46 protein-coding genes and 1 pseudogene (1 of these 47 cut by a window edge) are annotated in these 57,671 nt (G+C 22.1%); 12 read left to right on the forward strand and 35 right to left on the reverse strand.

Annotated features, from left to right (window positions below; translation table 11 throughout):
* Positions 1 to 722: 722 nt before the first annotated feature.
* The 9 genes from cas1 to cas10 all read right to left on the reverse strand — a co-directional run bounded on the left by cas1 (position 723) and on the right by cas10 (position 10,354).
* A complete protein-coding gene (gene cas1 / locus T523_RS08190) occupies positions 723 to 1,730 on the reverse strand; it encodes a CRISPR-associated endonuclease Cas1 (protein ID WP_042708491.1) in 1,008 nt (335 codons plus the stop codon).
* A gap of 18 nt (positions 1,731 to 1,748) precedes the next feature.
* Positions 1,749 to 2,027 carry a CRISPR-associated endonuclease Cas2 gene (gene cas2 / locus T523_RS08195; protein ID WP_232229056.1) on the reverse strand — a complete coding sequence of 93 codons (279 nt, stop codon included), beginning with the start codon at positions 2,025 to 2,027 and terminating at the stop codon, positions 1,749 to 1,751.
* Between the two features lie 132 nt (positions 2,028 to 2,159).
* Complete coding sequence (locus T523_RS08200; RefSeq protein ID WP_042708492.1) at positions 2,160 to 2,825, reverse strand: CRISPR-associated endonuclease Cas6; 666 nt, start codon at positions 2,823 to 2,825, stop codon at positions 2,160 to 2,162.
* Between the two features lie 131 nt (positions 2,826 to 2,956).
* Positions 2,957 to 4,324, reverse strand: coding sequence for a TIGR02710 family CRISPR-associated CARF protein (locus T523_RS08205; protein ID WP_042708493.1), 1,368 nt, complete (start codon positions 4,322 to 4,324; stop codon positions 2,957 to 2,959).
* Between the two features lie 12 nt (positions 4,325 to 4,336).
* Entirely contained in the window at positions 4,337 to 5,452 is a 1,116-nt protein-coding gene (gene csm5, locus T523_RS08210; RefSeq protein WP_042708494.1) for a type III-A CRISPR-associated RAMP protein Csm5, read from the reverse strand.
* A complete protein-coding gene (gene csm4, locus T523_RS08215; protein ID WP_042708495.1) occupies positions 5,452 to 6,456 on the reverse strand; it encodes a type III-A CRISPR-associated RAMP protein Csm4 in 1,005 nt (334 codons plus the stop codon). The genes csm5 and csm4 overlap by 1 nt, the downstream gene beginning before the upstream one ends.
* A gap of 47 nt (positions 6,457 to 6,503) precedes the next feature.
* The gene (gene csm3, locus T523_RS08220) at positions 6,504 to 7,238 is read right to left on the reverse strand and encodes a type III-A CRISPR-associated RAMP protein Csm3 (protein ID WP_042708496.1); all 735 of its coding nucleotides are present in this window, start codon (positions 7,236 to 7,238) and stop codon (positions 6,504 to 6,506) included.
* Between the two features lie 13 nt (positions 7,239 to 7,251).
* Positions 7,252 to 7,731: a type III-A CRISPR-associated protein Csm2 gene (gene csm2, locus T523_RS08225; protein WP_042708497.1), complete on the reverse strand. Its 480-nt coding sequence runs from the start codon at positions 7,729 to 7,731 to the stop codon at positions 7,252 to 7,254.
* A 4-nt stretch (positions 7,732 to 7,735) separates the two neighbouring features.
* Positions 7,736 to 10,354: a type III-A CRISPR-associated protein Cas10/Csm1 gene (cas10, locus tag T523_RS08230; protein WP_084486472.1), complete on the reverse strand. Its 2,619-nt coding sequence runs from the start codon at positions 10,352 to 10,354 to the stop codon at positions 7,736 to 7,738.
* Between the two features lie 862 nt (positions 10,355 to 11,216).
* Between cas10 and T523_RS08235 the strand changes: the two genes are divergently transcribed.
* The 4 genes from T523_RS08235 (at position 11,217) to T523_RS08250 (ending at position 18,079) form a co-directional block, all read left to right on the forward strand.
* The gene (locus T523_RS08235) at positions 11,217 to 11,858 is read left to right on the forward strand and encodes a queuosine precursor transporter (RefSeq protein WP_052334704.1); all 642 of its coding nucleotides are present in this window, start codon (positions 11,217 to 11,219) and stop codon (positions 11,856 to 11,858) included.
* Positions 11,859 to 12,287: 429 nt separating this feature from the next.
* On the forward strand, positions 12,288 to 13,556 hold the full coding sequence (locus T523_RS08240; protein WP_042708498.1) for a hypothetical protein: 1,269 nt from the start codon (positions 12,288 to 12,290) through the stop codon (positions 13,554 to 13,556).
* Between the two features lie 567 nt (positions 13,557 to 14,123).
* Entirely contained in the window at positions 14,124 to 16,574 is a 2,451-nt protein-coding gene (locus T523_RS08245) for a UvrD-helicase domain-containing protein (RefSeq protein ID WP_042708536.1), read from the forward strand.
* 299 nt (positions 16,575 to 16,873) lie between these two features.
* The gene (locus T523_RS08250) at positions 16,874 to 18,079 is read left to right on the forward strand and encodes a PD-(D/E)XK nuclease family protein (protein ID WP_042708499.1); all 1,206 of its coding nucleotides are present in this window, start codon (positions 16,874 to 16,876) and stop codon (positions 18,077 to 18,079) included.
* Between the two features lie 260 nt (positions 18,080 to 18,339).
* On the opposite strand, the gene T523_RS08255 is transcribed toward T523_RS08250, so the two are convergent.
* The 5 genes from T523_RS08255 to T523_RS08275 all read right to left on the reverse strand — a co-directional run bounded on the left by T523_RS08255 (position 18,340) and on the right by T523_RS08275 (position 23,981).
* A complete protein-coding gene (locus T523_RS08255; RefSeq protein WP_042708501.1) occupies positions 18,340 to 18,966 on the reverse strand; it encodes a hypothetical protein in 627 nt (208 codons plus the stop codon).
* A gap of 55 nt (positions 18,967 to 19,021) precedes the next feature.
* The gene (locus T523_RS08260; RefSeq protein ID WP_042708502.1) at positions 19,022 to 19,450 is read right to left on the reverse strand and encodes a hypothetical protein; all 429 of its coding nucleotides are present in this window, start codon (positions 19,448 to 19,450) and stop codon (positions 19,022 to 19,024) included.
* A gap of 397 nt (positions 19,451 to 19,847) precedes the next feature.
* Positions 19,848 to 20,534, reverse strand: coding sequence for a nucleotidyltransferase family protein (locus T523_RS08265; protein WP_042708503.1), 687 nt, complete (start codon positions 20,532 to 20,534; stop codon positions 19,848 to 19,850).
* Positions 20,535 to 20,672: 138 nt separating this feature from the next.
* Positions 20,673 to 22,253 (reverse strand): Mur ligase family protein, encoded by a 1,581-nt coding sequence (locus T523_RS08270; protein ID WP_042708504.1) that lies wholly within the window; start codon positions 22,251 to 22,253, stop codon positions 20,673 to 20,675.
* 441 nt (positions 22,254 to 22,694) lie between these two features.
* Positions 22,695 to 23,981 (reverse strand): Mur ligase family protein, encoded by a 1,287-nt coding sequence (locus tag T523_RS08275; protein ID WP_042708506.1) that lies wholly within the window; start codon positions 23,979 to 23,981, stop codon positions 22,695 to 22,697.
* Positions 23,982 to 24,352: 371 nt separating this feature from the next.
* Between T523_RS08275 and T523_RS08280 the strand changes: the two genes are divergently transcribed.
* Entirely contained in the window at positions 24,353 to 24,772 is a 420-nt protein-coding gene (locus tag T523_RS08280) for a hypothetical protein (protein WP_042708507.1), read from the forward strand.
* Between the two features lie 238 nt (positions 24,773 to 25,010).
* Here T523_RS08280 and T523_RS08285 read toward each other — a convergent pair whose 3' ends face one another.
* A complete protein-coding gene (locus tag T523_RS08285; protein ID WP_042708508.1) occupies positions 25,011 to 25,793 on the reverse strand; it encodes an SseB family protein in 783 nt (260 codons plus the stop codon).
* 837 nt (positions 25,794 to 26,630) lie between these two features.
* Between T523_RS08285 and T523_RS09405 the strand changes: the two are divergent.
* Positions 26,631 to 26,687: pseudogene (locus tag T523_RS09405) on the forward strand (hypothetical protein); the annotation flags it as partial.
* A 9-nt stretch (positions 26,688 to 26,696) separates the two neighbouring features.
* Positions 26,697 to 27,701 (forward strand): restriction endonuclease subunit S, encoded by a 1,005-nt coding sequence (locus tag T523_RS09315; protein ID WP_084486474.1) that lies wholly within the window; start codon positions 26,697 to 26,699, stop codon positions 27,699 to 27,701.
* Here the strand turns inward: T523_RS09315 and T523_RS08295 are convergent.
* On the reverse strand, positions 27,698 to 28,264 hold the full coding sequence (locus T523_RS08295; RefSeq protein WP_052334705.1) for a restriction endonuclease subunit S: 567 nt from the start codon (positions 28,262 to 28,264) through the stop codon (positions 27,698 to 27,700). The two genes, T523_RS09315 and T523_RS08295, sit on opposite strands and share 4 nt — an antisense overlap.
* Positions 28,265 to 28,414: 150 nt before the next feature.
* Here T523_RS08295 and T523_RS08300 point away from each other — a divergent pair, with 150 nt between their 5' ends.
* Entirely contained in the window at positions 28,415 to 29,491 is a 1,077-nt protein-coding gene (locus tag T523_RS08300; protein WP_052334706.1) for an integrase, read from the forward strand.
* Here the strand turns inward: T523_RS08300 and T523_RS08800 are convergent.
* From T523_RS08800 to T523_RS08320, 3 genes are all read right to left on the reverse strand, one after another.
* Positions 29,457 to 30,578 (reverse strand): restriction endonuclease subunit S, encoded by a 1,122-nt coding sequence (locus T523_RS08800; protein ID WP_052334707.1) that lies wholly within the window; start codon positions 30,576 to 30,578, stop codon positions 29,457 to 29,459. The genes T523_RS08300 and T523_RS08800 overlap by 35 nt on opposite strands.
* Before the next feature lie 20 nt (positions 30,579 to 30,598).
* Positions 30,599 to 32,134: a type I restriction-modification system subunit M gene (locus T523_RS08315; protein ID WP_042708509.1), complete on the reverse strand. Its 1,536-nt coding sequence runs from the start codon at positions 32,132 to 32,134 to the stop codon at positions 30,599 to 30,601.
* A 177-nt stretch (positions 32,135 to 32,311) separates the two neighbouring features.
* Complete coding sequence (locus T523_RS08320; RefSeq protein ID WP_042708510.1) at positions 32,312 to 32,860, reverse strand: restriction endonuclease subunit S; 549 nt, start codon at positions 32,858 to 32,860, stop codon at positions 32,312 to 32,314.
* Positions 32,861 to 33,716: 856 nt separating this feature from the next.
* Here T523_RS08320 and T523_RS08325 point away from each other — a divergent pair.
* Positions 33,717 to 34,661, forward strand: a complete 945-nt coding sequence (locus tag T523_RS08325) for a restriction endonuclease subunit S domain-containing protein (protein ID WP_052334708.1) — start codon at positions 33,717 to 33,719, stop codon at positions 34,659 to 34,661.
* A gap of 35 nt (positions 34,662 to 34,696) precedes the next feature.
* Entirely contained in the window at positions 34,697 to 34,894 is a 198-nt protein-coding gene (locus T523_RS09410) for a restriction endonuclease subunit S (RefSeq protein ID WP_394296277.1), read from the forward strand.
* Between the two features lie 120 nt (positions 34,895 to 35,014).
* Here the strand turns inward: T523_RS09410 and T523_RS08330 are convergent, their stop codons facing one another.
* From T523_RS08330 to T523_RS08370, 9 genes are all read right to left on the reverse strand, one after another.
* A complete protein-coding gene (locus T523_RS08330; protein WP_042708511.1) occupies positions 35,015 to 37,759 on the reverse strand; it encodes a type I restriction endonuclease subunit R in 2,745 nt (914 codons plus the stop codon).
* A 27-nt stretch (positions 37,760 to 37,786) separates the two neighbouring features.
* A complete protein-coding gene (locus T523_RS08335; RefSeq protein WP_042708512.1) occupies positions 37,787 to 38,701 on the reverse strand; it encodes a DUF5655 domain-containing protein in 915 nt (304 codons plus the stop codon).
* Positions 38,702 to 38,822: 121 nt separating this feature from the next.
* The gene (locus T523_RS08340; RefSeq protein WP_042708513.1) at positions 38,823 to 41,597 is read right to left on the reverse strand and encodes an AAA family ATPase; all 2,775 of its coding nucleotides are present in this window, start codon (positions 41,595 to 41,597) and stop codon (positions 38,823 to 38,825) included.
* Positions 41,598 to 41,658: 61 nt separating this feature from the next.
* The gene (locus T523_RS08345) at positions 41,659 to 42,795 is read right to left on the reverse strand and encodes a metallophosphoesterase family protein (protein WP_042708514.1); all 1,137 of its coding nucleotides are present in this window, start codon (positions 42,793 to 42,795) and stop codon (positions 41,659 to 41,661) included.
* An 889-nt stretch (positions 42,796 to 43,684) separates the two neighbouring features.
* A complete protein-coding gene (locus T523_RS08350) occupies positions 43,685 to 43,933 on the reverse strand; it encodes a hypothetical protein (protein ID WP_042708515.1) in 249 nt (82 codons plus the stop codon).
* Between the two features lie 962 nt (positions 43,934 to 44,895).
* Complete coding sequence (locus T523_RS08805) at positions 44,896 to 45,897, reverse strand: hypothetical protein (RefSeq protein ID WP_052334710.1); 1,002 nt, start codon at positions 45,895 to 45,897, stop codon at positions 44,896 to 44,898.
* A gap of 495 nt (positions 45,898 to 46,392) precedes the next feature.
* A complete protein-coding gene (locus T523_RS08360; protein WP_042708517.1) occupies positions 46,393 to 47,910 on the reverse strand; it encodes a helicase HerA-like domain-containing protein in 1,518 nt (505 codons plus the stop codon).
* 245 nt (positions 47,911 to 48,155) lie between these two features.
* Complete coding sequence (locus T523_RS08365) at positions 48,156 to 49,073, reverse strand: DNA double-strand break repair nuclease NurA (RefSeq protein WP_042708519.1); 918 nt, start codon at positions 49,071 to 49,073, stop codon at positions 48,156 to 48,158.
* 291 nt (positions 49,074 to 49,364) lie between these two features.
* Positions 49,365 to 50,114 carry a geranylgeranylglyceryl/heptaprenylglyceryl phosphate synthase gene (locus T523_RS08370; RefSeq protein WP_042708520.1) on the reverse strand — a complete coding sequence of 250 codons (750 nt, stop codon included), beginning with the start codon at positions 50,112 to 50,114 and terminating at the stop codon, positions 49,365 to 49,367.
* 162 nt (positions 50,115 to 50,276) lie between these two features.
* Between T523_RS08370 and T523_RS08375 the strand changes: the two genes are divergently transcribed.
* Positions 50,277 to 50,825, forward strand: a complete 549-nt coding sequence (locus T523_RS08375) for a hypothetical protein (protein WP_042708521.1) — start codon at positions 50,277 to 50,279, stop codon at positions 50,823 to 50,825.
* Positions 50,826 to 51,035: 210 nt separating this feature from the next.
* Here T523_RS08375 and T523_RS08380 read toward each other — a convergent pair whose 3' ends face one another.
* The 3 genes from T523_RS08380 to T523_RS08390 all read right to left on the reverse strand — a co-directional run bounded on the left by T523_RS08380 (position 51,036) and on the right by T523_RS08390 (position 52,933).
* Positions 51,036 to 51,182 carry a 50S ribosomal protein L40e gene (locus T523_RS08380; RefSeq protein WP_016358474.1) on the reverse strand — a complete coding sequence of 49 codons (147 nt, stop codon included), beginning with the start codon at positions 51,180 to 51,182 and terminating at the stop codon, positions 51,036 to 51,038.
* A 371-nt stretch (positions 51,183 to 51,553) separates the two neighbouring features.
* Complete coding sequence (locus tag T523_RS08385; RefSeq protein ID WP_042708522.1) at positions 51,554 to 52,069, reverse strand: DUF367 family protein; 516 nt, start codon at positions 52,067 to 52,069, stop codon at positions 51,554 to 51,556.
* Positions 52,070 to 52,246: 177 nt separating this feature from the next.
* Positions 52,247 to 52,933 carry a hypothetical protein gene (locus T523_RS08390; RefSeq protein ID WP_042708523.1) on the reverse strand — a complete coding sequence of 229 codons (687 nt, stop codon included), beginning with the start codon at positions 52,931 to 52,933 and terminating at the stop codon, positions 52,247 to 52,249.
* Between the two features lie 525 nt (positions 52,934 to 53,458).
* On the opposite strand from T523_RS08390, the gene T523_RS08395 reads away from it, so the two are divergent.
* On the forward strand, positions 53,459 to 54,187 hold the full coding sequence (locus T523_RS08395; RefSeq protein ID WP_042708524.1) for a hypothetical protein: 729 nt from the start codon (positions 53,459 to 53,461) through the stop codon (positions 54,185 to 54,187).
* A gap of 370 nt (positions 54,188 to 54,557) precedes the next feature.
* On the opposite strand, the gene T523_RS08400 is transcribed toward T523_RS08395, so the two are convergent.
* The 4 genes from T523_RS08400 to T523_RS08410 all read right to left on the reverse strand — a co-directional run.
* Complete coding sequence (locus T523_RS08400) at positions 54,558 to 55,016, reverse strand: hypothetical protein (RefSeq protein WP_042708525.1); 459 nt, start codon at positions 55,014 to 55,016, stop codon at positions 54,558 to 54,560.
* Positions 55,017 to 55,099: 83 nt separating this feature from the next.
* Positions 55,100 to 55,255 (reverse strand): hypothetical protein, encoded by a 156-nt coding sequence (locus tag T523_RS09205; RefSeq protein ID WP_198016044.1) that lies wholly within the window; start codon positions 55,253 to 55,255, stop codon positions 55,100 to 55,102.
* 497 nt (positions 55,256 to 55,752) lie between these two features.
* Positions 55,753 to 56,307, reverse strand: coding sequence for an MrcB family domain-containing protein (locus T523_RS08405; RefSeq protein ID WP_042708526.1), 555 nt, complete (start codon positions 56,305 to 56,307; stop codon positions 55,753 to 55,755).
* Positions 56,308 to 56,652: 345 nt separating this feature from the next.
* On the reverse strand, positions 56,653 to 57,671 hold the final stretch of the coding sequence (locus T523_RS08410; RefSeq protein ID WP_042708527.1) for an Ig-like domain-containing protein. The gene runs 4,285 nt beyond the window's last position; only the last 1,019 of its 5,304 coding nucleotides appear in the window; its start codon lies off the right edge, out of view — the gene reads right to left on this strand; its stop codon occupies positions 56,653 to 56,655.

The following is a 57,671-nucleotide window of genomic DNA, read 5'->3' on the forward strand; positions in this document are numbered from 1 at the left end:
GTCACAATCCTTATTTTACTAGATTAGTGTTTGCAATAGCCGAGATTTTTTATTAATTTTTACTTTTAACTAATGCAGAAACACTCTTTTTAGTGACATATTGTGCAAGTTAAAAAAATTAACCTACATATATAAAGTATTGCACAAATAATATAAAAGTTTTTCTAATAAAAAATTAAATAAAATTAATTTAAAATAAAAAAATAAGAAGTTTTAAGAAATTATAATATAAAAGAAATATTATCATATAAATTTTTATAATAATATTAGATTTAAAAGAAAATAAAAATGTAATAATTTAAGGATAAATATTATTAAATACTTAAAAAGAAATAGACTTGCACAAATTAATTAATTTTAAAGATATTATAAAATTAGTTAAATTATAGTTTTTTAAGAATAAATAGATTAAATAAAGTTATTATTTAATTAAAAAGAAAAATTTTATTAAAATAAAAAAATATATAAATTTAAGAATTTATATTAAATTTAATAAAATTATAGATATATTTAAAATTTAAATAAAATTTAAAAAAATATAATTGATTTTATTGAATGTATTTAAATTTAGAATAAAATTATAAATAATAAATTGTTTTTAGAAAATTAAATTTTTAAATAAACTAATTTTAAACAGATTCTATAATTAATTCAACTAAAAAACAATTAATAATATAAAATAATTCATTTATTAAACAAGTAATAAAAATATAGATTTTTTACTACCATCTCCTATAAAATCCAACATATTCTTTTTCTTGTCCAGTTAAATATTTAGTTAATAATCTAGCTTGATATAAAATAATATCTTCATAAGACATGTTTTTATTATTAAACTTTATTTTTGAACTTAATTTATTATATATTTCTGAAATTAAAATTTTTCTTCCTTTAGAATTTATTATAACGGATCCTTCTTTATATTCAAAATCATCAATTGAAAGTCTATTTTTATTAATTACTGATAAAACTGCCTTATCAATTATTTGTTGTCTAAACTCTTCCATTAAATCAAAAACTAAACTTACTCTACCATATCGTTCAGAATGTAAAAAACCACAATATGGATCTAATCCAGCGATATAAATAGCTTTCCATACTTCACTTTGTAGTATTGCATAACCATAATTTAATAAAGAGTTAATTGGGTCCTGTGCTCCTCTTCCACTTCTTAACATAAACCCCCATTTATCATCCACAATATTTGAAAAACATTTCCAATATTCTACTGATGCTTGACCTTCAAAACCTAAAATATTACTACGAATTTTATCAATTCTATCAGATTTTATATTGCTTACTTTAGAAATATATTCATTCAGTTTATCTCTTTGTTGATATAAAAATTCATTATCATCTCTTGATTTTGCTATTGTTCCAATAATTGCTTTTTGATTTTCAATTTTACTTTTAATAAAACTTTTAGCTATTTCACCACTTCGTTTATCATTTAAAGCAAAATATTGTTCTTTTTTAATTATAACATTCTTTTTTTCAGGTGGTGAAAGTCTATAATCAACATGACCTTTCCAATTAAGAGATACACAATCAACATCATATTCAGCAAGTAAACTTAATGCATCAAATGTTATAGATCCTTTACCAATAAATAATATTTGTGTAATATCTTGTGCTCTAAAATAATCAATTTCTTTATTATTTTCTTTAATTACAATTTGATTATCTGATTTACTAACAGTTTTACCAAAACCATCAATTACTAATCTCATTATAAACACCAAAAGCTTTTATAAAATAGCATACTCTTCATTTTTAGGTAATTTTAAATCACCTTCAATAAAAATAGATTCATTACAATTTTCACATAATGGAATAAGTATAATACTATCATGATCAGATGATAAATATAATTCAAATTCTTCAGCTAAATCAAATCTTTCATCAATACTTAACATACCTGAAAAAACAGATTTTTGAATTCTTCTTAATCCATAATATCTTAATCGTTTAATAAAATTTGAACGTGTAGGTGTATCAGATATATCATACATAACAAATATTAACATTTTTAAATTCCCCCTTAATTTAAAATTTAATTATTGATTTTCAATAATATAATCCAAAAAATAGTTATAAATGAAAAATTTTATAAATTTAAATTTAATAATTTTTATGTAAAACTTATAATAAAATATAATTTATTCATCAATATTTATTCTTTTTATAGTACCAAAACCTTGACTTACTCCTTTTCCAAAACCAAAGAAATCCGGTATTTTAAATCTAACTTTAAATTCTCCAGTAAATCCAATCATATTTACAGATTTATATTTAGTGGAAACAGTATCTAAATGAGATTTAATATAAAGATGTCTATTTACAATAATACCTAAACCTTTACTCATTGAAAGAATATTACCAACTAAAATATTGTTTAAAAATAATTTACTTTCCCTCCAGTTTGACATACTCTTATATTTCTGATAATTTTTAGTATTTAATGCAAGCCAAGGTGAAATAAATTTATAATGATATTCTTCATTACTTGTGTTAATATCATATTCTTTATCATAAATTATTTTTTCATCAACATAATATGTTTTATCTAGTTTTAATTCTTTAATTTCTGAAGAAATTTCTTTTAATAAGTCAGCACCTTCTTCAATACCTAAAATACTAGCTTGTCCATTAATAATTTTATATTGAATAAGAGGATAACTATATAAAAATTTATTATTACCATAATGATTATGAAAAAGAGTTTGATTTTTAAATTTATTTCCAATAAATCCTCTAAGTTTACTAGCTTCACAAGTAACTGGCTTATCTGTTTTAAATACTAGGTAACTTGTATTAATTTTCAATTTTAATCTCCTTATTTTGTTTTTTAGACTCCGTTATATATAATCCATTATTTAATAGATAAATTATATCTTAACCTTAAATAATTACAACAAAGAGTCTTATTTTACAAAAATATCTTAAAAAAATATAATTATTCAAGTTTAGGGAATTTTGCAAGTTCCATATACTTTTCAATATCAGGATATGCCCTAATTGCATATGATAAAACCCTATCATAGAAATCATTAGCAGATTCTTTGCTTAATGGTTCCAAACCATGTGCTAAAATAGAGTTATTCCTTTTATTTTTAACAGCACTTTCAAGTTCTCTATCTGCAAAGTAATCTCTAGCTAATTGAATATCAAATAATTTAAGTAGTGTGAAACTTTTAACCAAGGCTAATTTGAAAGTATCCTCACGTTCCTCATAATCTTTTATATGCCATTTTGATACTTGTTCTTTAGCTTTCGTATGATCCATAGTTTCAAGATTAAATTGTTCCCTATTAATGTAAAAAACATGGTTGTCCCTTAATTTATTTTTATCAATTAAACCCAATTTATTAAGTTCAAGTTGAGCAATTAATTCTATAGAACGATATAATCTTGCAACACCATCATCATATGCACCCATATCAATTTTACGACGAGCATTGTTTAATAAATCGGGAAGATAATAAACTATACCTTTTTGAACATTATTACTTAATTTTAATCTTAAAAATTTTAAATTATTTTCTAATTGTTTATAAAATTCATCAAAATTCCTAAAATCTTTCATCAAACTTTTTTTAGGACATTTTTCAATTATTTCTTTTTGTAGATAAGTAGATAATTTAAATTTTTCATTTTTATCTAATTTTTCATTATATACAATAAGTTTAGAATTAAATTTATCCCAGCTTTGATATAAATTAACTAAATTTATATAAAATTCTGCTAAATCTTTTAAAGAACCATCATCAAGTTTTGATTTTGCATCTTTAAAATTCTTAAGAGAAGCTTCAAATTGATAATTATTAAAAAAATCTTTTCCACGATTAAACTCTAAAATAGCATATGTTTCAAATGGATCTTTTTGAGGTTTAATCATTTCAAAACCATTTTTAACAATACCTACACCATTCTTATCACGTGCACCTTCCATTGCTTTTGAACCAACATATGTATATTCACATGAGTCAATATATTTATCACCAGTTGAAGCAAGGATTAAACCTGCAACCATAGGTTTAGTTCCACCAGTAAAATCAATATGAATATTATATTCTTCTTTATTTAATTCTAGAAGAACTTCTCTTGACTTATCAAATGATTCTTGAAGACTTTCCGGATTTTCAATTAATTTAGTTTTATATGAAAATTCAAAGGGAACTTCAGATACAACATTTTTAATTGTTTCTAATGTTTCTTTTGAATGAATAAAATAAACTGCATCTGGTTTAAATGTATTAATAGAAATGATTAAAGGTTCTGGAGAACCCCCAACACTTAAAACTAAAATTTTTTTATCTGACATAATTTACTCCTTTTATTTAAAATTTAATTGAGTCCAACCAAATGGCTCTCCTTGTGAAGTTATTTTTCTAGATTTAGGAAATTCATAGTCATATTGTTTTTTAAATGTTTTTTGAATATCTGAAAATCTTTCATAATCATATTCTTTAATCTTCATTAAAATAGTAGTTCCCATTAAACCAGAACCAGAACCAATTCTTAAAAGAGGTGAATCTTTAGTATTTAATTTACTTATTTTCTTATAAAATTTATATAAATAATCAATACCATATTCATCTGCAAAATCCCATTCATATTCAATTAAATCTCTACTAAATTTAAATATTGAAGTTTTAATATTGTCAATATTTAAAATATCCTTTTTATCATCAACATCTAAACTTTTATAAAATTTAGAATCATAAGTTATATTAATACTTGAATTAAACACCTTATTTTTTGGTATTGCCTCTAAGAAAGTTCTTACCTTATTACCTTTTACTGAATAAAATTCATGTTTTCTACTATCTGGAGTTGCCATTACAGTCCATGACTCGTAAATTCTAGGAATATTTATAATATTATCAGTATCTGGAATTTGCATAAATCTAAAAATACTTTTCTGAGCAGAATTTCCACGAGGTGCAGAAAAATAGGAATCTACAAACCTATTATATTCTCTTTTAATAATATGACCATTTTTAAGAATATTTTGAATTCTATAAATATCATTTTTATTAACTAAATTATAGAAAATAGCTGTTTTAATAGATCCCTTAATAGATGACCCTGGAATATATAATTTATCAGAAGTCTTAACATGTTCAAGAATTTCTTTAATTGGAATATTTTTTTCTCTAGTTTTAGTCCTGTCAATACAATTATATCTTGAGCATTTTCCTCTATTTTTTAAGTCTTTACTTTTTAATTTAAAATTAGGATTAGTTAAATCTTCTAAAAATTTATCCTTTTCATCATCATTTAAAGACATGTAAAATTTCACTAAATCAATTCTCTTTATTATTTTTTCATTTTTTCCATTAACTTTAGCTTTGGAATATGCAAATTCTGCAGGAGTATAAGATTTACCATCATCAATATGTATAGGGCTTAATGTTTTTAAAGTAAAATTATATAAATTATTTGACATTATTTACCTCCATTTACATTAATACATTTTAAAGGATATGCAAATCCATATTCAACTGCAGGATTAATCTTTCCAGATTTTATTATTCTCCCATAATATTTTTCATATTGTGGAAATATTGAACCTTCTTTAAAGAACCTAACTTGTTTTCTAATTTCATTAGATGAACTTCTTCCTCTTTTTGAACCAATTTCATAATTAGAATTTTTATCAATATGATTTAAATCTTCTTTATTTGGAATAAATCTAGACAAATTAATAAAATAATTATATTTACTATCAGAATTAAATTCATATTCAGATTCAATTTCATAATCATCATCAATATAATAATCAAATTGGCCTTTTCCAGTAGATATATCTTTACCAAAACCTCTATCTCTTAAGAATTTTATTGCTCCTTTAACAAGAGGCATATATGATTCATCATAAAATTCAACAAAGAAGAATAAACCAATGTTTTTGAATTCATTACCAGAAGTATAAAATATATCATTTGTTTCATTAGTTATACGATTAATAGAATTATTTGGAATAATATTTTCACCATAACTAACTTGAATATTATCATTTATTTTAGTGCCTTTATTTAAAAGTAAACCTTTAATCCTTGTATATGATTTAAAATCTTTAAGGATTTCACTTTCAGATAATTTTCCACTATTTAATTTAAAAAATATACTATCTTCTATAAAATCAACTTTTTTATATTCTTTATAATTTTTAGGATTAACTTTAATATTTTCCTCATCTTTTGATTGTGGAAATATAATTTTAGGGAAGAACTTAATTTTTTTAGTATCCTTAAAATCTTTATCACTATTATTATTGAATATAAATGGGAATGTAGAAGAAAGAATAAATGGTGGTTCATCTTCAAATGCAGAAATCATATCATTAGTTATTTCTGGATATAACTCATTTATAGCATATACGATTGCCCCAAATAAAGTATCAGAATGAAGTTCTGGGAAGATAGATAAAGGTTTTAAATAAATTAACATTTTTTCACCACACATATTAGTTTAAAATAAAATATCTATTTAAAAACCTAAGAATCTTTATTATTAACTTTATTTATTACTTCAGAAAGTTCCACATTTTCAACTATAGTTTTTTCATCCTCATCATATCTATAATAATCTTTGTCTCTTTTAACAAGAGTTATATTAGAAAATTTAATTTTACCTGAACCTCTAGTACCACTACTTCCCAAATAGTTATCTTCTAAAAGACGCATTGCCTCAAATACACCAATAAGATTATTATCATCACCATCATAAACTGAAAATACCATTTCAAAATCAAATGAAGAACCTTTTGGAACTCTTTCGATGTTTCTTGGAGTAGCATTAGCATTTAAACGATTAATATTATTTTCATATTTTAATTCAGTTCCACGAACAATGTCGTCATGATTTTTCCACAATTCAATAGATTCCTCACTAGGAAATGAATCTCTAACAATAAGTCTTGTAGGAAATTTTAATTTATTATCAGTATCTGCAGAAATTCCAAAAATCTTTGCAGCATTACATTCTTCATCAACTGCAGGACCGCCATTATTTTCTAAAACACTTTCTGAAGATTTTTTATCATTCAATTCATATAATGATCGAAGTTTACCTTTAAGAGAAGAACCTGGAATAAAAGGTAAATCTGAAACAACATCCCTTATAATTACATTATCTGAACCACCAATATCAATATTATCATTAGATCCACCTATATGAAGTCCAGTTTCACAAATAATTTTTCCACTAATAACATAATTTTCTTTAAACATGTTTTAAACCTCCCTAATATTTACCTTTCTTACTATCATAAAATTTATGATAAGCTACAATAGATTCAAAGAATTGTACAAATATCTTAAAATTTTTTATCTTATCTTCTTCGTTACCTACATCTACTTTTTTCATTGTTGCCATCATTAAATTATAAAAACTTTTACTAATATTTCCCCTACCTGCAGAAACTGCTAATCTTGGTTTTAAAATATAAAAATCCGGTTCAATTTTTTCCCAAGTCAAATCATCCTTTTTCTCCATTAAACGTACTGCACCAAAAAATTTCCTTAATTGATTTGTATTTAAATTTCCAGAATTATAAGCAACAATATCTGCATATCCTCCTTCATCAGCAAAGTCTTTTACAGACATGTCTGATAACATACTTAAATTTTTAATATTATCAATGACATCTGAGATTTCATCATTATCATTATTTTTATTAAAATTTCTATTATGTCTTTTATTTCCATAATTTTTTCTTCCCATTTTTTCACCTCATTCTTAAACTAAACCAAGATGCTGGAATTTTAATCCAAGGCATAAATTTAAGTCCACTTTTATCCAAATCTTCTTTAATCTCATTATTTTTAATTAATCTTAATTTATATTTAAATAAAGGTACAAAACGCCTAGTATTTATACGTTTATATCTATCTTCATCCCATTTTTCAGAATCACTAAACAATCCTTTATAATCATAATTATTTTTCCATAAATTTAATAAAGAATAAACAAAACTTTTTGATATATATTTTTCATTATAATATGATTCAAGTTTGCATCCAAATTCATATAAATCATTGAAACCTTTAAATTTACCATCATTATCCCAATTAACAGTTTCACCAAAAACTGTAATTTTATTTCTACCACAAGATTTAGAAGATTCCAAATAATCTTCAGCAATAATAGCTGCTTTTCCAATTGGGAATTTAGGTGAAATAATATTTATTCCTGCAGATAAATTTATTGAAGGATTATTACAAGTCCATATTTTAAATTTTTCTCTTAATTCACCTGCAAATGAAATAATATCATCATAAGGCCCTAAAACAAGTAAATCATCCCCACCAGAGTAGTTAATATGAATTGTTGGAATCTCATATTTTTCTAAAGATTTTTTTTCACTAGAACTAAGACATGCATCTGATTTTTTTCTATAAATAGTAAATGTTTCCTTTACTGTATCATCAGAATCGTTTTGAATTTCAAGTTCAAAGTCATCAAATTTTTCTATAAGACTTTCATCACTTAAATTAGTATATGCTTTATAATTAGATGCAATATCATTTATAATACCTGAAAAGAACATGTCTAATTGAGAACTTAATGTAGAAATTCTAGAAATACTTGGTTTACCAATATTACGTTTATTAACATTAGATTCATTCTTAAACCCTTCTGAAAATATTCTACCTAAATTATCCACATCCATTTTCAATAATCCTAATTTATTTGAACCTTTACTAATTTTTGCTAAATGTTCAAAGTATAAAGGCATATCAGGATGTGTAGTATCTGAATATTTACCAAGGTTTGGTACTACATTACCTAAGAAACCAAAACTAAAAGAAAGTTTATCTCGGATATCTAAATCAAATTCAGATTCCAAATCCAGAAAATCAGTATCATTTAATTTAACAACTTCAATTCTATCAGCATCTTTAGCAAGTTTCTTAATATCATCAACCAAAAATTTAGATTCTTTTCTAAATAAATAAGCGATATTTAACAAATCAAATGATGTATATTTTTTAAATTTATCTATATTTTCTTTAGAATAAATTTTAATCATATAATCTGCATTTGCTACATGTTGTCCTAATTCTTCATTATCCTTACAATCTGGACAAATATTCTTTTCACCTTTTTTATCATAAAGTTTACCACAAACAGAACATAAATCTTGATATTTGACTTCTTTATCAAAATCAAATACATCATCTAAATTATCAATAAATTTATGTTTTTTATCTTCTGCTAATTTATTTGATAATTTAACTGTAATATCACCGAATTCTTCAAGATCTTCTCCAGAACATTCATTATAAACAAGAGCAAAATATAATTCTGCATTAAATTTTTCAATAAACTTTTTATTTATCATATTTTTAATTTCATTAAGCTTATTTTTAGTATCAATTGTATTAGGTGCAATAATTGTAAATCTTCCACCCCCACAGAAAAGAATATTTGCTTTTGTAAGATTTAATGCATCTGCAATATAATCCGCAATTGCGTCACAAAGTAATGTTAAGTATAAAGATCTTCCTCTTAATCTTTTACTCATACCACTTTGAGCTTCTTTAGGTGAAGATACTTTGAAAATAAAATTTTGAATTCCTGAAATATCCCCATTAATTGCCAAATAAACATTTTGATTAGTAGTTTTTTTAAGTTTTGAATCTTTACTAAATAAATATCTACAAGTAGCTAAAGCAGAAGTTGTTTTAGAGTGATCATATAAAGATATATCCCCATTATCAACATATGCGGAAGAAGGTATCGTGGAAGTATATTTTTTAAGTAATGCTAAAATTGTATTAAAATCATATATACTTAATTTTTTCATTTCTTTAATGAACTTAATCCATAATTGTTTATATTCACTTCTTAAATTATATCCAGACATCTTTTCTTTAGAAATCGGTTTTAAGATATTAAAATTCATAGTTTTAATATCAGTACTTGCATTTTTATTTAATTTCAATTCTTTTAAAGGAACATACATTTCATCAATAATCTTATTTCCTTCAATTGAAATTTCAGAAAATATAGAAATAAGTAATGATTTTAAAACTTCTCCTTTTTCATTATCCCCTCTTGAAACCCTTTCAGCAGAGGAATGATGATCAGCAATCTGAACAATATCACATAATTTTTTATTCTTTGATTTTGTTGGTTTATGATGATACAAAGCCAAATCTACAATATTTTCATTCCAATAATGACTTATAAAATCTGCAGACCATTTAGCATGAGCACCAGTAAAACCAAAATCATCAGTAGAATATTTTTTATACACTGAATCATGTTCATGTCCAGTTCTCTGATAAAATTTACCAATATCATGTAGTAATGATGCAAATTCTAAATCAGTTTTCTCCATTATTAACCTCCAAATATCTAATTAAATTTAAATTAAAAAATAAAACAATAATAAAAATTAGAATACTAAATGTAATATAATCTTATTTTAAATTTTTAAAATTTATTTAAATAATAATATTTTCAATAAAAATAAAATATTATTTAAAATTTAACTTTTTAAACAATTAAAATCTTGAATAAACATTTAATAAATTATAATACATGAAAAAAATACTTTTAAAAATATTAAAAGTTTTAATAATAAATATGATATATTTTAACCTAAAACTTATAAACAACCCCCATTTTAACAAAAATCCATATAAAAACTAAATTTAAGCTAAACATAAACTAATAATAAATTTAGTATAAGATATTTATAAACTTTTTCAAATGATTTTTAAAAATTTTATAGAAAACATAATCAAAAATAAATAATATTATATAATTTACAAATAATCTAGAAAAATATGAAAATTTATATAATTAATTAAATATAGAAAAAATAAATCCTCTAAAAAATCTTTAATAAACATCTACAATTAAATAAAATAATTAATTTTAAATTAAATATAAATTTAATAAGAAAATTAAATTATTAAAATAAAACAAAGAATAATAAAAAAAAATAAAGTACATATTTAGAAATTTATAAAATAATTTTATAATAATTAATAAATACTTAAATTAAATTCACACATTCATTATAATAATTTAATTTACATTAAATATATTTTAAGCACGTTTTAAATTTATAAAGTTCAATTGATATTTTATTCAAAAGGTTTTTATATATTAAAATAGTAAAATAATAAACAATTGATTTTTAAACTATGTTTAAAGCAATTAACTATTTATAAACTTTTTAGAGAAAAGATATAATGGATACACATTTTGATTATACTGAAAAGAGAATAATCATTTCAGCATTTTTCTGTGTAGCTTTTATTATCTCAAACTTAATTACTGTAAAAATTATTGACGTTAAATTTTTAGGTATGGAAGTACCTGCAGGTGTATTGATCTATCCACTTGTATATGTTTTAACTAATGTAATTACAGAAGTTTACGGAGAAAAAGCAGCTCATAGAACTTTAATTTTAGGTTTATGTACTGATATATTATTTGTTTTCATGACTACTTTACAATTAGTTTTACCATCTCCTGCATACTATCAAGGAAATGCTGCTTTAGCATTTGTATTTACCCAAACACCAAGAATCTTAGTTGCTTCTTATGTCAGTTATATTATTGGTAACCTTGTAAATGCAAGATTAACTGCAATTGTAAATCGTGGAACAAGTCATTTAACCATTAAAAACTTAGGTGCTATTGCTACTGGAGAATTAGTAGATAATATTATCTTCATTGGTTTAGCATTTATATTTGCAGTACCTATTGTTGATGTTGTAATAATGATTATTACTCACTGGTTACTTAGTTTAGTCTGGATTTGTATTGCTCAACCATTTACTGAAAGAACTGTTAAATGGGCAAGAGAAGATGCACCAGCAGAAGCTTAAATTTAAATTATTTAAAGAATTAATTTTTAATTCTTCTTTTTTTACTTTTTATTTTAAAAGATTACAATATTACTAATCAAAAATAAAATAATTTAATATAAACTCATAATATTATTAATAATATATTTACAAAAATAATTATAATATTATAAATGAAATTATATTATTGTATTAAATTTAATATTTTTAGAATAAAATTATCTTATTTTACATAGACTACATTTAAATTATTAAAATTATTTAATTATAAATAAAATTTTAAAGAAAATATATAATAATTTAAATATTAATATAAATTTAAATAAAAATAATCTATTAAAATAAGGATTATAACGTTTCAATACTATTAAGACTATTCTAAATTCTAAAATCTAATAAAATAAGGATATCAAGAAAAAATAGTCAATATAAATTATTATGTGAAAAATTATGAAATGCCCTAATTGTGAACATGAGGTTTCAAGAAAAAGAAGAATCTGTAAATACTGTGGATTTGAATTATGTTCTGATATAGAATATGTAAAAGAAAAAGCAGAAAAATTTATAGATGAAGGAGATTTCATAAGTGCAAGATCATTTATAGATGAAGGATTAGAACATAATCCAAAAAGTCCAGACTTATTATATGTTAAATCCATAATTTCAAGATATTTATGGGATTATGATAAAGAATATGAATATTTAACTAGAGCATTAAATATTAATCCAAATCATGAAGATTCATTATATAACTTATCTATTTTTTTATTTAATAAAAAAGGATATGAAAAATCATTAGAATACATTAATAAACTTTTAGAATTAAATCCTAGAAAAAAGATTTATCAATTAAAAATAATGACATTATACAATCTATGTAACTATAATCTATCATTAAATACTATTGAAGATGCATTAAAATTATTTCCTAATGATAGAATAATTCTAAAAATAAAAGAAAGTATTGAAAATAAGGATATTATAAATGATTTAAACTTTGAAAAATTATCATTAATAAAATTAAATTCAAATAATAATGAAAAAATAGATAGTAAAAATTATAATGTTGATTCAGTTAATTATTCAAATCCTAATGAATTATATGAGTTAATTACACCAGATTTACCTAATTCTGAATTTGAAGAATTAAATCTTAATAGAAATATTGAAGAATCTGATTTCTATGATATAAATTTTAAAGATTTAGATTTACTAGATTCTGAATTAAAAAATGATAATATTAAAAAAAATAATGATAATCTATCTACTAATGCTAATTTATTCTTAAAAAAGCTTAATAATCTAGTTACTAATAATAAATTAAATAAAAAAACATTTAATAGTTTATTATATGTGTCATTTAATAATCAATATATTGCTGGAGATTCAATAAAATTTTTAAAAGTTTTAGGTAAATATAAAACTAAAAAATCATTAAATCACAGTGATTTAAACTTTTTAAATAGTTTAAACTATTTAGAGTTCTTTAATTATGAAGATGTTTTTAATAGTATAATTAATTTATTAACAAAAGAAACTGAAAATTTAATTATATATTTAAATAATATGGATGAATATAAATTTGATACATTATGCTTTTTATTAGATCTAAATGCTAGTAAAAACGATATTAAAAAAACAGATAAATTTAATATTAATGATGAATTAGAAGAATATACTGGTTTTAACTTTAATAATTTCAATATAACATCATTATAAGTTAAAAATATTACAAAAGTCTGTCTAAATTTTAAATTAATAATTTCAATATAACAGATAATTATTAAAATAATATCAATATTAAATTTATATTAATTTAGTTTATTAAAAATTAATAATATTTTCACTAATTAAAAAACAAAAAAATCTAATAATTTTTATAAGACTATTTTTAAACTTAATTAAATAATAAAAATTAGTAAAATCCTGAAAATTTAATAAAAATATAATAATTAGTTTTCAAATGCTATGATAATGTTTTATATATTATTTAAATAAAATAATATAATTAATAAGAATTTTAATAAAAAAATAATCACAAATAAGTTTAATAAAAATCCTAAAAAAACAAATAACAAACAATCACAAAAAATTAAAAAAAAAAACACGAAAACAAAACAAAGAAATCAATAATAAGTTTAAAAATCAAAATATAATTAATAAAACTTTAAAAAACAATAATTAATAAGAATTTTTAAAATTAAATATTAATTTTATAATACTTTCTAAAACAGATGATTTTTAATCATAAATATAATTAAATATAAAATTGGAATTTTGATTAATATGATTAGTTATGATGAATTTGAAAAAATAGTAGTAAATATATTAGAACGTGATATTTCATCAAATAAAGATCAAAAATCAGCAATAAGTTCTGATTTAAATCAATCTCTTTTTATAGTTGCAGGACCAGGTTCTGGTAAAACTACAGTAATTGTACTTAAAATATTAAAAAGTATATTTGTAGATGATGTTGAACCTGAAGAAATTATTGCAACAACATTTACACGTAAAGCTGCAGATGAATTAGATAGTAGGATTCTTGATTGGGGATATAAAATTAAAGATTACCTTCTTGAAAATCTTCTAGACTATGATGTTAATCACAAAGATTTACATAAAGTAGCACATATTGACTTTAATCAGATTATGACTGGTACTATTGATAGTGTTGCACAAGATTTAATTAAATTAAATCGTGAACCTGGTACAAATATTCCAAATGTTATTGAAAATTTCATTGCAGAATCTGCAATGAGAAACTGTCTTCTTCAAGATAATAAATATGAAAATAAAGACTTACAAGAGTATCTTGGAGATTTTAGTGGTAAAGGTCCAATTAAAAATCCATCAATAATGAGTAAAGATCTTCTTACAATAAAAAATAAAATGTATTATGATTTTGTAGACTTTAATGAAATAAAAAAAATACAAGATCCTGGTACAAAAGCAGCTATAGATATTATTGAAGAATTTGAAGAAGAACTTAAATCAAGAAATAGTCTTGATTTTCCAATGCTTGAATCTTATTTTTTAGATAATATAATTAAAGGAAAATATGATGAAAGTCTAAAGACCATTAAACTTATTTTAGTAGATGAATATCAAGATACTAATCTTTTACAAGAGAAAATTTATTTTAATATTGGAAAATATGCAATTAAAAACAATGGTGGAATCATAGTTGTTGGGGATGATGATCAATCATTATATCGTTTTAGAGGTGCAACTGTAGATTTATTTACTAATTTTAAAAATAGAGCTCAAAAGAAATTAAACACAAATATTGAGGAAGTTAATCTTAAAGATAATTATAGATCTACTGAGAAAATCATTGATTTATGTAATCATTTTGCAGAACTTGATAGTGAGTATCAAAATGCAAGAGTAAGTCATAAACCACCAATTGTATGTCCTGAAAATAATAAAGGAAAAGATATTCCAATTATTGGTTTATTTAGATCTAGTCAAGATATACTTGCTCGTGATTTATCAAATCTAATTGCAGAACTTATAAATAAAGGACATGTTGAAAGGAAAATAAAAAGTATTGTAAATTCAAATTCATTTAAACTATTAAATAAGGAAGATGAAAAAGGAACCTTTAAAAATAAATCTAAAAGAATAAATAAAAATAATGCTAAAAAAGAAGATAAACTTGTAATTGATTTAGATAAAAATAATGGTTCTGCAGCAGATATTGCATTTTTAACATATTCAACAAAAGAATCTACAATGAGTCATAGACATAAATTTACATATTATCTTAGACGTACACTTCAACATAGAGGAGTTAATGTCTTTAATCCACGTGGAAAAGATATTCAAGATATTGAATATGTTGCAATATTTTGTGGATTAATGCTTGAATGTATAGACCCTGATATGGTAGTACAGAAAAAAGATAAAGAAATACCTAAAGGTGCAAATAGAGTAATGAAAAAATGGAGAGAGGAAGCAAAACGGTTTATTGATAAAAACCCAGAACCTCATGAACCATTAACATTAAATGATTTTGTTGAAAAATGGCAAGTTAGAATACCATATGGAATGGATAATTGGCCAAAAGAAGCTAGATTAATGGATTTAGCATATAAACTTATTTCATGGATTGATGTGCTTCAAGATGATATTGAAGGAGTGGTATTTCTTGAAGCAATTACAAAAACCATTACACAAACAGGTTTCTTTAATAAATATGCATCAACAATATACTTTGATAGTCCTGAAAATGAATATAATTCAATAGATGAATTATATTGGAATGTTTTTATACCAATTGCAACAGGTGGAGTAAGTATTGAAGAGGAATTACTTGATACATTACCTGATGATAGATTAAATATTATGACTATACATCAATCTAAAGGATTGGAATTTCCACTTGTAATTGTAGATGTTGGTTCTGAATTTAAAAAGGATTTAGCATCAACAAGTCCTCAAAGATTTCCTAAAAAAGGTGGAGAAGATCAGGAATTAGAGGACAGATTAAGAAAATATAGCGAGGAAATGGATTTTATAGAAAGAGACCAAGTAGACAGATCTTTTGATGATTTAATTAGAAGATACTTTGTAGCATTCTCAAGAGCTCAAGATGTTTTAATATTAATTGGTTTAAATAGTAATATCTATGGATATGATACAAAAACAAAACATAAATCTATACCTAATGTTGCATTAGGTTGGAATAGAGATGAAGAATTCATAGGATTTGATGAAATATATATGATTTAATTTATGAAACTAATGAAAAATTGCTTAATATTAAAGGATATGATTTAATTTATAGAAACTAATGAACTACTGCTTAATATTAAAAATATAATTTAATTTATAGAAACTAATGAACTACTGCTTAATATTAAAGATATGATTTAAATCATAGAAACTAATGAAAAATTGCTTAATATTAAAGGATATGATTTAATAAAATATGTGATTTAATTATTTAAAGATATAATCCATTGATGAAATGATTAAACTCTAAAATAATTAATTAAATTAAAATATTAAAAAAGAAGAAAAGTGAAAATATGAAACTTCAAGCAAGATCAAAACCATATTTTATACCAGAATATAGTTTAACTGGAGATTTATTATCATTTTTAACATGTAACCTCCAATACAGATACCAAAATAAAGGTTCTCTACCACCATCAATGCCAATACAATTATGGTTTGGGGAATTCATACATGGTGTAATGGAAGAAGCATATTTAAAATGGGAAGCAGAAAAACTAAAATTCCCATGGGACTGGGAAACTGAAATAAGACCAATAGAAGAAATGATAGATCAAAGATTAAGAGCAAGTGGACTATATCCACCATTAAAACAATATAACCCAAAACATATTCCAGAAGAAGAAATTGGTAAATACAGAACTGAAGACAATCCATATCATAGAATTGCAAGTGCAAGGGCAGAAGCATCAATAAATGTATGGGGTCCAGACCTATTTCCTTTAATAGATTCAGCTGAACTATTAATTAAAGGAATACGTGATATGCCAAATTATAATAAAAACCATAGTAGATCAAATCACTACAGTGTAAATGGTATTATTGATGTATTAAGTTCATTTAAAATTGAAAACACAAATCAAAAAACACTTGACTCATATCAAAACAAGATAATACAGTATCTTAAAAAAAATAAAAAATTTAATAAAATATTAAAAAACAAAGTTGATGATGAATATGAAATCATCATTGATTATAAAGGAATGAAAAGACCATCAATAGATAATGATAACTACAGACATCATGAATGGCAAATTCTTACATATTCTTGGCTTAGAAAACATCAAAAAGATGCAAAACCAATACCTGCTGGAATTATATTCTATTTAAATGAACTTGTTCCATCTGTTGAAGATTTGAAAGCAATACAAGAAGATATTGTTAATAATAAAACAGATGTTAAAATCTCAGAAGAAGATAAAGAAGCAATTATGAGATGGGATGGAAACCCTAAATATTATCCTACATTAAGTAATAAATTTAAGATAGATAGATCAATTAGAATTATACCAATTGAAGAGGAAAAAGAAGAAGTTGCATTAAAAGAATTTGATAGTGTAGTGAATAATATTGAATCATCAATGATTAAAGAAAAAGAAGGTTCAAAAATTAGTGAAGCATGGACTGGAGAAGCTGATAAAAGAACATGTGATGCATGTGATTTTAAAGCAATCTGCCAAAAGAATAAAGGAAAAATAAAAGATATAAGTGTACCTTAAATCTATTTTATTTTTTATATCTTTTAAAATAATAAATTAAAAATATTTAAAGCATATTTTATAGAGAATTTAAAATAATAAAAATAGAAAATAAACCTTTAAATTCTATATAGAACTTAAAATAATAAAAATAAAAAATAGAAAATAAACCTTTAAACTTTATTTTATACCGTTTTAAAGATAATAAAAAATAGAAAATAAATCTTTAAAGTCTATTTTATACTGTTTTAAATAATAAAAAATTAAAAAAATATTAAAATCTATTCTTCATTATCTTTAGCTTCTTTAGAAGCTTTTCTTTCTTGTTTTAATTCTTTAATATCAGATTTAACATCATATTTAGCAGCTTTTGCTTGATTTTTTAAATCTTTAGATTCAGCTTTTACAGTTTCTTTTTTATCAGAAATACGAGTTTTAGCTTCTTCTTTTTTAAGTTTTAACTCTTCTTTTTTAGCTTTAATAGCTTCTTTTTGTTCTTCTCTTTGTTTTTTCTCAAGTTCTTTAAGTTCTTCTTCATGTTTAGCTTTTAAAGCTTCTTTTTCAGTTCTTTGTTGTTTTAATAAAGAATCTTCTACTTCAACATCACCATTGATTTTAGCATCAGATTTATCAATAGCTTTTCTTAAGTATTCTTTAGTTTGTTCTTGTTTTTTAGAAATTGAATCTTCACCATTTTTTACTTCTTCTAATTTTTCATTAGCAGTATCAATAGCTTTATCCATCATTTTATTTGCTTTTTCATCAGCAATAATTACATATTTTTTACCTAATTCTAAACCTAATTCTTTAATTTCATTATCATTTTTTTGTTTTGCTCTTTCAACACCATATTCAGCAGCAATTTTTGAAAGTTTAATTCCTTTTTTAGCAACTTTATAAAATACCATAATAATCACTTCTTTTAAATAATCTTAAATTTTTATAATAATCAAATGATTTAAATTAATTACTATTATTTCGTAAATCTTCAAGTTCTTTTGCTTGTTTTTCTTTAAGTGCTTCTAGTTCTTGAAGTTGTTTTTTCATTAATTTATATTCATCATCTATTTCAACTTCAAGATTTTGATTTTCTTCTAGAATAGAATCTGCCTTATCAATAGCATCTTTCATTTCTATTTTCAAATCTTCTCTTTTAAGAGAAAGTTTATCATTGCCAGTTTGAGCATTTTCTAATTTTACATTAGCTAATTCAATTGCTTTATCCATAGCATCACTAGATTTTTGTTCAGCAACATGAACCCATTTTTTAGTAAGGTCTTTACGTAATTCTTTCATTTCAGGATCTCTTACTGATTTTGCCTTAGCAACTCCATATTTAGATAAAGTTTTTCCTAATTCTGCAGTTTTTTTAACTTTATCTTTACCTCTCATAACATCACCTGATTAAATATAAAATAATATAATATTTCTATATTTATCTTATATTAAATATTTAACTATATAATCTTTATAAAATTATACATTATTATATAATTGTCTTAAATATTCTATAGAATATACATTAAAAGAAAAAATACTAATAAATAGAATATTAAAAAAGAAAAGAAGAAGAAATATTAACACTATAAAAATAAAACTAAAAAATAACACCATAATAAAACTAAAATACAATGCAAAAAAATTGAAATGAAAAACAAAATAAAAAAAAATAAAACTAAAAAACAATGCAAAAAATAAACTAAAAAACAAAATAAAAATAGTAAAAAATAAGATTAAACTAAATAATAAAAAATATTCTAGAAGAGCATTAAAAATAATATACAAACCATTAAAATCTAAATTTATAATTATTCAAGTCTATTTTTTCAGAAACTAATTTAAAATCATTATAATGATTTATATTTACAAGTTCTAAATCAAATTCCTCTTTAACACCATAAAAATCAACACCAGAAGCAAAAATTTCACGAAGAATTGGATTTAAATTATCATCAACATCAGAAATATATGGTAATATAATATTCTTATTTAATGCAAATGGCATACCTAAACCTAATGCAGTATCTAATTTTCCATATTCACGACGTCTAAGAAATGAAATAGTATTATCAATATTTGGACTATTATATAATGTTTTTAAAATATTTTTATATGTAATATCTGAAATGGTTGGTTGATCTCCAGATACACATAATACATACTTCTCATCAATACTTTTTAAACCATTATATAATGATTTTGATAGGCCTACATAATGTGGTTTATTTTCAACTATTTCTACTTTAGATAAATAATAATCACTAAGAGAATCAATAATTTCATCAATATAATGACCAAGTACTAAAATAATATTATTAATACCTGAATTTAATACATTATCAATAGTACATTCAAGAACTGTTTTATTATTAATAAGAGGTAAAGTTAATTTATTTTTAATAGGTAAATCTAAGTTTTCTAAATCATTTCTCATTCTAGAATTTAATCCTGCAGCAGTAATTACAGCACCAACCATCTTAATCACCTAAAAATAAAATATATAAAAATATTAACTATTCTATCCTACAATCCCCAATTTCAAAGTGTCTCCACCTAAAAATAAAATATATAAAATATTAAAATAAAATATCTAAAAAAAAGTAAAAATAAAAATTTATTGTTTTTTAACATTTTCAAATAATATTTTATTTAATGCAGGTTTAGAATATTTTACTCCAGCTTCACCAATAGATAATATAATATCATTATCTTCAGCAATTTTAAGAGCAAGACGAATTCCTTCCCTAACTTGTTCTGGTGAAGAACCTGTAGTTCCAGTTTTATTAAATTTAATATTAGATCTTATTGGAACAACATTAGTATTAATAAAATCAACTACTTTAGTTGAAGATGTTGAAACAGGAATAACAATATCTGCATTAGATAATAATTTTGCAATATCAATATCTCCTTCTCTACCACTTTCAGAAGATATTGTATTAAGTACAATAATTCTATTATGTTCTGTTTTAAGTTTTAAAACAGTATTTAAAGTGGTTTCAACACCTGCAGGATTATGAGCATAATCCATAATCATTGTAGGATTACTATGAATATACTCTAATCTACCAGGTACACCATTAAATGATTCAAGACCTTTTACAATACTATTAATATCTAAACCTTGTACCCATGCAGCACATGCTGAACCAAGGGAGTTATAAACATTGTGTATTCCACTATTTTTAAGAGTAATATCTCTTGTTTCATCATTAAAATGTATAGTATATTTAGTTTTAGTAGTGTTTCCTTCTTTTATAATACGAATATTAGTTGCATAAACATCTAATTTAGGATTTTTAAATCCACATTCACATTCATATTCTCCAAGATTTCTTAAATAACTTACATTATAATTTAATAGTTTACCACATGATGGACAATGTCTATTATTATATTTAGATTTAAATAAGTCATTATTTTTATCTTTTATACCAAAATAATGTATTTCTTTATCAGGATGTTTACTTCCAATTGAAGCAAGTAATGGATCATCACCATCTAAAATTAAAGTATCTGCTACTTCAACCATTTCTTTTTTACAATTAATATAATCTTCAAAAGTACCATTATTTAAATGATCACGTGTTATATTAGTAATTACTCCCATATTTACATGAGAATTTGTAGCTGAACGTTTAATTTCACCTTTTCTACCAAAAGTACCAATTTCAAGTACTGCTAAGTCTCCTTCTAAACGTGATTGTAATGCAGGAATAAATTCACTATTTCCTTGAATACGTAAACCATGTTCAGGAACTTTATAATTATTAATTTTAAATATATGTTTAATAGTATGAGTAGTGGTAGTTTTACCATTAGTTCCTGTAACACCTATAACTGGTTTATTAGGTAAGAAAAATTCAAGTATTTCATCAATTGAATATACAGGTAAATTTTTCCGATTAAAATTATGAAGTTTTGTTGTAAAATAATCATTTTTAAGTAAACTAGGAGCTACAAATATTGCAGATTTACCTTTAAATGAATCATTATCTAATTCTTCACCTAATTTTAAGTGTATTCCTTCTTTCTTAAATATTGGAGTTAAATAACTATCTGGAGCTGAATCAATAATAGTAACATCTATATTATGACAAGCTAATATACGTGCAATTAAACTACCAACAGTTCCACAACCACCTAAAACAACTACTCCCTCAGAGAGACTGTTTATAAATTCTTCTTTGTCCATTAAATTACAACCTTATTATTTAAAAAAAATATCTTATTAAAATAGTATAAAATCCTATTTAATAATTTAAGATAAATACTCAAAATAATGAATATAAATTAAAATATAAAAAATTTATTAAAAAAATACTTAAATCTTATTTAAGATTTCTACAAATTTTAAGTTAAAATCATATTATATAGAATTTAATTTAAATTTCTACACTTAATATTAAATTACAATTTTAATTTATAATATCACAACACCAAATCAAAATAAATAAAACCATATTATATAGAATTTAATTTAAATTTCTACACTTAATATTAAATTACAATTTTAATTTATAATTTTAAATTTATTAAATAAACATTTTAAACTAATAAGTATTTAATATTTACCGATTTAATTTAAATATGATAAAAAATATTTAAATTAACATTAATAGTTAATTATTAAAGCTTAATTACAAACCTTACATAATTCTTCTAATCTTTCTTGAATACTAATAATTACTGCCTGACCATTACCACCAATAAATATTGGTTTATCATGAGCATATTCTGCAACAAAACCAATTAATTCATCAAGATTATGTGCAACATCAACTTTTCCAGTATAATGAAGTTTACTTAATCTATTTAAAGCCATACCAATAGTATTAGCTAAACCTGGAAATACAATGATAACTTCAGGATTATGAGCAACTACCTCATCAATGATATCTAATCTATGTTCTTCATTAGGTCTTGGAGTTCCTAAAAATGCAACTGGGAAATAAACTTCATCAAAAATGGTTTTAACAGCATCAGAATTATCAGTTTTACCAATATAAATATCTGAATCATATAATTTAATAATTTTAAGTCTACCCTCTACTGCTTCAAAGTTTTCTAAAGTATCTTTAATAATTTCTTTAGGAACACCTAATTGTTCTGTAACAGCAGTAGCAAGACCTGCATTAAGTTTATTAAATTTACCTACAAGTTTTAAATCATAAGTAGAAGGCTTAAATTGAATTAATTTATTTGCAGACTTGTTAAATTCATCAATATATTCTTGATTTTCTGAAACTATAACTTTCTTATTTTTAAATATTTTAACTAATGAATCCTTATAATTCTCCATACTTCCATGAACATCCATATGATCATTACCCATATTAGTTAAAGCAATCATATCAAAGTTAAAACAATAATCACAGAAACTTAAAGTCATATCACATACTTCAATAAGAATTACATCATAATCATTTTCTTCTGCCTCAAGTACAATATCATAGTATCCATTGAAACCTCCACCAGCATTTCCACCAACTAAAACCTTTTTACCATAAGATTCCAGTATAGCTTTAATCATATATACAGAGGTTGTTTTTCCATTAGTTCCAGTAACACCTATTGTAAATATTTTTCTATGTTTATTTAAAACATCTTGAAGCAATTTACCAGATAATTTAAATTCATTAGCAAATTTACTATTCCACATACTTGGACTTAAAACAATTGCATCACTTGATTTAATCTTATTTATATCATTAGCACCTAAATCAATAGTAATATTATCTGCAACAATAGATACTTGTTCAGTGTTATTTGGTGTAACATTAATATCTGTAATAGGCATGTTTAAATCTTTTAAATTAATATCTGTCTGTAAATCTGATGCATAAACAGACCATCCATGGTCAAGTAATGATTTTGAAGCTTTTTTACCTTCAACACCAAGTCCAATAACAGCTGCTCTCATGTTTTTAATCCCTTCTTTTTATATTCTAAAAAATCTTATTTAATTTATATAAGTTTTTTATAACTCTTTATTTAATAACTTTAAAGATTATATAGTATTCTTGTTTAATTAATATAAGTTTTTTATAAAATAACTCTTTATTTAATAACTTTAAAGTAAATATTAAAAGTTTATACCTTATAAATCAAGCAAATAATTATCTTTTATAAATTAAGTAAATAAGACCTACTGTTATTAATTTTATAAGAAATTCTTTATAAATTTTTATATATTAATTTTTTAATATTAAAGATAAAAAATATATATTGTAAACTAATAAAATTATAGCAATATAAATATTAAAAAATCTTCAAAACTGAGGTGAAAAAATAATGTTTGAAGAAGAACAAGACAATAAAATATATAATCTATTAATTACACGTGGAAAAAACCATGAAGAAGATTATAATACATTTATTGATAAACTATATAAAAAAGGAGATTTTCTATGGAAAGAATCTGTAGCAGCATCATATTCCCATTTACCTGAAAGTTTCTTTAATAAAATAGATGCAATCATAATACTTTCTGGAACATACACTAGTAATAAAGAAGAAATCGATGATATAGTAACTGCTGCAAAACACTTTGATATTCCAATAGTACTTGTAAGACCATATGGTATGGAAGAAGTTCCTGAAAACCTTGAAGCTGTTGCAACAACACTTGTTGGATGGAATTCCAACTGTATTGTAGAAGCAATTAAAGGTGCAATTAACGGTGACTACGAAAGTGCATGTGGAATAGAATAAACACATTCTAAGATTAATAATATTAAAAATTAAATTTTAATATTAATTAATTATTTTATAAATTTAATAATATATCTTTAAAACAACTAATTTTAAAACAAAGATTAGAAAAACATTCTAAAAAAACAAACTAATTTTAAAATAACAAAAAATTATAAAATAAAATTTAAAAAAATATAATATAAAATTTAATATTAACTTTATAATCTAATTATTTTATAGAACCACTATTTTACAATTAATCATCATAAAACTTCTGATTGACACATATCCATAAAAATGTATTTTCATCTTCATTTCTTATAAATTTAAATTCAGTTTGTGGTGCTAATAATATATCATAGTTAGTTTCAGGATCTACAATACCGCCTACATATACCATTCTTACACCTTTTTCAAGTAATAATATATTTAAATATTTAGATTCCTTATTAAAATTACGATTTGAACTTGCTTTAAAAGGTAAATCCATTGAATAAATACCATTAATAGCTTTTTCTTTCATTAAAGGTTCATCTTCACGTAAAAATACAGCAATATTTTCTTCTAAAGGTTTTGCATCTATAAAAAAATCTTTAAGATCTGATTCACCAAATAAGTCATTAAAAAATAAATTAAGAAATGATTCAAATTTTAAACTTAAATACTTTTTAGAAAATGGATTTATAACAATATCATAATAATTAGCATACTGAAAATTTCTTGCAATATCAGAAGCTGCCATTATTACCATATCAGTTTTAACATTTTCAATTTCAATTTCTTCATTATCAGTAAATACAAATAAATGTTCCCCTACTTCATCAGTAAAAGTTAATGGTTTAAAACCTAATGGTTCTTTTGTTGTTGTAGATTCACCAACTTTCACATCATCATTAAAACCATTTGATGTGATTTTAACTGGTAGGAATAAAGAAGATTTCATTAATTCATCAAAAAATTCATCTCTTTCTCTAGGACTTAAGTTTTGAGGATCAATTTCTAATAATTCCTTTAAACGTTTATTTTCAATTTTTTCCATAATATTCACCATGTAATTAAAAGTTTATTAATTATGTTCATTTATAAAAGTAGATAAATAAGTATTTATCTATAAGTTCTAAATTAAAAATAAAAAATCATATAAAAATTAAGAATAAATTTATTTTAGCAAAATATTATTACATTAATATAAATTCCAAATCAAAGTTAAAACTGTTAATAATAGAAATTCAAAATTTTTATAAAATTAATCTTCAATTTATTTTAAATAGAAAAAATACTTAAAAATTGTATAAATAAAATTTTAAAATATAAAATACATATTCACCCACAAATTTTATATATTAAAAATATTAATTTTGTAATTAATAACTAATTACAAATGATTATATAATTATTTTAATATATAAATTTATTGAATTTTTTAGTAATTAATCATTAATTACACTAATTTTAAAAAAAATAATAATATTAAAAAATTAACATAAATTATTAAATTTATAAAAAGCTAATTAAAATAAAATAAAAAGAATAAAAATCAATTAATAAGTTATTTTAAAAAGTTTAAAGTAAAATGATGGTAATTTTAAATTAAAAACAAAATATAACATTAAAAAAATATTAACAAAGTATTAAAAAGACCCAAATATTCAATAAAAAAAGATTGGTTTTATTAAAAGAAATGACTTATTTAAAAGTATTTAAAATTCTAATAATGCTTTTTAACACTTAAATAATAATTTATTTAACTATATGTCAATATTCAAAATATAAATGATATTGTCAATTTATAAAAATTTATCAACATGCACCAACTCTAAGATTTAAAGAATTTGATGATGATTGGAATAAATTTAATTTAGGAAAAATTTCAAATATTAAGAAAGGATTTACCCCTTCAACTAAAAATAAAGAATTTTGGCAAAATGGTGAATTTAATTGGTTGAGTATTAGTGATATGGGTGAAAAGTACATATTTACCACTAAGAAGAAAATTACTAAAAAAGCTTTAAAAAATAGAGAGATTATTCCAAAAAATACTTTATTAATGAGTTTTAAATTAACAATTGGTAAATTAGGTATATTGAAAAAAGATATGTACACAAATGAAGCAATAGCAAATTTTCAATGGAAAAATGATAAAATATGTACTGAATTTATGTATTATTATTTAAGTACATTAAATATTAAAAAATATGGTTCACAAGCAGCAAAAGGAATAACTTTAAATAATGATACATTAAATTCAATTCCTGTATTTTTACCATCACATAATGAACAAATTAAAATTTCAAAATTTCTTTCTTTAATTGATGAAAAAATTGACTTATTAGAAAAAACATTATGTTTACACCAAAAATTCATTGAAGGTTTAAAAGAAAGTATATTTTCAAATTTAAATTATCCTAAATTTAAATTAAATAATTTTATGAAAATTTCTAAAATTAAATGTAATGATAATATTAATAAAAGATTAACTGTTAAATTAAATTTAAAAGGAATAGTACCTAGAGAAACAAAAACAACAGAAAAAGAAGGTGTTACAACACAATATATTAGAAAAAAAGGACAATTTATTTATGGTAAACAAAATCTTTATAAAGGTGCTTTTGGAATTATTCCAAAAGAATTAGATGGATATATATCTTCTAGTGATATTCCATCATTTGATTTTATTAATAATAAATTAAATCCATATTGGTTTTATTACTTTATTTCTAGAAAAAATTATTATTCTCGTTTAGAAAAATACTCAACAGGTACTGGATCCAAAAGAATATCACCTGAAGAATTTTTAAATATTAAAATTCCATTGCCTCCAATTGAAAAACAAAATAATCAAGTTAAAATGTTTAATAAATTAATTGAAAGACAAAATATTTTAATTAAAGAAAAAGAATATTTATATAATTTTAAAAAAGGATTATTACAAAAAATGTTTGTTTAAATAAACATTTTTTGAAGTAAAAATTTCTTAAAATATTTTAAATTATTTAATTTTTCATTAATTAATTCAATTTTCTTATTAAATGTTAATAATATATTAACTATATTAAGTTGTATATTAAATTCAGGAAGCATAATCGGTATTGCATTTAATGTATCATTATTTAATGTAATTCCTTTTGCTGCTTGTGATCCATATTTTTTGATATTTAATGTTTTTAAATAAAAATACATATATTCTGTTGAGATTTTATCATTTTTCCATGTAAAATTAGCAATTGCTTCATTAGTATACATATCCTCTTTTAATATTGCTAATTTTCCAATAGTTAGTTTAAAACTCATTATTAATGTATCTTTTTTTATAATTTCTTTATTTTTTATTGCTTCTTCAGAAATTTTCTTTTTAGAATTGGTAATATATTTTTTATCCATATCTGCAATACTTAACCAATGATATTTACCATAATTCCAGTATTTTGGATTTTTAGTTGATGGTGTAAAACCTTTTTTAATTTCTGCAATATCTCCTAATGAATATCTTTTAAAATTTATATTATTCATTTTAAAATTAAAAATATTCTCTCTTAACTGTTTTTCATATTTTTGGTGTTAAGATACCATATTAATTAATTTAATTAATAAACTTAAAATAAGATTTTAAAATAATACTTTTAATAAAATATTTATTTTTATTTCATTTAAAGAAAGTTTATGTATACAAACGAACTTTTTATTAAATTTTGTAAAGAAAGAAATATTAAAGATAGTACTATGAAAGGATATGAATCTGCATTGAAGAAATATACATCTTTTCATAATAAAACTATTAATTATTTACTTAAAGAAGCTTTAAAAGATGAAGAAAAAAGGATTCCACTTAAAGAAAGAAAAATTAAAAAAAGACTTCTTGATTATCGTAATTATTTACTAAATAGTACTATGTCACCTAATACTGCAAAAACATATTTTTCAAAATTAAAAACATTTTATATACACTTTGAAATTGAAATACCACATTTACCTGATGCAAAATATGATAAAGTTTATGAAACAAATTATTTAGACTTACCTACTAAAGAACATATATATCAAGCACTTGAAATAGTACCAATTGATTTAAAAGCAGTAATATTATTTATGTCATCTTCAGGAACAGCAAAAGCAGAAACATTATCACTAACAGTAAGACAATTTATTGATGGAACAGCTGAATATCATAATGGTGGATCACTTAATAATATATTAAATGTACTTGAAAAAAGAAATAATGTAGTACCAACTTTTTATCTAAAAAGAATTAAAACAGATAAATATTATTATACTTTTTGTTCACCTGAAGCAAGTCATGCTATAGTTAAATATTTAAAAACACGTGAAAACCTTAAATTAGAAGATAAACTATTTGATTTCACAAGTTCACTATTATTATCCAGATTTCAAGAAATTAATGATAATATGAATTGGGGATTTAAAGGAAAATATAGATTTTTTAGATCACATACATTAAGAAAATTTCATGCATCAAATATAGGATTAACTGCAGAATATATTGATTCATTACAAGGACGAAGTAAAAATATAGTACATGAAACTTATATAAAAACAAATCCTCAAAGATTAAAAAAGATTTATATGGGTGCAATGAAGAATGTTATGATTTATACTGAAAAAGAAGAAAAAGAAGAAATAATTAATGAAGAATTTCATATTACAATAAATATATTTTTAGGTGATAAATATTATAATATATCACCTAAACAAACATTTTCTGAAGAAGACCTTTCTTAAATTGTTTCATAATGTTTAATTCATCATTTATTAATTCAATTTTTTTATCAAATATTGTTAAAATTTCACTAATTTCCTTTTGTTTTTTTAATGAAGGTATATTTATATCAACTTCTTTAAGAATTGAATAATGCCTTTTATAACCTTCTTGATGCACATTATTAAATTTTAATGAATAATATAAAAATTTAAGGTTATATTTCCCTTTAGGTTTCAATATTTTTAAACCATCTCCACCTATAATAAATTTTTTAGTAATATATTTAATATTTGTTGTATGATCTCCAAAACAAATTATTGGTACATTTTCAAAAATTTTATCTTTTTGATTTGAATAACCTGCAATTTTATTTGCTCCTTGATCAATAACTATATATTTACCTTTGTTTAATATTTCATTCTTTTTAATTTCAAATTTTTTTTGTGAAATTGTATTAAAAATTTCAGAAACTTTTTTAAATGGTTCAGATTTTATTGAGTTAAATAATTTAAATTCATTATAATGTTTAAATTTTTTAAATACAACTTTTTTCTTTTCTAATAAGTCAATTTTTCTGTCAATTAAAGATATAAAATCACCTATTTTTTTCTGTTCTTTAATTGAAGGATACTTAATTTTATAAATTTTTAAGCTAGGTGCAGTTAATTGAGGAACACCTGTACTTTCAATATAAAAATGGATATTATTCAAACAAGATGTAAAAAATGAAATATTTAAGTTCTCTTTAGGAATTAATATTAATAACCTTCCAACGGCATTAAATTCTATATTTCTTTTAATAGGTATTCCAATATTACCCCTTGCAGTAATAGTAATTGATCCTGAAGGATATTTGAATTCTGTATAATATCCTAACAATCCCTTATTTTCTAAAGCATTTGCAAATACGGGATATTTATGGTTTTTATCTTTTGATTTTGAAAATTTATTTTTATTTAAATCTCCTGCAGCTTTAATTTTAAATATATTGTCTAATCTATTTTCATTCCATTCATCAGTGAAACCAGGAAATCTTAACTCTGGGACATGTTGATTGTCATCATTTATATCTTGTTTCTTAGTAGAAACATTATCATTATCACTCATATTTTAACCCCCTTAAATTTTTAAAATATTGGTGATTGAATTCCAAGTTCTTCACATATTTTATTAATTTCTTTATCTACTTCAGCTTCTTTAATTGAAATTTCTTTAAGTTCTTTACAAACTTCATCAAGATCTATTGGTTCTTCTTCTTCAAAAGTATCTACATATCTTGGTATATTAAGATTGTAATCGTTTTCTTCAATTTCTTCCATTGTTGCTTTATGTGAATATTTATCAATTTCTTCACGTTTAGCATATGTATTTACTATTTTATCAATGTCTTCTTTTCTTAATTTATTTTGATTTTTAGCTTTTTCAAAATCTTGTGAAGCATCAATAAAGAGAATATCTTCATCTTCTGTTCTACATTTTTTAAATATTAATATACATGTTGGTATACTAGTACCATAGAATATATTAGCAGGTAATCCTATTACTGCATCTAAATAATTTTTTTCTTCAATTAAATATCTACGTATTTTACTTTCTGCAGCTCCTCTAAATAATACTCCATGTGGAAGTACAATACCCATTGTACCATTTTCATCTAAATGATATATCATATGTTGTACAAATGCATAGTCTGCTTTAGATTTAGGTGCTAATTTTCCGTATGCACTGAAACGTTCATCATCAAGGAATGTTTTATCTGCACTCCATTTTGCACTAAATGGTGGATTAGCAACGATTGCTTCGAATTTCATATTTTTATGCATTGGATGTTCTAAAGAATCTCCTTGTTTTATATCAAAGTCTTGATATTTAACACCATGAAGAATCATATTCATACGTGCAAGGTTATATGTTGTTTGATTTAATTCTTGTCCATAGAAGTTTGCTACATCAGCTTCTTTAGATACACGTAAAAGTAAAGATCCTGAACCACATGTTGGATCATATACTGATTTAATACGTTTTTTACCTAATGTTACAATTTTAGCAAGTACTTTTGATACTTCTTGTGGAGTATAAAATTCTCCTGCTTTTTTACCTGCACTTGATGCAAATTGACTTATTAAATATTCATATGCATCACCAAGGATATCTGATTCATTATTTTCAAGTTCAAAATCAATATCATTTAAATGAAGTAATATTTTTGAAATTAATTTATTTTTATCATCATTAGTTCTTCCAAGTTTAGATGAATGAAGATCCACATCTTCAAAAAGATTACTGAAATCATCTTGACTTTCAGTACCAATACAAGAATTACTAATATAATTTAATGCTTTATTAAGGTCATCTAATATGAAATCTCCAACTTTAGCTTTTTTAATAATACAACTAAATAAATGTTGAGGTTCAATAAAGTATCCTAATGAATCTATACCTTCATCTTTTAAATCGTCTTTATAATCATCAAGTTTCCATGCTTCTTTAAAGCTAATACCATCTTCTTCTAATTCTTTATTCATATGAATTTCTAATTTTTCAGATAGGTATCTGTAAAATATAAATCCTAATATATAATTTTTGAATTCATTAGCATCCATATTTCCTCTTAATTCATCTGCAATTGCCCATAATTTACTTTCTAATTCTTTACTAGCCATAATAATTCACTCCCCTTAAAAGGTTTAATAATTTTTCTACAAATATAATATATTTAATAATTTTTTAATACAAAACATTTCTTATTTAATATTTAATTTAAACATTTTTTAATAATTTTAATACAAATTTATTTATAAATACCAAATTGATTTTATTAAGAATTTAATAAATAGGATTTATTTATAAATATTTTCAATTATTGCTTCTTTGTAATTATTTTGATATTGGATAAGTTTTTTTTCTAATTTTATTTTATTATCAATTAGATCTAAGAACATTCCATATTTATTTTGAGTTTCTAAGTTTGGAATATTGAATTTAATTTTTCTTAAGTCTGCAACTTTAATTATTTTTAAAGCTCCTCCTTCACGTAATTTGTGTAATTCAGAAAGAAAATAATTACTTTTTAGTAAATGGTAAAAGAATGATGTATTATATCCTTCTTTTAATCTAATTACTGCAAAATTCATTGTAATTACATATCCTTCTTTATTTAACCTAGTAACAGTATTTGGTTCAGATAATGATATTACAATATCATCTTTTTTTGAATAATATTTCGGATTTAAATTATTTGAAATATTTTTATATTCAAATTCAAATATGCCGTCATCTTTAAATTTATTCCGGATAACAGGTTTTAAATCAGATTTTGAATCGATAAATCTTGATAAATGAACTCCAGAATATACTTCTGCTATATCTATTAATCTTTTTTTAGTCATAATAGCCTCCATTAAAATTTTATTATAGTTTAACTAACTTTTTTTCTACTTTATTTAAAATAGAAAGTGTGAAGTAAAAAACTTCACTTATTCTATTTTTTAAAAGAGGTGATAATATATAATAGAAAACCGTCTCTTATTATATATTGAATATGAAATTACCTCCAAATGGGAGTCGAACCCATCAAAAAATAAAGGAGGGTATGAATTACTTGAATATAGTATAAAAATTAAAATTTTATACATAATATTCAAGTTAATAAATCAATATTCACCTCAAGTATATTAAACCATATTTTGTAATAATTACTTAATGACTTGTACTAAGTAACTAATTACAAGTAATTGTTTGATTTCATCATATATAAACTTAACGAAAATTTTAGTCATTAATTACTAATTACAATAAATTTTTCTAAAATATGAAAAATAAAATAAACAATATTTAAATAATAAAATAAGAAATGTAAAATAAAAATAGATTATTATTATTATTATAATTAAATTAATAATAAATAATTAAATAAAAAAATAATAATTTAAAATAGTTAAAATCATGAATAAATAATTTTAACAAAAAATAAAAATTAATTAATTATACAGAAAATATTGAAAAAATAAAATTAAAAAATATTTAAAAAAATATTTATTGAAATCCTATTTTTATAAAATAATAAAATTAATGTATTTGAACCCACATTAAGCATGTTTTATATAAAACACAATTTTAAAAAAATAAATTATTAAAAAAGTTACGTTAATCTAAAAAATATTTAATATTAAAACAAATTTAAAAGAACTATTCAATTTAATATAATTTTAAAAATAATTTGAATATTTTAATCAACAAAAGTTAGTGCCGAAATTACGATTCAGGAAGTTCAAAGATGAATGGAGAAAAGTATCTTTAAAAGATATAACTATTAGAATAAAAGATAAAAATAAATCTCTTGAAACTGATTTACCTTTGACTATATCTGCTCAATATGGTTTAATTGATCAAAGAGAATATTTCAATAAAATCGTTGCTAGTAAAAGTTTAGCTAATTATTATTTATTAAAAAAAGGAGATTTTGCTTATAATAAAAGTTATTCAACAGGATATCCATATGGTACTATAAAAAGATTGAATAAATATGATAAAGGTGCCGTATCAACATTATATATTTGTTTTAAACCTAAAAATATAGATTCAAATTTTTTAGAACAATATTTTGAAACTGATAAATGGTATAAAGAAATTTATAAAATTGCAGTTGAAGGTGCTAGAAATCATGGTTTATTGAATATAGCAATTTCCGATTTTTTTAATACAAAACATTATATTCCTAAATCTAAAGATGAACAAATTAAAATTTCAAAATTTTTAGAAATAGTTGATGAAAAAATTGACTTATTAGAAAAAAAATATAGAAATCAAATAAAATTTTCTAAAGAACTTAGAAATAAATTTTTAAATAAACATTGTTTTTTTAATGATAACTGGGTAGAACATGATATTAAAGAATATGTTGTAGAATATAAAGAAAAAGTTAATTTTAATAATAATTTACCTATTTTATCTTCTACATTATCTGGAATTTACTTACAGGAAGATTATTTTAATAAAAATGTTAATAGTTCTGATGTTAGTAATTATAAAATTGTTCCAAAAAATTATTTTACATATCGATCTATGAGTGATACAGGTAAATTTAAATTTAATATACAAAATATTGTTGAAAAAGGGATTATAAGTCCTGCTTATCCAGTTTTCACTACTAAAAATATAAATGATAAATATATATATATGAATTTTTAAATTATAGTAATTCAATTAAAAGGCAAATATTAAAGATTAAAGAAGGGGGAACAAGATATGCATTAGGATTTTCTAAATTTAAAAAATTAAAAATTGAAGTTCCGTCCTTTAAAACACAATGTAAAATAACAGAATCTATGAATTTATGTTATCAAAGAGAAGAAAATTTAAAAAAAGAAATTAAAATAATGAAAAAGTTCAAAAAAGGGTTATTGCAGAAAATGTTTATTTAATATAAAATTACATTTTTCATGTTTCTTCTAAAATTTAATACTTGAAAATTAAATTTAAAAAAAAATATTTTAAAAGTTATGAGAATTTAAAAATCTTAAAAAATAAATATAGAAATTTAATTAATAATCAAATTTCTCATGGAATTTTTCTATTTTATTTTTAACTTCTTTAACTTTATTTCTTCTTTCTTTAAATTTAAGTTTATGATTAAATGATTTTTTAAGTTCATCTTCATCAAGTTTACCAGAATATTCATAATAATCAAAAACTTGACGAGCAAGTTTTTCATTTAAATCTTCTTTAGAGATAATATTTGCAATAGCATTTTCTCTTTCTTTTGACATGAATCCATCAAATACTTCATTAAAAGATAAATCTTTATCATTAATATTTCCTAATTCCTCATCAATAAATTTCTCAATTAAACTGATTTTACTTCTTAAATGTTCAGTTTCTTGCATAATATTTAATATACGTTTTTTATCATGTTCAAAACTTGAATCTTTAGGATTCATTGTTTTAAGAATATTAAGAATATAATCTACATTGATTTTATCATTTCTAAGTAATTCAAGTTCAAAGTCAATATCATCAAGAACAGATACTTTATCTTTATCTTTATCAGGAGTTTTAAGTTGATCATGAATATCAAAGTAAACACTTTTATAATCTGAGAAATCTTGTTCAGTCATTTTAATATCATCAAATGAAAATTCTGAGAAGGTATTCATCTTATTTAATATTCTTGAAAGTTCTCTGAAAATTAATACAAATTGTTCTTTATCTTTCTCACTTTCTAAATTAACTGCATCATTTACTGATTTAACAAGTGAATAAAACTTATTAGCTTCTTTATTAAATTTTTCTACAAAGAAATCATATGGCGGTAAAATAATATCCTCAGATGCATTAGAATCAGAAAATAATCTAATTGCTTTATCAGTGTTTTCTTTAAGATTTCTAAAACAAACAATATTACCATGAGATTTACGCATATTATATATCCTATTTGTTCTAGAGAATGCTTGTAATAAACCATGATATTGAAGATTTTTATCTACATACAATGTATTTAAAAGTTTACTATCAAATCCAGTTAAAAACATATCAACAACTAAAAGTAAATCAATTTCTCTACTTTTCATTCTTTTAGAAACATCTACATAGTAAGCTTTAAAGTTATCAGTACTAAAATTAGTACCAAACATCTCATTATAATCCTTTATATATTTATCAAGTTTATCTCTTGATAATTGTTTATTATCAGATAAATCTTCATTTGCAACATATGTAAAAATAGTAGCAACCTTTAAATCATGTTTTCCTTCATCTTTTTTCTTTTTAAATAAATCATAATATTTATGGATTACTCCACCACGTGCAACTGTAAACATTGCATTAAATTCACGATTTTTAGTTTTATTATCATAACTTTTAATTATATAATCAACAATTTGATTAAGACGTTTATCAGATTCAAAGTATTCTTTTTTGTCAATGCCTTCAACTTCTAAATCATCTTCAGTAAGCATTTTAGCTCCACCAAAGTAATCAATTGAAAAACCTAAAACATTATTATCTGCAATAGCATCTTTAATTGAATATTCATGAAGTCTTTTACCAAAAATACTTTTAGTAGTTTTAAAACCATTAGAATTTTCTTCAAAAATTGGTGTTCCAGTAAAACCAAAAGATAATGCATTATTAAAGAAATCAATAATAGATTGATGCATTTCACCAAATTGACTTCTATGACATTCATCATAAATTAAAATAATATTTTTATCACGAATATCTTGAAGTTTTTTCATATCTCCTTTTGTTTTAACTGCTTTTGATAATTTTTGTATTGTTGTTGTAACAAGTTTACCATTACCTGTTGTAGTTAAATGTTTAATTAAAGCTCCAGTATGTTTTGTTTCATTTACACAACCATTACAAAAACTATTAAATTCTTTATTTGTTTGAATATCTAAATCACGTCTATCTACAATAAAAAGAACTTTATATATAGATTCATCTTCTGCTAAAAGTTGACTTACCTTATATGAAGTAATAGTCTTTCCACTACCAGTTGTATGCCAAATATAACCATTTTGTTTAACATCTAATGCTTGATGTATTACTGCTTCTACAGCATATATTTGATAAGCTCTTAAAACCATTAATGTTTTAGATGATTCATTTAAAATCATATATTTTGAGATGATTTTTGCAATATTACATTTTTCTAAAAATGTATCTGTAAAATCATTTAATCCATGATAATTTTTATTTTTCTCATCTTTCCAAAAGAAGGTAAATTCATATTTAAGATCATTTTTAGAACCATTAGCAAAATATTTACTGTCAATACCATTACTTATTACAAATAATTGAATATAGTTAAAAAGTCCACTATATGAATGGGATTTATATTTAACAATTTGATTGAAAGCTTCTTTAATATTACCTCCCCTTCTTTTAAGTTCAATTTGAACAAGAGGTAATCCATTAATAAGAATAGTTACATCATATCTATTTTTATGAAGACCATAAACAGTTATTTGATTAGCTACTTGAAAAATATTCTTACACCATTCTTTCTTATTTAAAAACTTAATGTAAAAAGAATCATCCTCTCTATCAACATAGTATGTATCTCTTAATTTTTTAGCCTTATCAAATATACTTCCACTATCTAAGTATATTAAAATACGATCAAATTCTATATCAGTAAAGGTACAATTATTTAATTTTTCAAGTTGTGTTTTAAAGTTTTCTCTTAAATCATCTTCATTTTTAACATCAACATATTCATATCCATTTTCTTCTAATTGTGCAATTAGATTCTTTTCTAATGTTGCTTCACTTTCACTTACCATATAATACCCCTTATTAAAAATATAAATTTATATATCATTGTATACTTGTTTAGATAATTTTAGAAGATATTCAATATCATCATCATTTCTTACTCTGAATTCATAATCTCCAGATCCATGATGTCCAATATTTGAAACATCACGAGTTAATTTTAAATTATCAATTAAATTTCCTTTTTTACCCATATAAACTTTAATATCATTTGATTGTGGTTCTAAAGTGATTAGATTATGATTATTAAATTTAAAACAAATATAATGTTTACGAGGAACTATATCAATATCTTCAAATTTATTTTGTATTCTATCTTTAATATCATCATATAATTCTTTTATTTCATCAGGTTTATTATAAAAAAAGTCTTCTTCATAATAAGTTTTTATTTCATTATTAACATCTTCTTTTAATTTAGAAGTATTATTTAAAGATAAATTTTTTATTGAAGTATTAGATTCAATATTTATTCTGTCAAATAAAACTGTATTATTACTGAATTTAGTTATTTTCCATAATTCAAAAGCTAAATCTTTAAATTTAACAGAATTTAATTGATATTTATTATAATTAGGAGAAATAAACATGACTTTTGACTGACTAAAATCTATATCCTTTTTATTTTTATTTTCATTAAATTTTTGATTAAATTCTAAAATAAAATCTGCTTTATTATTTAATAATACAGACAAATATGTATATCCTTGATCAATAACACTAAATGAATTAGTATTTTTATATTCAATAATAACAAAAGAATTAGTTTCTTCATTAAATGCAATAGTATCTAATCTAAAATTTTTAACTTGAAATTCTGAAGCAATAAATTTTAAATTAAATAATTCTTCTAAATTATTTTCAACAAGATCCTGAATATCTTTTTCAGAATTAAAATTAACTTTTCTAATAAATTTTAATTTATTACCTTCAATATTATAAATTGCCATATAACTCCCCTTAAAACAATAAAAAAAGTAGATAAAATAATAATGTATTATAATAAAAAATAAAATAAGTTTTTAGTTAATATAAATATAACTAAAAATTAATTTTTAATATACAATAGAACTAATCCTCCTCAGCTACTCTAGAAACACCAAGCCCTTTTTTAATTTTAATAATTGTATCTGCAGCACTTTCAAGTTCTTCATCATGAGTTACAATAATCATTTGTGGTAAACTTGACATTTTCCTAAGTAAATCAATAAGTTCATGTCTACGGTAACTATCTAAGTGTATAGTAGGTTCATCTAAAAGAATTGTTTCCATAATTCCATTACTCATTGATTTAGTAATACCTAACCTTAATGCAAGAGCAATAGCAATTCTTTCTCCACCACTTACCATATCTAAACTTGATTCACCTTCAGGTCCATATAAACTTACATTGAAATCATCATCTAAGATAAGATCAGAGTAGTCAAAGTTAAATTCTTCAAAGAATTCTTTAGTATATTTTTGAATAGTTGGTCTTGAAAGTTTTCTTAAATCTTCTTGAATACCATCTTTTGAGAATAATGATCTTATTTCTACAAGATATTTAATAAAGGTTTGAATATCCTCATAGTCTTTTAAAAGTGAGGTGTATTCTTTTTGTTCTTTAATTAAATTATCAAGATTTGATTTAATAATCTTAATTTGACCTTCATATTTAGATGAATCTTTATTTAAATTTGTTAATTTATCTTCAACAATAGTTAAGTTTGATACTACAGTATTGTATTTTTCTTCATCATAACTTACAGTTTTAATATCTTTAAGTAATTTCTCAAGATTAGATTCTTTAAATTTAAGAGATTCTTTTTTAGAAGATATTTGAGATTCATAGGAACTTTTTACTTTAACAAAACCTTTAAGTTGATTAAATTTAGTTTCTTTACGTTTTAAATCTTCAATTCTATCTTTTAATTCTTGTTCACTAATTTCTGCAGAAAGATGAGTATCTTTATTAATATCAATTTGTATTAAACGTACAGTATGATCAAATTCATCACGGTTTTGATTGATTCTGTTTTTAATATCTATTTCACTAGAATAATCATTGATTGTCTTTTTAGCACCAACATATTTATCATAACCTTCTTTTGATTGTTTACGTTTTGAGCGTGTTTCTTCAATTTCTGAATTAATTTTAAGAAGATTATCTTTAGTATGTTTTTTATCTTCTATTTCATTGCGATTTTCTTCATATTTCTTATTATTTTTAACTAATCTATCAATTAAATATTTATTAGCAGCTAAATCTTTTGATAAATTATTAAATGTATCTTTTTTAGATTTAACAATATCTCTTTTATCTTTTAATATTGCAATGTCTTTCTCATCTTTATCTATTTTATTTCTTGAAGAGACTATTTTTTCTTTATAACCTCTTTCAAGATCTAATTTTTTCTGATTAGATATATCAGATTGACAGATAGGACATTTATTACCAATATTTTTCAAATCATCTAATGGTTTTTTACATGACTTAATTGTTTCTTTAGATGTTGCAATTTCATTTGTTTTATCTTTAATATCATTATCAATATTAGATATTGTTTCTTCTGAATCAATAATTATTTTATTTAATATATCTGCAACTTCATCTGGAGATTTATTATCAATATCTGTATAATTAGTCTCCTTCTCAATAGTTTCAACTAATTCTTTATTAAAACTATCTAATTTTTCAGAGTCTTCATCAATCTCATTTTTTAAATTTTTATTATCTAATATAATTTTATTTAATAATTCAAATTGACTATCTGCTTTAGCTTTATCTTCAAATAATTTCTCTAAAACATCACCAAGTTTATTATGTTCATCATAACTTGGTTTATATCTATTAAGAATTTCTTGATGATTTTTAACTGTTTTTAAATCTTTTTCAAAAGTTTCTTTTTCTTTGTTTAATTCAAGGATTTTCTTTGAACATTCCTCAAAGTGTAAATAGACTGGAAGTTTTCTTACATATTTTTCTAATCTATTCATCTCTTTTTCTGATGTATTAATCTCATCAAGTTTAAATTGAAGTTCTGATTTTTCATGTTTAAGACGTTTAACTTCATCTTGTTCATTATCTATTCTATTTTTAAGATTAGTGTATTCTAATCTATTTACATCTAAAGATTGTTTTTGTTTACTAAGTTCATCTTTATTTATTTTAACTTGTTTAATTTTACCATCAATTGCTAATTTCTCATTTTTAAGATTTGTATATGCTAATTGATTATCTTTAATTTGTACATCAACATTATCTTTATTAACAAGTCTTCCTTTAAGTTCCGCTTCTTTATTCTCATAATCATTAATAAGTGGTTTAATATTTTCCCATGCTTTTTCAAGAGAGTCAATACCTAAAAGTTTAGCAATGAGTTTTTTCTTTTCAGCAGGTGATTTACTTACTAATTCTGCAATTTCTCCTTGTCTTATGTAAATTGCATTTAAGAATAAATCAGAATCAATCTGTAAAATAGATTTAATCTCAGAATTTACATTCTTATCATTTTCACACATTATTTGATATTGATAATCTCCATCAGCTTTATTATAGAATTTCTGATATAATACTGCTTTAGATGAGGATTTTGTATGTGATCTTTCTACTTTATAATGATTACCATTAGATGTAAATTCAAGTGAAACACTCATAGTAGATGTTGCATTACCTTTAGAATTTCTCATTAAATCTTTAATAGTTTTACTATTATGTTGTTTAAACAATGCAAAACTTATTGCTTCAAGTATTGTAGATTTACCTGCACCATTTTCACCAACAATAAGAGATATACCTGGATTAAAATCAATTTTAGTATCTTTATGTGATTTAAAATTTTTAAGATGTAAACTATCAAAAATCATAAATATTCACCTTCCACAAGAAAATAATCAAATGAACTATTAATTTCTAGAGATAACATGATTAATCATCTCCTTTAAATAACTTATCATAACATACTTTTAAATCATCAATTGCTTCTTCAGTATTATCTTTAGATAAATCATTAAATAAGCTAACAGCTAAGTTACTAACATCTTCATTTTCAGAATTTAATTTATCAACAATTAATTTATCAATATTTATACCTTCATTTATAGGAACAATATCATCATTATCTTCAATAATATTGAAGTTAGGTCTAAATAATAATGTTGAATCAGAAAGTTCTTTATTTAAATATTCATAAACATCTGCTCCAGCGAAGTTTTTACCAGAGATAGTAAGGTTTACTATAGGTGGTTTATTTAATTTTTCAATATATGATTTTAATTTTAAAATCTCATTATTTAAAAAGGTATAATCAATGTTTTCATTAATAAATTCTCTTGGAAGATCCATTTTGATTCTCTCTGTAGATACTTCACCATGTTCCATTTCAACAAGAACAAAACCTTTACCATTTTTCTTATAATCTTCTAATTCATTAGACTTCCAAATCTCAGTTGAACCAGGATAAACTAAACGACCTTCACCAAATGAATCATTAATATAATTATGAAGATGTCCCATAGCATAATAATTAAAATTAACTGGTAAATCTCCAATTTCTAATTCATATTGAGGTACATATTTATCAATACCTTGATGTAAAACTAAAATTTTATTTTCAAAAGGTTCTGCTTTTTTAGATAATCTTTCAAGATCATCTTTAAGTACTAAATTCCTATTTTGTGGTTTATATGGAATTCCACCAATAAAATAGTCTTCTTCCCTATAAAATGATTTAATTGGACTAATTAATTTAATACCATTATATTTAAATAATACTTGTGGTGGAATTGGATTAGCTCTTCTTGGCATATCATGATTTCCAGCAATAGCATAAATAGGTATTCCTGCTTTATCTAATTTATTAACTGCTCTTTGAACTTTAAGTAAAGCATCAGTAGATGGACGTGATGTTTCAAATAAATCTCCACTATGAACTACAAAATCAACATCTAAATCTATGATTTTATCAATAATCTCTTCAAAGACATTGTAAAAATCAAGCTCACGATCTACTAATCCATATTGACGATATCCTAAATGAGTATCTGAAAGATGTGCAAATTTCATTATATCACAATTTTTTAAATAATAAAAATCTATAAACTTTTAAAAATTAAAATATAATTTTTAAATAAATAAGGTTAATATAAGGTTAAATCTAATTTAAACCTCTTTTAATAAGTTGAAATCTAATTTTAAACAAATAATAAATAAAAATAAATTGAATAATACATAGATAACTACTTTAAATTAATTAATTATATAGTGAAAATAACATATATATTTATTTAAATTTTTAAAAAATATTTTAAAATATATACAGTTTATAATTTAATAAAAATTAATAAAATAAGAGTAAATAATAAGTCTGCCAAATAAGATATTTTTTTAAGAATATACATTTTTTAAATCAAGTAATAAGGGGGAATTTTAAAAATAATAAAAAATACATATAAAGAACTTAAATATTTTGACAGACTTATGAAATGTATAAAAAAATTTTCGTTTTTTATACACACTAAATCTTATGTAGTAAATAGTATATAAACTTATTCCTTTTTAAATTAAAAAAACACAATTAATAAAGTAATACTAATATTATTAGTGTTTCATACAAAATTATATATAAAAAGTAAAAATATTACTAATTTAAATGGAAAAATAAAGAATAATATTAACTTAATTATGTTAAAATATATAAAAAATAAACTTTAAAATATATAAAGTTAAATTTAAAAAATAATTAAAAAATAAGATTTAAAGTTATATAAAATTAATTTAAAAATAAACTTTAGTATAAAACCAAATTTAAAAAATAATTAAAAAATAAGATTTAAAGTTATATAAAATTAATTTAAAAACATTAAAAAAAAACTTTGAAATTATATAATACTAAATTTAAAAAAAGCATTTTGTATTAAGATTGAAAGAATATATCTATTAAAAATTAAAGAATTTAAAATCTGATTTTATTTAAATATTTTCTTTTATTTTTAAGTTCTAAAAGTTCTGTTTCTTGTTTTATTCTTTTTTCCATAGCATGTAATTCATCATTTAATGCTTTATCAACTATTTTATCATATTTTTTAAATTCTTTATCATATTTCATTTCTAACTTTTTAATTTCAGCCATACGTTTATTAGAAATCCTTTTATATATTTCATCAGCTTTTTCATCAAATTCTTCAGGTTTTATATTAGACATATTAATTCACCAAATATTCAGTAAGTCCAAATTCATTCTTAAGCAAGAAGTTGTTTTATATTAAATATATTAATTTACCAAATCTAAACTAAACTTAACAAGAATTATAAAACAACTATCAAATTTAGAGATATTACTTTATAGATATATTATTAATTATTTGAATATTATTAAATTTATATAATATAAATTTTCTTAAGAATAATAAAACCATATTTTAAAAATAAGACTATTTAAAGAATTGAAGTGTAATATTATTAAAAAAAATAGTTAAAAAATAAAAAGAATAGTTAAATAGACGATTGCTAGTGCTTATAACATAAATCCTCATAGTTAAATTTAATATCTTAAATAAAAAATACCAATTAACAATTAAGTAAAATAACTGATAATTAGCTAAACCCCAAATCAAATTTAAAAAATATAAATACTTTATTTCAATATAAAGTATATTTTCAATTGTAAAAATATAATATAACTAAAAGATTATAAAAAATATAATCTTTCAACTTATAAAAAATATTATAAGCATACATACGAACAATCGTCATAATTATTTATCGTATATTAAAATATAAATCTTTCGGTAAAAATTAAACATTAAAATAAAATAAAAAACAAGATTATCTTAAAGATTTATTTTATTAAAAAATAAGTTCAATAAAACTATTTTAAAATTAAATCTAAGACATATTAAATTTAAAGAAATATAATATCATCAAATACTAAAAAATATTAAGATATCCATTTTAATATAGAAATGTCTAAAAAATAAAGTAGATTTAAAAAAATAAAATTAATATAGAAGTTATTTTCTATAAAAAATATATTTAAAAACTCATTTTACTTAAAAATTTAGGTTTCTAAAGTTAATATTTTTAATTAAAAATAAATTTATCCTAAATTTAATGATTTAAGAAGTCTAAAAAAATAAAAGGATTATGTAAAGTTTACATAATCATCTATTTACGATTAAATGGAATTAAACCAAGTATTGCTAATGCTGCAACAATAAAGAATAATGGATTACCTGTAGTATACATATTACCTAAACCAGTTCCATTATCACTACTATTTTTATTATTGGAATTAATTACATTATTAAGTATTTTACTATTTTGAGTTGAATTTGTATCATTACTTATTGAATTATGAATATCATCAGTATTACTTATATTACTATTATTGTTGTTATTATTAGTATTATTAGTGTTATTACTGATGTTAGAGTTAGTGTTATTATTGTTATTAGTATTATTAGTATTATTAGTAGTAGAATTATCAATAATATCTCTTAATGAAACTTTATATCCAAAATAACTTTGTATAGTTTCATCTGGACTAAGAAAAGTTTGAAAATCAAAAACCATTTCAGTAGTATTATTTAATTTTTTAACTGCACCATGATCAGCTACTCTAAATCCAGAATTATAATCATTAATAACATTTTTAACTAATGAAGAAACTATTGGACCATCATAATCACTACTTGTGTATGGTATAAATATTTTATCAGTAAATCTCCAGATTGCATTTGAAGTAGAAGATTTATCAGAGTTTACAGTATCCCAATAATTATAAAATAAAATTTTAAGATATTCTCCAACATAAACATTATGTTGTTTATTATAAATAACAGAAGTATTAGCTAAACTAAATCTTTGATTAGCACTAGCACTATGTAAACTCATATTAACACAATAACCATTATAACCATTATTAAATGAAATATTACGAATACCTCCATTAGTAGTATAAACTTCATCATCTTTGTTATAATCTTCAGATATCCTATTATTAACTGTAGATGTTTTAGAACTTTTATTTAAATTCTCACCAGATTTATTAATATCCGTTAAATTTATATTATTAGAAGCTTGAATCTGTTGATTTGTATGATTAATACTTGAATTATAAGTATTACTTGTAGCTGAAATTAAACCTAATCCTGTAAAGAGAATCAAAGTAATTACAAATACTCTATATAACGTTTGTTTTTTAATAAAACTCACCACCAAATTTAATAAAAATTGACTATGTTAAAAACATCTTAATTTAATTTTCTAAAATCTATCTTTAAATGAGATAATTTTTATTTTAAATTTAGATAATTCAACAAAACCAAAAAATAAATTAAATAATCATACTTCATTAATAACCATTAAATATACTTAAACTTAATAATTATGCCATCTTGATTAAATTAAAAGCTAAAAATTTAATTAAAATATTAATAATATCATTATTAGTTTAATAATTTAAAATAATATTAAATTTAATGATTTAATAGGTTAATTGAATATTATAACTATTTAATAAATAAAAATTGAATGTTATACAAACAAATTTTATATATAATAAATATAATTTTTAAATATATAAATATATATGAAAAATATTAAAAAATAGATAAAATAGTTAATTAATAAAAAAATAATAAAGAAAAATTAATAATTTACTTAATAAAAACCATCTAAAGCTCTTGATTCAGCTCTTTGTCTTTCAAGTTCTTCTTCATTATCTTTTTTAGATTGTCTCCATTGATCTAAAATATCAATGTCATCTCCAACCCTTCTTCCTTTAAATTCATCTACTTTTACAAGTGTTGGAACTTTAGTCATAAGACCTAAAACTAAAGCTTCACCAATATTTAATGAAGGAAGTTGATTTACTAAATCATCAGATAAAGCTTCACTTGCTGCTTGAACATGCCTTTGATCTTTAGGTTCTACAAGTCTTAAAATAATCATATTATTTGCTTGTGATAAAGCATCAGGATCAACAGATTTTGGAGATTGACTAACTAAACAAAGACCTAAACCAAATTTACGACCTTCACGTGCAACTCTTGAAACCCAATATTTACATTTAGTATTACGTGAATTAGGTGCTAAAATATGTGCTTCTTCTAGAACGAAAAATACAGGAAAACTAAGTGCATTCTTATCTCCATGAACAAAATTTTTCCTACTTTTAAGAGCAGTTCTTAATACATGTGCAACTAATACTTCTGCAGTGCTTTCATCAACTTGACCTAAATCAATAATATTAGCCATACCTAATTTAATCTTAGATAAAATATTAGCAGCATTTGAATCAAAAAGATTAATATATTTAGAATCCATATCATCAAGTTTATTTATAACATCCATCATTGTGTTTCTTTCTTTAGATGAGTAAGTTTCTTCATCTTGATACCATGATTCTAATTTAGAACGAATTAAAAGAATAAAGTTATGTGTTGATTCAACACCTGATCTTAAATCTTCTTTTGCAAGATTAAATGCTTTTCTAAAGTACCTTTCCTGAACAAAAGATTTACCATTAATATTTGCAAGTTGTAAAATTTCACTAAATTCAAGATATAATGGATTAATAATAGGATTTATCTTATTAACCTTACCATTTGGGAACTCTGCACCTACATATTCTGAATGCATATCAAATATTAAAGGACAACCATTATTAGCAAGTAAACCATCTATAATAACACTAACTGTATTAGATTTACCAGCACCAGTCATTGCTAAAATAGCTAAATGTCTTGAAACCATTTTATTAATATTAAGATTAACTTCAACATTCTCATTAGAAATTAAATGACCTAATTTAAGTCCATCTTTAAACCTAAATATTTTATCTAAAACTTCACTACTTGCAAGTTTAACTTCAGTTCCTGGTGGTGCTGGTGTACGAGGTATTTTAAGATAATCAATATCCCCTAAAATCTTAACATTACCTTTAATATAGTAATCATCACCTTCAATATGTTTAATTCTTTCAATTGTTTCAGGATCATATATATCATTATTAAGAGCTACACTTCCACGTACTAATGATTCTATCATTCCAAGTATAATCTTATTATCATATTCTAATGTTACATATTCACCCATTTTTGGCATTTCTTTTGATACAAAACTTACATCAGTTAATGAAGTTTCACCAACACATCTACCAATTACATCCTTTTCCATACTTTACACCTTTTAATGTATATACTAATAAATCAATTAATTATTAAAATTATTTAAATAGCTAAATTTAAAAATAAATTAAATTAAATTAGAAGATTTGTATTAATTATTATATTTAATTAAAGAAACTTTTAATTATATAATATAATTAACATCATTTTAAAACAATAAATATTAAAATATAATTAACATAGTTAAAAATCATTTTAAAAACTAAATATTAAACTAGTTTAAAGAATATTTAACTAATTTAACATTTCTCTACCTGTTTTTTCATATAAACCTAAAATTTTAGATAAGTCATTTATATCTTTATGTCTAATAATAACATCTTGATGAGCTTTTTTAAGAAGATATGGATATCCTTCTACAGCATCTCTTTTTATAATAGATATAATCTCTTCAATCTCATCTTTATCTGCTTTATATGGTAATTCTACTTTTAAGATATTTTTATAATCATCAATACGAATATAAAATATAGTAAAATCTAATGATTTAAAGAAACTATCATGAATAAGAAATTCTCTTTTTACTTGACTATTAACATTAAGATATATTGGATTTGAATATCCTTCCATCTTATTAAATCTTTCAAATATTGACATATCTGGAATATTATTTTTAAAATAATCATTAGTAGTTGATGTTTTTGATACTGCAATCATTTTATGTTTATATTTTAATATATTTGCAAGATTATCTAATTTCTCAATATATAATTTTTGAAGGTCATTATCATTAGGTGCAGGTCTTATTATATCACCAAGTAATGATCCATCTATCATATAATAATCTACTTTATTTTTTTCAATAGCTTTAATAGCATTTTCAATTTCAAATATACTCATTTTAGCTCTAAGTTTGTCTATGAAAAATTTTTGATGATAAGTAGCATCTAATTCAATATTTTCAATACTATCTAATTTATCTCCATCAAATATTAAACCAAGCGCTGCAACCGCATAGATATTAAAACCTAAAAATTTTTTTGAAGAATAACTACCATCACCTGCAGCAATCTTAAGTTTATCCTTTGATGGTTCAATATAATCAAAGTTCCAGAACTTATTTATATCAAAATCAGAATTATCTATTTCTTGTATTTCTTCTTGGATAAGTCCTTTCTTTTTCGCTGCTTCTTCATATAATGAAGTTAACATATTTACCCTCCAGATATAGAAGTTTAATATAATAATATTATTTTAATAAAATATATAAATTGTTTTAAATATTTTAATAAATTATAGAGTTAAAGAGATAAATAGCTAAATAAAATTTAAATATGAAAAGTGTATAATTAGCTAAAAATACCTAATAAAATTTAAAAAGTTAAAATTAGTTTAATATGATAAACATTAAAAGAAGTCTAATAATAAATTCAAAGATTAAAAATTAGTTTAAAGAAGTCTAATAAAAGATTAAAAATGATTTAATATGAAAGATAATTAAAATTAATCATCTTGAGCTTTTCTAATACCTGATACAATTTCACTAATTTTAGATTTAACATTATCACATTCTTCAACAATTGTACCAGTAACGATTATGTCTGCTCCAGCTTTTGCTGCAATATAAGATGCTTTAGCATCTCTAATACCACCACCAACAATAAGCATAACATCAGTTGCAGCCTTAGTATAAGCAATCATTTCAGGAGGTATTTGTTTATCAGCACCTGAACCTGCTTCAAGGTATACAAATCTCATACCAAAACATTCTGCAGCCATTGCATATGCAGCTGCAATTTTAGGTTTATTACGTGGAACAAGTTTAGCATCACCTACCCAACCAACAGTTCCTCCAGGTTCACATACAATATAACCCATTGGTAAAATATCAATACCAGATTTTTTAACATTATATGCAGCTAAACTTTGAGCTCCAATAAAGTAATAAGGATTGTTTGAGTTTAAATAGCTCATAAAGAATATAGCATCAGCATATTTACTAACATTAGAAGAATTACCTGGGAATATGATAATTGGTGAATCAATATTTTCAGATAAAATTTTACATGTAGAATCTACATCATATTGATCAACAGTTGAACCTCCAATCATAATACCATCAGTACCTGCTTCAATTGCTGCTTTAGCAATTTCTAATGCTTCTTCTGGACTTTGTTCATCTGGATCAATTAATGTTAAATGTAAAATATGATCTTTTCTTGCTTCTTTCAATTGTTCTTCTACTATATTCATTTATATCCCTTTTTTAAATACACTCATAAAAATTTTAAAATATAATATAATTATATTAATTAATTATATTTTATAAAACTTCTTATTTATATATAATTAAATCCATATGTTTTAAAAAAAATTATAATTTATTAGTGAAAAAATAAGATATAAGGTTAATTTATGAAAAACAATAGAAAAGCTATGATAAAAAGTATTAAAGAAATATATAAAAGACTAGATAAAGTTTCTCCTACTAATTATAATTGTGGAAAATTATGTGGTGAAATATGTTGTGTTTATGATAAATACAATAGTGATGAGGAAGTAGGACTCTATTTATTACCTGGTGAAGAATTAATATATGAAGATAATAATGAGGACTTTGAATTATACTATATTCCTCCAGATGAAACCTATAACTACGATCTTTATCTTGTTAAATGTGTAAATCCACCACATTGTAATCGTAATATAAGACCAATACAATGTAGAACTTTTCCATTAATACCTCATATTGAAAATGATAAATTCCATTTAATAATTGATGAGGAAGAATTTCCATATACTTGTCCATTAGTACATAAGGAAAATAAACTTAATAAAGACTTTATTGAAGTTACATATAAAGTATGGAAAATTTTAATAAAAAATCCTGCAGTTTATAATCTTATTAAAGTAGATTCTAAAAGAAGAATTGAAAATAAAGATGATTATACTATTGTTATATAGTCTACATAATAGAAAGTATGGGATTCTTATATATTCTACTTACTTTATAATTTAACATACTAAATAGATATAAGAAAAAACTAAAAAAAACTTATAAAATAAATAAAACAGTAAAAACTAAAAAAAAACTTATAAAATAAATAAAACAGCAAATTAAAAACTCATAAAAATTTATAAAAAATAGTAAAATATAATTAGTAGAGAATAAAATTATCCTCTAGGTTCTTTTGCTTTGAATCTTAATCCTTTGTAACCACATTTTCTACAATTTGTAGCAGCAGCAGGATTACGAGCTCCACATTTTAAGCAAATTTTTACATTGAAAAGTCTTTCTTCAGCTTCTTCAAATTTTGCCATAATTAATCCTCCTTGTAAATATAAATCAATATATCTAATCAAATGATTAGAAACTAGTAAATAAATATAATGTATAAATAATTATGAAAGAAATAGTAAATTCATAATATTATATTAATAAAATATTACATTTTAATAGTATTTAAATATTAAGGATTTTAGCATAAAATAAGCTAAAAATATAATATATTTATTAAAATTCCACATGAAATTTTTAAAAAATAAAGTTTTAAATTAATAAATCAATTAAAACATACCATACTAATTCTACTAATAAAATAAAATTTTAAAATAATAATCACATTATACTCATTCTATTAATTAAATCATACTATACTAATTCTACTAATAAAAAATAAATATAATAAAAATTATTTATGATTTTTTAAGAAATCATTTTGAACTTCAACAACTTCAATACTGGATTTTGCATCACTATAAGCTTCAAGAAGTTCATAATTAAGTTCAACAAATGTATGACCCCATTTAAAACCATCCATTAAATCCCTTGCTTTCTCTTTAAATCCTGCAATATAAAATGTTGCAGCAATAGCTTCAACAGTTGACAATGTACATGGTTTACCATAATTTACAGGATTTGTAGCAATTAAAAATGGAAGTGATCTATGATACTTTGATAATGAAAAGAAAGTAGCAGATTTGTTTATCTTGTTCCATGAACAATCAAGACCTACAACACCTTTCTTCTCAATATACTTTTTATCTTCACATGAAACTGCTTTATCACTGAAAGGGTTTAATACAATTGCACCTCTTGGGATTTTACGTATCTTATATACTAAACGAGCTTTACCCTCTTTTTCTAATTTAATAGCAGTACATTTTTTCTTATCACATTCATTGGCATGAAAAATTGTTACATCCATAGTAAAACCTTGACTTAAATTAGTAAACATTAGTTTATAATTAATTTATTAAAATTAGTTTAAATAAATTTGTAAATGTATCAGAAAAATCATGATTAATAATAAACTTAAAATAGCTAAAAACCATTAAAGTAATAAAAGCATCAAATAGCTAAAAAAGGAAAAAAAGAAAAAAAATTATTGTGAAACTTGAGTATTATTGGTAATATTACCTGCCTTGTATGCAGCAACATAATTTACAAGTTTATTATAATCGCTTCTACTTACACCAAGGGTATCGTTAATCTTAGGTACATCATTACTATGTTTAAGCTCAATTGATTTCAATAAAGGCTCAATATTTTTAGTAAATAAATCACAATATGTTGAACCATCACATTTTACAGTACCATTAGAAACTACATAGATAAGATAACTCTGATTATCTTTAAATGCTTCACAAATATATACATCATAGGTATGTTGTTGGGTTTTAGATGAATTGTTTACTGACACATTAGTATTGGGAACAGCCTGTGAATAATATATAGTCCAATTAACACCATTATACTCTCTTACCTCAGGCTCTTTTAAACCTGCTTGAAGAGACATAATATCTACAATAAGACTAACATTATCTAATGAAGACATATTATATTCAATACCATTAGTTTTATCTTTATAAGATTTTGACCAGTCTTTAGTAGTTGAATTATTAGTATGAATAGTCTGTTCAACAACTTCCCCCTGGAAAGTGCCTTTCATGAATTTATTATCAAATTGGGTACTTGGACCAAAGTTCAAGAAACCTAAAGCATAAGAAGCACCAATAGCAATTATAATAACAACAATTACTGCTATAATAATCTGATACTTTCTATCCATATTATACCTCATAATAGTTTTTCATTTAAATAAAATTATTCTTATCTTAATAAAAATAATTTTATCTATACGATTAGTAATATATTGTAATTGGTATTATATAATAATTATTAATCATTTAATTAAGAACTTAATTAGATTAAGTAATAAAATAATCTACTTTTAACTAGAAAATAAACTATTTAAATAGGAACACTAAAAAAATGAAACATACTATTAAATAATCTATTAAACGATTTATTCAAATAAAAATTAATAATTATTATTAAGTTTGATATTATATATGTAAATGTTAAGCATACCCTTTGAATACTAAATAATTTACTTTAAGTAAAAATTAAACCAAAAAATAATAAACATTATTAAAAAAAATAAAAATTAATAAAAACCATTAATTACTTAAAACTAAATTAAACAAATACTTATAAATAGTATTATATAATTATTAGCTAGAACTAATTTAAACATTAACATTAAATACTTAATCAAAGATATAATAATTTAAAAATTAATTAAAATGATAGAATGAAAAAACAGACTTTAAAAATTCTATTAATTATATTAATTATCATATTTCTAGTAAATATTGTATTTATATTCTCAGACAATACTGATGATATTAAAAATCCTGAAACAAATATTACAGGACAAAACTCAAATGGTACTGTATATAAAACAATATGTGGAAATATGTCAACAAATGATACAGCTGTAATTATTCTAGGTGTTCATAGCTTTGAGAATGGTATACATAATGCAACTAATCAAACAATAATGAACATGACAAATAATAACAACTTATCTAAAAAATATGTTGTATACTTTATTAAATTAAACCTTAATCAAACTGATCTTAATACAAGTGATTATCAAACAAATAGACATATGGGTGAAATGTTAGCATATGATTATATTGTAAAAGATTTAAAACAATACAACCCATATGTAGTTGTAGATGTTCATGAAATGGAAGAATATTGGGATCCTGATAGGTATATACAAGTAATGAGTCCAGATAAACCTGCAGCATTTGATTATGCCCATAAAATGGAAAAAGATACTGGAATTGCAGAATATAACTTTACTGAAGGTACTTCCCCACAATGGGTAACAGAACCAATTGCAAATGAAGGATTTAACACAATCTTATTTGAATATGGTCAAGGTGAAAGTCAACAACATAAATTAGATGTTACTACAAAACTTATAAAAAGTATTGATAGTTTAAATCCAAGTATAAGAGATAAAACTTAAATACTTTTTATTTATAATTAATAGTCTAAATAACAATATACTTTAAAATTTATAATTTAAACTTTTATTAAATCAATAAAAGTTTTTATTTACTATTTTTAAAAATATACTTGATTTAAAAGCAATTTTATTACTTATTTTAAGATTTTAATAGTTTAAACTCAATTAATAAAAAAATAGCTTTAAATTTTATTATAAAAAATAAATTCTAAAACTAAAATTAGATTACAAAAAATAAAATAAACCCTAAAACTAAAATTAGATTACAAAAAATAAAATAAACACAAACCTAAAACTAAAAAACTAGATAAACACAAATAAAATCCTAGATTTAAAATTATTATAAACAGAAATTAATAAAAAAATAGATTTAAAATTTTTCAATTTTATATTTAATATTATCCTTATTAATAGATACACCATTACTTGTTTTTTCAATTATAATACCACTTAAACTATCACATGAACATAATATATCTTGTTCTGGATGTGTACCTGGAATAATATTACAATCAAATCTTACAGTATCACCTACAGATAGAACCATCTGTAATCTATTTGAAGTATTATTTTCTTTAGGTAAAATTAATATTGGTGATTGCATATCACGTGTAAGATATGTTAATGCTCTTATTCCTTTTTCATATTTTTCTCCTTTACCAAATGCAGATACTGCTATAATATCATCATCTTCAGGATATAATACTATTTCTTCATTATCAGAGGTTTCAATAAATAACATATCACAGTTTGCCATTTTACTTATTCCAACAATCCCTGTTTCTCCTTCTAAAAATAGTATTTCATCATATTCTAACTTTATATCCAAGTTTAAAACTCCTTTTAAAATTAGTTTATTTATAAAAAAAGATTAAAGTTTAAAAATTTAAAAAAATGTAAAGTTTAGAGTATTTACTCTAAACATTCAGTGTCTTCACTTTTACAATTAGGACAGATAACTTTTTTACCTATTCCTTTAAAGGTGTTTCCACATTTATTACATTTATATTTCCTAGTTTTTAACTTTTTCAAGTTAATATCAGCCATTGGGCCACCAGTAGAACACATATATTTCACCTTCTTAAATTTAAAGATAAAAATTACTTCGTTAATATTATAATATTAACTATTTTTACATGTTATAAATATATTTATATTTTATAATTATATTTATAATTTTTTAAATAAACTGTATATACTTAAATAATATCATAAATAATTAAGTATTATTTATATTAATTTATTAAACAATTAACATAATTTTAGAATAAATTTTCTTAAAAATTGATTTTTAAATATTAAATATTTTTAAATTTTTAATATACACTTAATATTTTATAAAGAAAAATAAATTTATAAAAAATACTTATTTAAGTAAATAAACATGTATTAACTCATAATAAACAAAAATACTTATTTAAGTAAATAAACATGTATTAACTTATAATAAACACTTACAATATAATTACCCAAATAATTACTAAACAAACATGAACTTAAATAATAATTACTTAAATAATTCCTTATAAATAGGCATTAACTTATTATAAGCACTTACAATATAATTACTCAAATAACTCCCTATAAACAGACATTAACTTATTATAAGCACTTACAATATAATTAAAATCAGCTTTAAACTCATTTTCATCTAAATTATCAAGATTATATGTTTTATATAAAATATCACCTGCTTGATAAAATTTAGATTCCTTATTAAAATCATCTGGAATATTTTCTAATTTTGATTTATAAATATTAGCATATTTTATCTTTTCATCATCAGTTTTAAATTGATTATAACATACTGCTAATTTTCCAAAAACTTGATTATCTTCAAGACTAAAAAGAAATCCAAAAAGTAAACCATCAACAAATGATCCTGTAAGATTATCATTAACAAAACCAACACATGGTGTTTTATCCCATGAATCAAAACCATATGCAAATTTAAATTGATAATCCTTAGGATTTTCACCAATTTCTTTTAAAACTTCAAAAAAATCATCAACATAATCATTATCCATTTTATCTGCTAATGGATGATTTGGAAATTCATAATTAAAAACTTCTGGATAAAATTCAAATATTTCTTTTATATCAGATACAATATTAGACATAATATTCCTCTAAATTTACTTTAAAAATTATTATGATGATAATATTATTTAAAAATTTAATTTTCAATTTTTTTAAAAACCATTATATTTAAAAATTAAATTTTAATCAGTAGAATTTAATATTTAATTCTTTTAAAAACCCATATATTTAAAAATTAAGTTTAATCAGTAAAAAACTAAAAACTCAATATATATGATTAAATTATAAAATTCTAAATATAAATTAAGCTCTTAAACAAGATTATAAGTAAAAATAGAAAAATGAACTTTAAACTATAACTTAATTAAAATTCTTATTAAAAATAAAAAAAGTAAAATAGTCAGTAAATGACTATTTTAAAAAAACTATCTTCTTACAGTAATCCTACTACTTACAGATTTAGCAGCAAAAGTACCATCACCAGCAAAACGAGTAGTAATAGTATAAACACCAGCACGACTAAACCTTAACCTAAGACTTGCTCTACCATTCTTATCTGTTTTCAAATTATAAGTCTTACCATTAACAACAACAGTTAAAACCCTACCAACAGCATTAACAGACTTTCTACTATTTAAAGCAGAAACACCTTTAAGAGTAAAAGTCAAAGTCCTATAAACATTAACCTTAACAGGATTAACACCACAAACACCAATACTAGAAACTTTAGGACTAATAGTAATCTTATTTACAACAAAACTACCATTATAATCATCATCACCTAAAAAAGCAACAGCAAAAGTATAAATACCACTCCAAGCAAGATTAATCTGAAGTTTAGCAACACCAGCATCATCAGTTACAAGATTATAAACAACACCATTAAAACCAACACTAACAGGCTTATTAACTAAAACATTACCATAAAAATCCTTAAGAACAACAGTAAAGTATCCACCACGCTCACCATGATAAAAATCAACAGCAGTCTGACTAAAATCACTAGAAACAATAGTGGTAGTAGTTCTTGTTTTAGGAATAATTAATAGATTATCAGATTCATTAGATCCTAAGAACTCATCGTTACCATTAAATATTGCAGTGAATCTTAATTTACCAGTTAAACTAGTAATATTTACAATACCATTATCATCAGTAATGAAAGTGTTGGAGTTTGTATCATTGATTAAAGATTTAACACTAGCATTAGATATTGGATTACCTTCTGCATCAGTTAGTTTAACAATAATATTTCCATTATCATCAACATCAATTGTAGTTTTACTAATTTTCAATACAGAAACATTAGTTTCTATATTAGAAGGTAAATATTCAGTACTTCCAGCATAATTTACTACTACATCATATTTTCCAGTTTTAGTAAATTCATCAGGAGTAAATTCAACTTTACCATCTTTGATAGTGACTTGATATTCAACACCAT

Origin of the sequence: Methanobrevibacter wolinii SH (genome assembly GCF_000621965.1) — an archaeon.
Taxonomy (GTDB): Archaea; Methanobacteriota; Methanobacteria; order Methanobacteriales; family Methanobacteriaceae; genus Methanarmilla; species Methanarmilla wolinii.

What these genes read in the sequence shown, in the direction of transcription:
- cas1 (WP_042708491.1), bottom strand. Translation starts at nt 1,730, where the DNA reads ATGAGATTAGTAATTGATGGTTTTGGTAAAACTGTTAGTAAATCAGAT.
- cas2 (WP_232229056.1), bottom strand. Translation starts at nt 2,027, where the DNA reads ATGTTAATATTTGTTATGTATGATATATCTGATACACCTACACGTTCA.
- T523_RS08205 (WP_042708493.1), bottom strand. Translation starts at nt 4,324, where the DNA reads ATGTCAGATAAAAAAATTTTAGTTTTAAGTGTTGGGGGTTCTCCAGAA.
- csm5 (WP_042708494.1), bottom strand. Translation starts at nt 5,452, where the DNA reads ATGTCAAATAATTTATATAATTTTACTTTAAAAACATTAAGCCCTATA.
- csm4 (WP_042708495.1), bottom strand. Translation starts at nt 6,456, where the DNA reads ATGTTAATTTATTTAAAACCTTTATCTATCTTCCCAGAACTTCATTCT.
- csm3 (WP_042708496.1), bottom strand. Translation starts at nt 7,238, where the DNA reads ATGTTTAAAGAAAATTATGTTATTAGTGGAAAAATTATTTGTGAAACT.
- csm2 (WP_042708497.1), bottom strand. Translation starts at nt 7,731, where the DNA reads ATGGGAAGAAAAAATTATGGAAATAAAAGACATAATAGAAATTTTAAT.
- cas10 (WP_084486472.1), bottom strand. Translation starts at nt 10,354, where the DNA reads ATGGAGAAAACTGATTTAGAATTTGCATCATTACTACATGATATTGGT.
- T523_RS08235 (WP_052334704.1), top strand. Translation starts at nt 11,217, where the DNA reads ATGGATACACATTTTGATTATACTGAAAAGAGAATAATCATTTCAGCA.
- T523_RS08240 (WP_042708498.1), top strand. Translation starts at nt 12,288, where the DNA reads ATGAAATGCCCTAATTGTGAACATGAGGTTTCAAGAAAAAGAAGAATC.
- T523_RS08245 (WP_042708536.1), top strand. Translation starts at nt 14,124, where the DNA reads ATGATTAGTTATGATGAATTTGAAAAAATAGTAGTAAATATATTAGAA.
- T523_RS08250 (WP_042708499.1), top strand. Translation starts at nt 16,874, where the DNA reads ATGAAACTTCAAGCAAGATCAAAACCATATTTTATACCAGAATATAGT.
- T523_RS08255 (WP_042708501.1), bottom strand. Translation starts at nt 18,966, where the DNA reads ATGGTATTTTATAAAGTTGCTAAAAAAGGAATTAAACTTTCAAAAATT.
- T523_RS08260 (WP_042708502.1), bottom strand. Translation starts at nt 19,450, where the DNA reads ATGAGAGGTAAAGATAAAGTTAAAAAAACTGCAGAATTAGGAAAAACT.
- T523_RS08265 (WP_042708503.1), bottom strand. Translation starts at nt 20,534, where the DNA reads ATGGTTGGTGCTGTAATTACTGCTGCAGGATTAAATTCTAGAATGAGA.
- T523_RS08270 (WP_042708504.1), bottom strand. Translation starts at nt 22,253, where the DNA reads ATGGACAAAGAAGAATTTATAAACAGTCTCTCTGAGGGAGTAGTTGTT.
- T523_RS08275 (WP_042708506.1), bottom strand. Translation starts at nt 23,981, where the DNA reads ATGAGAGCAGCTGTTATTGGACTTGGTGTTGAAGGTAAAAAAGCTTCA.
- T523_RS08280 (WP_042708507.1), top strand. Translation starts at nt 24,353, where the DNA reads ATGTTTGAAGAAGAACAAGACAATAAAATATATAATCTATTAATTACA.
- T523_RS08285 (WP_042708508.1), bottom strand. Translation starts at nt 25,793, where the DNA reads ATGGAAAAAATTGAAAATAAACGTTTAAAGGAATTATTAGAAATTGAT.
- T523_RS08295 (WP_052334705.1), bottom strand. Translation starts at nt 28,264, where the DNA reads ATGAATAATATAAATTTTAAAAGATATTCATTAGGAGATATTGCAGAA.
- T523_RS08300 (WP_052334706.1), top strand. Translation starts at nt 28,415, where the DNA reads ATGTATACAAACGAACTTTTTATTAAATTTTGTAAAGAAAGAAATATT.
- T523_RS08800 (WP_052334707.1), bottom strand. Translation starts at nt 30,578, where the DNA reads ATGAGTGATAATGATAATGTTTCTACTAAGAAACAAGATATAAATGAT.
- T523_RS08315 (WP_042708509.1), bottom strand. Translation starts at nt 32,134, where the DNA reads ATGGCTAGTAAAGAATTAGAAAGTAAATTATGGGCAATTGCAGATGAA.
- T523_RS08320 (WP_042708510.1), bottom strand. Translation starts at nt 32,860, where the DNA reads ATGACTAAAAAAAGATTAATAGATATAGCAGAAGTATATTCTGGAGTT.
- T523_RS08330 (WP_042708511.1), bottom strand. Translation starts at nt 37,759, where the DNA reads ATGGTAAGTGAAAGTGAAGCAACATTAGAAAAGAATCTAATTGCACAA.
- T523_RS08335 (WP_042708512.1), bottom strand. Translation starts at nt 38,701, where the DNA reads ATGGCAATTTATAATATTGAAGGTAATAAATTAAAATTTATTAGAAAA.
- T523_RS08340 (WP_042708513.1), bottom strand. Translation starts at nt 41,597, where the DNA reads ATGATTTTTGATAGTTTACATCTTAAAAATTTTAAATCACATAAAGAT.
- T523_RS08345 (WP_042708514.1), bottom strand. Translation starts at nt 42,795, where the DNA reads ATGAAATTTGCACATCTTTCAGATACTCATTTAGGATATCGTCAATAT.
- T523_RS08350 (WP_042708515.1), bottom strand. Translation starts at nt 43,933, where the DNA reads ATGTCTAATATAAAACCTGAAGAATTTGATGAAAAAGCTGATGAAATA.
- T523_RS08360 (WP_042708517.1), bottom strand. Translation starts at nt 47,910, where the DNA reads ATGGAAAAGGATGTAATTGGTAGATGTGTTGGTGAAACTTCATTAACT.
- T523_RS08365 (WP_042708519.1), bottom strand. Translation starts at nt 49,073, where the DNA reads ATGTTAACTTCATTATATGAAGAAGCAGCGAAAAAGAAAGGACTTATC.
- T523_RS08370 (WP_042708520.1), bottom strand. Translation starts at nt 50,114, where the DNA reads ATGAATATAGTAGAAGAACAATTGAAAGAAGCAAGAAAAGATCATATT.
- T523_RS08375 (WP_042708521.1), top strand. Translation starts at nt 50,277, where the DNA reads ATGAAAAACAATAGAAAAGCTATGATAAAAAGTATTAAAGAAATATAT.
- T523_RS08380 (WP_016358474.1), bottom strand. Translation starts at nt 51,182, where the DNA reads ATGGCAAAATTTGAAGAAGCTGAAGAAAGACTTTTCAATGTAAAAATT.
- T523_RS08385 (WP_042708522.1), bottom strand. Translation starts at nt 52,069, where the DNA reads ATGGATGTAACAATTTTTCATGCCAATGAATGTGATAAGAAAAAATGT.
- T523_RS08390 (WP_042708523.1), bottom strand. Translation starts at nt 52,933, where the DNA reads ATGGATAGAAAGTATCAGATTATTATAGCAGTAATTGTTGTTATTATA.
- T523_RS08395 (WP_042708524.1), top strand. Translation starts at nt 53,459, where the DNA reads ATGAAAAAACAGACTTTAAAAATTCTATTAATTATATTAATTATCATA.
- T523_RS09205 (WP_198016044.1), bottom strand. Translation starts at nt 55,255, where the DNA reads ATGTGTTCTACTGGTGGCCCAATGGCTGATATTAACTTGAAAAAGTTA.
- T523_RS08405 (WP_042708526.1), bottom strand. Translation starts at nt 56,307, where the DNA reads ATGTCTAATATTGTATCTGATATAAAAGAAATATTTGAATTTTATCCA.